The sequence below is a fragment of the Stenotrophomonas acidaminiphila genome, assembly GCF_001431595.1.
Taxonomy (GTDB): Bacteria; Pseudomonadota; Gammaproteobacteria; order Xanthomonadales; family Xanthomonadaceae; genus Stenotrophomonas; species Stenotrophomonas acidaminiphila.
The window spans coordinates 52,845-107,483 of sequence record NZ_LDJO01000022.1 but is presented as its reverse complement, the minus strand read 5'-3'; the positions used below and the strand labels follow the sequence as shown (position 1 = coordinate 107,483).

At 62.8% G+C, this 54,639-nt stretch carries 61 protein-coding genes (2 of these 61 running past the window's edge); 14 read left to right on the top strand and 47 right to left on the bottom strand.

Translation table 11 applies throughout. The annotated features are described in order from the left end of the window. Both ABB33_RS07225 and ABB33_RS07220 read left to right on the top strand, forming a co-directional pair. Positions 1-2,683, top strand: the 3' portion of a protein-coding gene (locus tag ABB33_RS07225; RefSeq protein WP_056931681.1) for a type I restriction endonuclease subunit R. The gene continues 461 nt to the left of window position 1, outside the view; the window shows 2,683 of its 3,144 coding nt (coding positions 462-3,144); its start codon lies beyond the left edge, outside the window; it ends in the stop codon at positions 2,681-2,683. Then, a complete protein-coding gene (locus ABB33_RS07220; protein WP_211260868.1) occupies positions 2,667-3,575 on the top strand; it encodes a GIY-YIG nuclease family protein in 909 nt (302 codons plus the stop codon). Before ABB33_RS07225 ends, ABB33_RS07220 begins: the two co-directional genes overlap by 17 nt. 42 nt (positions 3,576-3,617) lie before the next feature. On the opposite strand, the gene ABB33_RS07215 is transcribed toward ABB33_RS07220, so the two are convergent. The 29 genes from ABB33_RS07215 to ABB33_RS07085 form a co-directional block, all read right to left on the bottom strand. Next, the gene (locus ABB33_RS07215) at positions 3,618-4,118 is read right to left on the bottom strand and encodes a hypothetical protein (protein ID WP_056931679.1); all 501 of its coding nucleotides are present in this window, start codon (positions 4,116-4,118) and stop codon (positions 3,618-3,620) included. Further along, a complete protein-coding gene (locus ABB33_RS07210; protein ID WP_056931678.1) occupies positions 4,115-4,615 on the bottom strand; it encodes a lysozyme in 501 nt (166 codons plus the stop codon). Before ABB33_RS07210 ends, ABB33_RS07215 begins: the two co-directional genes overlap by 4 nt. Continuing rightward, positions 4,612-4,839 carry a DUF7940 domain-containing protein gene (locus ABB33_RS07205; protein WP_045667467.1) on the bottom strand — a complete coding sequence of 76 codons (228 nt, stop codon included), beginning with the start codon at positions 4,837-4,839 and terminating at the stop codon, positions 4,612-4,614. The genes ABB33_RS07210 and ABB33_RS07205 overlap by 4 nt, the downstream gene beginning before the upstream one ends. Continuing rightward, the gene (locus ABB33_RS07200) at positions 4,836-5,141 is read right to left on the bottom strand and encodes a DUF6127 family protein (protein WP_056931677.1); all 306 of its coding nucleotides are present in this window, start codon (positions 5,139-5,141) and stop codon (positions 4,836-4,838) included. Before ABB33_RS07200 ends, ABB33_RS07205 begins: the two co-directional genes overlap by 4 nt. A gap of 65 nt (positions 5,142-5,206) precedes the next feature. Continuing rightward, positions 5,207-5,557: a DUF2793 domain-containing protein gene (locus ABB33_RS07195; RefSeq protein WP_056931676.1), complete on the bottom strand. Its 351-nt coding sequence runs from the start codon at positions 5,555-5,557 to the stop codon at positions 5,207-5,209. A 2-nt stretch (positions 5,558-5,559) separates the two neighbouring features. Next, the gene (locus ABB33_RS07190; RefSeq protein ID WP_056931675.1) at positions 5,560-6,156 is read right to left on the bottom strand and encodes a glycosyltransferase family protein; all 597 of its coding nucleotides are present in this window, start codon (positions 6,154-6,156) and stop codon (positions 5,560-5,562) included. After that, entirely contained in the window at positions 6,156-8,429 is a 2,274-nt protein-coding gene (locus tag ABB33_RS07185) for a phage tail protein (RefSeq protein WP_056931674.1), read from the bottom strand. Before ABB33_RS07185 ends, ABB33_RS07190 begins: the two co-directional genes overlap by 1 nt. Beyond that, positions 8,429-8,635 carry a hypothetical protein gene (locus ABB33_RS07180; protein WP_056931673.1) on the bottom strand — a complete coding sequence of 69 codons (207 nt, stop codon included), beginning with the start codon at positions 8,633-8,635 and terminating at the stop codon, positions 8,429-8,431. Before ABB33_RS07180 ends, ABB33_RS07185 begins: the two co-directional genes overlap by 1 nt. Next, complete coding sequence (locus tag ABB33_RS07175) at positions 8,632-8,859, bottom strand: hypothetical protein (protein ID WP_056931672.1); 228 nt, start codon at positions 8,857-8,859, stop codon at positions 8,632-8,634. Before ABB33_RS07175 ends, ABB33_RS07180 begins: the two co-directional genes overlap by 4 nt. 18 nt (positions 8,860-8,877) lie before the next feature. Beyond that, the gene (locus tag ABB33_RS07170) at positions 8,878-9,666 is read right to left on the bottom strand and encodes a DUF2163 domain-containing protein (protein ID WP_056931671.1); all 789 of its coding nucleotides are present in this window, start codon (positions 9,664-9,666) and stop codon (positions 8,878-8,880) included. A 5-nt stretch (positions 9,667-9,671) separates the two neighbouring features. Continuing rightward, entirely contained in the window at positions 9,672-11,234 is a 1,563-nt protein-coding gene (locus tag ABB33_RS07165; protein WP_056931670.1) for a hypothetical protein, read from the bottom strand. Then, the gene (locus ABB33_RS07160; protein ID WP_056931669.1) at positions 11,231-12,289 is read right to left on the bottom strand and encodes a hypothetical protein; all 1,059 of its coding nucleotides are present in this window, start codon (positions 12,287-12,289) and stop codon (positions 11,231-11,233) included. The genes ABB33_RS07165 and ABB33_RS07160 overlap by 4 nt, the downstream gene beginning before the upstream one ends. A gap of 5 nt (positions 12,290-12,294) precedes the next feature. Beyond that, on the bottom strand, positions 12,295-15,000 hold the full coding sequence (locus ABB33_RS07155; RefSeq protein WP_056931668.1) for a coiled-coil domain-containing protein: 2,706 nt from the start codon (positions 14,998-15,000) through the stop codon (positions 12,295-12,297). After that, on the bottom strand, positions 15,000-15,641 hold the full coding sequence (locus ABB33_RS07150) for a DUF6441 family protein (protein ID WP_056931667.1): 642 nt from the start codon (positions 15,639-15,641) through the stop codon (positions 15,000-15,002). Before ABB33_RS07150 ends, ABB33_RS07155 begins: the two co-directional genes overlap by 1 nt. Positions 15,642-15,644: 3 nt before the next feature. Continuing rightward, the gene (locus ABB33_RS18875) at positions 15,645-15,800 is read right to left on the bottom strand and encodes a hypothetical protein (protein WP_169790234.1); all 156 of its coding nucleotides are present in this window, start codon (positions 15,798-15,800) and stop codon (positions 15,645-15,647) included. Between the two features lie 29 nt (positions 15,801-15,829). Next, entirely contained in the window at positions 15,830-16,219 is a 390-nt protein-coding gene (locus ABB33_RS07145; protein ID WP_056931666.1) for a hypothetical protein, read from the bottom strand. Next, positions 16,219-16,971, bottom strand: coding sequence for a phage tail tube protein (locus ABB33_RS07140; RefSeq protein WP_056931665.1), 753 nt, complete (start codon positions 16,969-16,971; stop codon positions 16,219-16,221). Before ABB33_RS07140 ends, ABB33_RS07145 begins: the two co-directional genes overlap by 1 nt. Positions 16,972-16,973: 2 nt before the next feature. Beyond that, positions 16,974-17,186, bottom strand: coding sequence for a DUF7210 family protein (locus tag ABB33_RS18155; RefSeq protein ID WP_082595023.1), 213 nt, complete (start codon positions 17,184-17,186; stop codon positions 16,974-16,976). A gap of 7 nt (positions 17,187-17,193) precedes the next feature. Further along, entirely contained in the window at positions 17,194-17,619 is a 426-nt protein-coding gene (locus tag ABB33_RS07135) for a hypothetical protein (RefSeq protein ID WP_056931664.1), read from the bottom strand. A gap of 10 nt (positions 17,620-17,629) precedes the next feature. Further along, positions 17,630-17,911, bottom strand: coding sequence for a hypothetical protein (locus tag ABB33_RS07130; protein ID WP_056931663.1), 282 nt, complete (start codon positions 17,909-17,911; stop codon positions 17,630-17,632). Then, entirely contained in the window at positions 17,911-18,915 is a 1,005-nt protein-coding gene (locus tag ABB33_RS07125; RefSeq protein WP_056931662.1) for a major capsid protein, read from the bottom strand. The genes ABB33_RS07130 and ABB33_RS07125 overlap by 1 nt, the downstream gene beginning before the upstream one ends. Before the next feature lie 2 nt (positions 18,916-18,917). Continuing rightward, positions 18,918-19,295: a head decoration protein gene (locus tag ABB33_RS07120; RefSeq protein ID WP_056931661.1), complete on the bottom strand. Its 378-nt coding sequence runs from the start codon at positions 19,293-19,295 to the stop codon at positions 18,918-18,920. Position 19,296: 1 nt separating this feature from the next. After that, positions 19,297-20,505 (bottom strand): S49 family peptidase, encoded by a 1,209-nt coding sequence (locus ABB33_RS07115; protein WP_056931660.1) that lies wholly within the window; start codon positions 20,503-20,505, stop codon positions 19,297-19,299. A 10-nt stretch (positions 20,506-20,515) separates the two neighbouring features. Further along, a complete protein-coding gene (locus ABB33_RS07110) occupies positions 20,516-22,003 on the bottom strand; it encodes a phage portal protein (protein WP_056931659.1) in 1,488 nt (495 codons plus the stop codon). Between the two features lies 1 nt (position 22,004). Beyond that, entirely contained in the window at positions 22,005-22,226 is a 222-nt protein-coding gene (locus ABB33_RS07105; RefSeq protein ID WP_056931658.1) for a phage head-tail joining protein, read from the bottom strand. Continuing rightward, positions 22,226-22,618, bottom strand: a complete 393-nt coding sequence (locus ABB33_RS07100; protein WP_056931657.1) for a hypothetical protein — start codon at positions 22,616-22,618, stop codon at positions 22,226-22,228. Before ABB33_RS07100 ends, ABB33_RS07105 begins: the two co-directional genes overlap by 1 nt. Continuing rightward, complete coding sequence (locus ABB33_RS07095) at positions 22,618-23,109, bottom strand: hypothetical protein (protein WP_056931656.1); 492 nt, start codon at positions 23,107-23,109, stop codon at positions 22,618-22,620. Before ABB33_RS07095 ends, ABB33_RS07100 begins: the two co-directional genes overlap by 1 nt. 17 nt (positions 23,110-23,126) lie before the next feature. After that, entirely contained in the window at positions 23,127-25,079 is a 1,953-nt protein-coding gene (locus ABB33_RS07090) for a phage terminase large subunit family protein (RefSeq protein ID WP_056931655.1), read from the bottom strand. Between the two features lie 10 nt (positions 25,080-25,089). After that, complete coding sequence (locus ABB33_RS07085) at positions 25,090-25,641, bottom strand: elements of external origin (protein ID WP_225546747.1); 552 nt, start codon at positions 25,639-25,641, stop codon at positions 25,090-25,092. Positions 25,642-25,745: 104 nt separating this feature from the next. On the opposite strand from ABB33_RS07085, the gene ABB33_RS07080 reads away from it, so the two are divergent. From ABB33_RS07080 to ABB33_RS07070, 3 genes are all read left to right on the top strand, one after another. After that, a complete protein-coding gene (locus ABB33_RS07080) occupies positions 25,746-25,952 on the top strand; it encodes a DUF6900 domain-containing protein (RefSeq protein ID WP_056931654.1) in 207 nt (68 codons plus the stop codon). Positions 25,953-26,046: 94 nt separating this feature from the next. Continuing rightward, entirely contained in the window at positions 26,047-26,628 is a 582-nt protein-coding gene (locus ABB33_RS07075) for a DUF3489 domain-containing protein (RefSeq protein ID WP_056931653.1), read from the top strand. Positions 26,629-26,725: 97 nt separating this feature from the next. Next, on the top strand, positions 26,726-27,094 hold the full coding sequence (locus tag ABB33_RS07070; RefSeq protein WP_056931652.1) for a hypothetical protein: 369 nt from the start codon (positions 26,726-26,728) through the stop codon (positions 27,092-27,094). On the opposite strand, the gene ABB33_RS07065 is transcribed toward ABB33_RS07070, so the two are convergent. From ABB33_RS07065 to ABB33_RS18525, 18 genes are all read right to left on the bottom strand, one after another. After that, on the bottom strand, positions 27,058-28,320 hold the full coding sequence (locus ABB33_RS07065; protein ID WP_056931651.1) for a site-specific DNA-methyltransferase: 1,263 nt from the start codon (positions 28,318-28,320) through the stop codon (positions 27,058-27,060). The two genes, ABB33_RS07070 and ABB33_RS07065, sit on opposite strands and share 37 nt — an antisense overlap. Beyond that, positions 28,317-29,732 carry a site-specific DNA-methyltransferase gene (locus ABB33_RS07060; protein ID WP_056931650.1) on the bottom strand — a complete coding sequence of 472 codons (1,416 nt, stop codon included), beginning with the start codon at positions 29,730-29,732 and terminating at the stop codon, positions 28,317-28,319. Before ABB33_RS07060 ends, ABB33_RS07065 begins: the two co-directional genes overlap by 4 nt. Before the next feature lie 358 nt (positions 29,733-30,090). Next, complete coding sequence (locus ABB33_RS07055; RefSeq protein ID WP_192301399.1) at positions 30,091-30,486, bottom strand: DUF6362 family protein; 396 nt, start codon at positions 30,484-30,486, stop codon at positions 30,091-30,093. A gap of 1 nt (position 30,487) precedes the next feature. Next, complete coding sequence (locus ABB33_RS07050; RefSeq protein WP_056931648.1) at positions 30,488-30,964, bottom strand: crossover junction endodeoxyribonuclease RuvC; 477 nt, start codon at positions 30,962-30,964, stop codon at positions 30,488-30,490. 140 nt (positions 30,965-31,104) lie between these two features. Then, the gene (locus tag ABB33_RS07045) at positions 31,105-33,399 is read right to left on the bottom strand and encodes a phage/plasmid primase, P4 family (RefSeq protein ID WP_056931647.1); all 2,295 of its coding nucleotides are present in this window, start codon (positions 33,397-33,399) and stop codon (positions 31,105-31,107) included. Then, positions 33,392-33,988, bottom strand: coding sequence for a sigma-70 family RNA polymerase sigma factor (locus tag ABB33_RS07040; protein WP_056931646.1), 597 nt, complete (start codon positions 33,986-33,988; stop codon positions 33,392-33,394). The genes ABB33_RS07045 and ABB33_RS07040 overlap by 8 nt, the downstream gene beginning before the upstream one ends. After that, positions 33,981-34,193, bottom strand: a complete 213-nt coding sequence (locus tag ABB33_RS18150; protein ID WP_169790233.1) for a MerR family transcriptional regulator — start codon at positions 34,191-34,193, stop codon at positions 33,981-33,983. Before ABB33_RS18150 ends, ABB33_RS07040 begins: the two co-directional genes overlap by 8 nt. Further along, positions 34,190-34,921, bottom strand: a complete 732-nt coding sequence (locus ABB33_RS07035) for a hypothetical protein (RefSeq protein WP_225546626.1) — start codon at positions 34,919-34,921, stop codon at positions 34,190-34,192. Before ABB33_RS07035 ends, ABB33_RS18150 begins: the two co-directional genes overlap by 4 nt. Then, on the bottom strand, positions 34,921-35,421 hold the full coding sequence (locus ABB33_RS07030; protein WP_056931644.1) for a DUF6511 domain-containing protein: 501 nt from the start codon (positions 35,419-35,421) through the stop codon (positions 34,921-34,923). Before ABB33_RS07030 ends, ABB33_RS07035 begins: the two co-directional genes overlap by 1 nt. Next, complete coding sequence (locus ABB33_RS07025) at positions 35,418-36,272, bottom strand: P63C domain-containing protein (RefSeq protein ID WP_056931643.1); 855 nt, start codon at positions 36,270-36,272, stop codon at positions 35,418-35,420. Before ABB33_RS07025 ends, ABB33_RS07030 begins: the two co-directional genes overlap by 4 nt. A gap of 11 nt (positions 36,273-36,283) precedes the next feature. Continuing rightward, on the bottom strand, positions 36,284-36,910 hold the full coding sequence (locus ABB33_RS07020; protein WP_056931642.1) for a hypothetical protein: 627 nt from the start codon (positions 36,908-36,910) through the stop codon (positions 36,284-36,286). A gap of 5 nt (positions 36,911-36,915) precedes the next feature. Next, positions 36,916-37,764, bottom strand: a complete 849-nt coding sequence (locus tag ABB33_RS07015) for an ATP-binding protein (protein WP_056931641.1) — start codon at positions 37,762-37,764, stop codon at positions 36,916-36,918. Further along, on the bottom strand, positions 37,761-38,243 hold the full coding sequence (locus ABB33_RS07010; protein ID WP_056931640.1) for a hypothetical protein: 483 nt from the start codon (positions 38,241-38,243) through the stop codon (positions 37,761-37,763). Before ABB33_RS07010 ends, ABB33_RS07015 begins: the two co-directional genes overlap by 4 nt. A gap of 11 nt (positions 38,244-38,254) precedes the next feature. Continuing rightward, entirely contained in the window at positions 38,255-38,566 is a 312-nt protein-coding gene (locus ABB33_RS07005) for a hypothetical protein (protein ID WP_056931639.1), read from the bottom strand. A gap of 158 nt (positions 38,567-38,724) precedes the next feature. Further along, complete coding sequence (locus ABB33_RS07000) at positions 38,725-39,201, bottom strand: hypothetical protein (RefSeq protein ID WP_056931638.1); 477 nt, start codon at positions 39,199-39,201, stop codon at positions 38,725-38,727. After that, positions 39,198-40,565: a recombinase family protein gene (locus ABB33_RS06995; protein WP_056931637.1), complete on the bottom strand. Its 1,368-nt coding sequence runs from the start codon at positions 40,563-40,565 to the stop codon at positions 39,198-39,200. Before ABB33_RS06995 ends, ABB33_RS07000 begins: the two co-directional genes overlap by 4 nt. After that, positions 40,562-41,023 carry a DUF2924 domain-containing protein gene (locus ABB33_RS06990; RefSeq protein WP_082595021.1) on the bottom strand — a complete coding sequence of 154 codons (462 nt, stop codon included), beginning with the start codon at positions 41,021-41,023 and terminating at the stop codon, positions 40,562-40,564. The genes ABB33_RS06995 and ABB33_RS06990 overlap by 4 nt, the downstream gene beginning before the upstream one ends. Further along, positions 41,020-41,208, bottom strand: coding sequence for a hypothetical protein (locus tag ABB33_RS18525; protein WP_152984995.1), 189 nt, complete (start codon positions 41,206-41,208; stop codon positions 41,020-41,022). Before ABB33_RS18525 ends, ABB33_RS06990 begins: the two co-directional genes overlap by 4 nt. Positions 41,209-41,392: 184 nt before the next feature. Between ABB33_RS18525 and ABB33_RS06985 the strand changes: the two genes are divergently transcribed. From ABB33_RS06985 to ABB33_RS06945, 9 genes are all read left to right on the top strand, one after another. Further along, complete coding sequence (locus ABB33_RS06985) at positions 41,393-41,830, top strand: thermonuclease family protein (protein WP_211260866.1); 438 nt, start codon at positions 41,393-41,395, stop codon at positions 41,828-41,830. A gap of 89 nt (positions 41,831-41,919) precedes the next feature. Continuing rightward, complete coding sequence (locus ABB33_RS06980; protein WP_036235344.1) at positions 41,920-42,153, top strand: LexA family protein; 234 nt, start codon at positions 41,920-41,922, stop codon at positions 42,151-42,153. A gap of 35 nt (positions 42,154-42,188) precedes the next feature. Further along, a complete protein-coding gene (locus ABB33_RS06975; RefSeq protein WP_036235347.1) occupies positions 42,189-42,977 on the top strand; it encodes a hypothetical protein in 789 nt (262 codons plus the stop codon). Further along, the gene (locus ABB33_RS06970) at positions 42,967-45,105 is read left to right on the top strand and encodes a 7-cyano-7-deazaguanine synthase (RefSeq protein WP_056931634.1); all 2,139 of its coding nucleotides are present in this window, start codon (positions 42,967-42,969) and stop codon (positions 45,103-45,105) included. The genes ABB33_RS06975 and ABB33_RS06970 overlap by 11 nt, the downstream gene beginning before the upstream one ends. Before the next feature lie 446 nt (positions 45,106-45,551). Continuing rightward, positions 45,552-45,755 (top strand): methylation-associated defense system helix-turn-helix domain-containing protein MAD1, encoded by a 204-nt coding sequence (mads1, locus tag ABB33_RS06965; RefSeq protein WP_056931633.1) that lies wholly within the window; start codon positions 45,552-45,554, stop codon positions 45,753-45,755. Then, complete coding sequence (locus ABB33_RS06960; RefSeq protein ID WP_056931632.1) at positions 45,755-49,045, top strand: helicase-related protein; 3,291 nt, start codon at positions 45,755-45,757, stop codon at positions 49,043-49,045. The genes mads1 and ABB33_RS06960 overlap by 1 nt, the downstream gene beginning before the upstream one ends. Beyond that, a complete protein-coding gene (locus ABB33_RS06955; protein ID WP_056931631.1) occupies positions 49,042-49,740 on the top strand; it encodes a DUF4391 domain-containing protein in 699 nt (232 codons plus the stop codon). Before ABB33_RS06960 ends, ABB33_RS06955 begins: the two co-directional genes overlap by 4 nt. 38 nt (positions 49,741-49,778) lie before the next feature. Next, positions 49,779-51,791: a site-specific DNA-methyltransferase gene (locus ABB33_RS06950; RefSeq protein WP_056931630.1), complete on the top strand. Its 2,013-nt coding sequence runs from the start codon at positions 49,779-49,781 to the stop codon at positions 51,789-51,791. Positions 51,792-51,801: 10 nt separating this feature from the next. Continuing rightward, positions 51,802-54,639, top strand: the 5' portion of a protein-coding gene (locus tag ABB33_RS06945) for a type III restriction-modification system endonuclease (protein ID WP_056931629.1). 270 nt of this gene lie beyond the right edge of the window; only the first 2,838 of its 3,108 coding nucleotides appear in the window; the start codon lies at positions 51,802-51,804; its stop codon lies beyond the right edge, outside the window.

The following is a 54,639-nucleotide window of genomic DNA, read 5'->3' as shown; positions in this document are numbered from 1 at the left end:
GGGCGTGATCGAGCTGAAAGCGCCGGGCAGCGCCGGGGCGCATCTGCTGGGCGCGTTCAACCAGCTGCAGACCTACAAGAAGCAGATTCCGGCGCTGTTCAACACCAACGCGCTGCTGGTCACCTCGGATGGCATTGCAGCCCGGGTGGGTTCACTCTCGGCAGACCTTGAGCGCTTCATGCCGTGGCGTACCACCGACGGCACGGACGTTGCCCCGAAAGGTGCGCCGGAACTTTCGACACTGATTGAAGGCGTGTTCGAGCATCGCCGCCTGCTCGATCTGCTCTGTCATTTCACGGTCTTCGGCGAAACCGGTTCCGGGCTGGCCAAGATCATCGCGGGCTACCACCAGTTCCACGCGGTGCGACACGCAGTCAACAGCACGGTGACTGCGTCCTCGCCACAGGGCAATCAGCGAGTGGGCGTCATCTGGCACACCCAAGGCTCCGGCAAAAGCCTGCTGATGGCGTTCTACGCCGGGCAACTGGTCAAACACCCGGCAATGGCCAACCCGACGTTGGTGGTGCTGACTGACCGCAACGACCTCGACGACCAGCTCTTCTCGACCTTCTCGATGTGCCGCGACCTGATCCGGCAGACGCCGGTGCAGGCCGAGAGCCGCGAAGATCTTCAGAAGGTCTTGAGTCGGGCATCGGGCGGCGTGATTTTCACGACCTTGCAGAAGTTCGGCGAGATTGCGGAGCCGCTCACCACGCGCCGCAACGTGGTCGTCATCGCGGATGAAGCGCACCGCAGCCAATACGGCTTCAAGGCCAAGGTGGACGCAAAGACCGGGGAAATCTCCTACGGCTTTGCCAAATACATGCGCGACGCCCTGCCGAACGCATCCTTCATAGGCTTTACCGGCACGCCAATCGAGGCGGACGACGTCAACACCCCGGCGGTGTTCGGCAACTACATCGATGTCTACGACATCAGCCGTGCTGTCGAGGATGGCGCGACTGTGCCGATTTATTACGAGTCGCGGCTGGCGCGCATCGAACTCGACGAGGAAGAGAAGCCGAAGATCGACGCCGAGGTCAACGAGTTAACCGAGGAGGACTCCGAGGTCGACCAGGAGCGCTTCAAAAAGAAATGGTCAACGGTCGAGGCCCTGGTTGGCAGCGACAAACGCCTTGCACTGGTGGCCAAGGACATGGTCGCCCACTTCGAGGATCGCGTAGCAGCCCTCGACGGCAAGGCGATGGTGGTGTGCATGAGCCGCCGCATCTGCGTCAAGCTTTACGATGAGATCGTCAAGCTTCGCCCGGACTGGCACAGCACCGATGACAACGCAGGGGCGGTCAAGATCGTGATGACTGGCGCAGCGAGCGACCCGCAGGAGTGGCAGCAGCACATTGGCAACAAGGCCCGGCGCGATTTGCTGGCCAAGCGAGCCCGCGATCCCAAAGACCCGCTCAAGCTGGTGATCGTTCGGGATATGTGGCTGACCGGCTTTGACGCGCCGTGTATGCACACGATGTACGTAGACAAACCGATGCAGGGTCACGGACTGATGCAGGCAATTGCGCGTGTGAACCGCGTGTTCCGCGACAAGCCTGCCGGGCTGATCGTGGACTACATCGGTATCGCGCAAAACCTGAAATCGGCGCTGCAGCAGTATTCCAAGAACGACCAAGAAAATACCGGCGTCGACGAAGCGCAGGCCATCGCAGTGATGATGGAGAAGTACGAGGTCGTGCGGGACATGTACCACGGCTACGACTACGTCTCCGCGATGAGCGGCACGCCGCAGGAGCGCCTAGCGATGATGGCGGGGGCCATCGAGTGGATTCTCGACCTGCAACAGAAGCTGGCTGCGAAAGAGAAGACCAAAGAAGGCAAGAAGAACTCTCACCGTCGATACCAAGACGCCGTGCTGGCCTTGTCCAAGGCGTTCGCACTGGCTTCCGCTTCCGACGAGGCCCGCGAAATCCGGGAGGAAGTCGGCTTCTTTCAGGCCATCCGTGCCGCGCTGGTCAAGAGCAGTACTGGCTCCGGCGTGACCCAGCAAGAGCGCGAGCTGGCTATCCAGCAAATCGTCAGTCGTGCGGTGGTCTCAACCGAGATCGTCGACATCCTGGCCGCTGCGGGCATCAAGAGCCCTGATATCTCCATCCTCTCCGACGAATTCCTCGCCGAAGTGCAGCAGTTGGAGAAAAAGAACCTTGCGCTGGAAGCCTTGCGCAAGTTGATCAACGACGGTATTCGCTCGCGCAGCAAGGCCAACGTGGTGCAGACCAAGGCGTTCTCGGAGCGACTTGAAGATGCCGTGGCGCGCTACCACGCCAACGCCATCACCACAGCCGAGGTGCTGCAGGAACTGATCCAACTGGCCAAGGACATCCGTGCGGCGCGCCAGCGTGGCGAAGAGGCAGGGCTGTCTGATGAGGAGATTGCTTTCTACGACGCCCTGGCCGAGAACGAAAGCGCGGTGCAGATGATGGGCGACGACAAGCTCAAGCTGATTGCCCACGAATTGCTGATGAGCCTGCGAGAGAACGTGTCGGTTGACTGGGCCCACCGGGACTCTGCCCGCGCACGGATGCGGGTGCTTGTGAAGCGCATCCTACGCAAGTATGGCTACCCGCCCGACCTTCAGGACTCGGCGGTGCAAACGGTTCTGCAGCAGGCCGAGGCGTTGTCGTCGGGGTGGTCGGTGTCACGTGGAGGGACTGTTTGAAATGCAGCCGTTTTCAATCACGCTATTTGCCACGACTGGTGACCCCGAAGGCATTCGTCACCTCGACAAGTCGAACTGGTCGGGCTACGGGGTCGTCTTCAACAAGGAGCTTTTCCATCTGTTGAAGCAGGAGCCGGGCTTCTCGCAAGCCGGCATCTACATCCTTGTCGGCAACGCCGCTGAAGAGACGATCTACATCGGCGAGGCCGACCCTGTCGGCGACCGGTTGAAGAACCACGTCTCGAACAAGGAAGGTTGGGTGTGGGGCGTCTACTTCTTCGACCGCAACCACAAGATCGGAAAGACCGAAGTTCAGTACCTGGAGTCGGCGCTGGTTGCGCTGGCCAAGAAGCATGACCGGGCCATTCTGCTGAACAAGAACAACCCGACGGCTCCGACGATGGCCCCTGCGGCCAAGGCCACGGCGCAAGCGTTCCTGGCCGATATGTTGCTGATCCTGCCAATGCTCGGCATCAACGCCTTCACGCCGCCGAAGCAGGAAGACCCGAGCGATCAGGTGCAGCCCGTGGGGTCGGAGAGCGACAAGTTCGACACCATCGTCGTCCCTGCCCGCGAGGAAGGTTTCAAGCAACGATTCCTGAATGAGAACTGCTGGTTCGCCGTGAGAATCAACGCGAAGCACATTTCCAAGCTGAAGTTCATCGCTGCCTATCAGGTTGCCCCGGTCGCTGCCATTACCCACATAGCCGAGGTCGAGGCCATCCTGCCTTACAACGACACTGGCAAGTACATGATCAAGTTCAAAGGGCCTGCGACGGCGATTGTCCCGATCCCGCGCCCGGAAAATAGCGAGGTCAATATGCAGTCTTCGCGCTACGCGCTGCGGGAGAAGCTGCTGGCGGCGAAGAATCTGGACGAGGTCTGGGCGTAAGGGCGAGGCGCGTCGGGTAGGTAGAAGTCGGCCAGCACCAAGTCACTGTTTGGCGGCTGCATTCATCTCCCCGACCCACGCCTGCAACGCCCTCAGTTGCTCGGCGTTTTCGTGGCAGGTCTGGTAGTTGGCGGCAACGGTCCCGGCGACGGCAGAGAGCGCAAGGCCTGCGGCGGCCGCATCAGCATTTCGGGCGGACTCGGGCAGCTCACCGGCGGCGGCAGCGTCGTGCAAGCGCACAAAACCACGGTTGATAGTGCAAGCAGCATCAGCTTGAACGGGCACATAGACGGGAACCTCCTTGAAGATGGTGTCGCCCTTCTCGCGGATGACGCGGACGCGGTCGACGTACTGGGTGACGACCTTGACGGTGGCTTGTGCGTGCCGCTCGCGGGCGGCGGCGGTCTGTAGGGCTTGTTGCTGGATGGCGGCATCCCATTGCGCTTGGACGTGGCTCGCACCCTTGATCCAGCCAAAGCCAACCAGGGCGACGCCGAGTGCCGCGAGGGCCAGCAGCCGGTACGGCCACGGAATCAGGGTCACGACGCATCCCCGATGCACTGCCGGTATTCGGCTTCTCGCCGTGTAGCCAGCCCACCGCACAGGCGCGCGTTGGTGGGCAGCGCGCAGTCCTTGCCCTGGAAGAAGCGCCAGCGCAGCAGCTCGGCACAGGCTCCCGCGTAGTCCTCGGCGTTGAGTTTCCTGACCAGCGTGGACTGGCAGAACGCGCGGCTGCCGACGTTGTAGGAAAAGCTCACCAGCGCGTCGTACTCGTGCTGGGCAAGGGGCACGGTCACGCATTGCTTGAGCGCACCCTCGAACTGCTGCACATCGCTGAGCGCCCGAGCCAGCGCCTTCGGCGGCGTGGTGGTGTCGCCCAACTTCACGTCGGTGGTGGTGCCAAAGCCGATGGTCGGCACATCGCCCTTGACCGGGATCACTGCGCGGTCGGTGTAACCCTCGTGCAGCACGATGCCGACCAGCGCGGCAGCGGACAGCGTCAGCGCGGCCACGGTGCGTCTTTGCGGTGGCCGGATCATCGGTGCATCTCCGGCTGCGCCACGATGCGGGCCACGGTCGCGCCGATGCTGGCGGCGAAGGCCAGCAGCACGAATGCGCCACGCGGCAGCACGTCGCCAAACAGCGGCACCACCACTTCCGCCGCCGTGAAAGCAGCGGCCAGCAGGGAGAAGCGAATGCTCCAGGCCCGTCGTAACACGCGCCGCCAGTCGTCCAGCAGACATATCTTCGGCTTGGCGGTCATTGCACGCCTCCCATCAGCTTCAACTTGATGGCGGCCCCAACCAGCAGCGCGGCCAGGATGCCGGTGGTCACGACCTTGATCGTGGTCTGCCACGCCGTTCTGCGTGCATCGCGCCAAGCTTCCAGCAAATCGCGCAGTTCGCGGATGTCCTTCGCGGCACTGCCGTTCTCCAGCCCGAGATGGGCAAGGCAGCGCTCGGCTCCGCGTTCGGCGGCACGGTCGAGCAGTTCGTCGAAGTCCTCGCGGCGCAGCAGAAGCATGTTCTCTACGAGCGTGGCCGGTTGTTGTTCTGGTTCAGTCATTGCGGGTCTCCAGAAAAGCAAAACCCGCCTCGTGGGCGGGTTGCTGATGGGTCAGAAAAGTGAGTTCAGATGGCGATGCCCGCGCTCCAGCCTGCGGGTTTGTAGGCCGAGAGCTTGGCCTCGTCCTCGATGTAGCAAAGCCAGCCGATCTTGGGCGCGTGGTACTCCCAGGCATCGGCAATTCGCACAGCGATCTGGTTGGTTTTGCCTGCCCAAACGCCCGTGGCGGCAGCAGGCACGATGTAGCGGTCACCGTTGGCGGGGCTGGCCGGTGGCGTGGTCAGGTCGCGATCTTTGACAGCCAGGCCCACCGTCGCGCCCAAGCGCTTCAAGTTGGCGTCCATGCCGGTGTCCCAGCCGCTTTCGCCCAGCGTCCAGCCGTAGGTGAGTCCAAGGTTCGGGTCGGTCGATGACATGCTTATCTCCAGAGGGGTGCGGCTTGCCGGATACGCCTGACGGCTTCCGGATCGCCGGTTCGGTGGCTTTGCTGCGGGTGTTGTCGCCAATGACGACCAACGATGGGCAGGTACAGCACGCCGCCGCGCTTGGCCACGAGCAGGGTCAGCAGCCAGTCGGCGAAGTTGTTGAGGTCGGTGGTTTCCTTGAGCACGGCTTCGACGACGGAGCGCCGCATCACGATCAGGCCATGTACGTGGCTGGCGCTGTTCGCGTGCTGCCAACGGCTGTAGGCCAGACGCCGCACCGCGATGTCCTGGCCGTTTTCGTCGGTCAGTGCCTCGTCAGTGTAGGCCATCACGGCCTGCGGGCAGGCATCCAACGCATCGGCCAGTTGCCTGAAGGCACTGGCTTCGTACAGATCGTCTGGATCGACGAAGGACACCAGCGGCAGCGTGCCTTGCGCATAACCTGCCGCGCGTGCTTCCCCGATACGGCCCGGAATGCCCGGCAAAACGTGCAACTGGATCGGTGCGTCCTCGAGGCTGGCGATGCAGCCCTCCCGCCATTCGGCGGGCTCATTCAGGGTAAGCAGATGAACATCGATACGTGCTTCCATCACACACCTCCCCAATACTGTCCCCAGCGCAGGCCGTAGCCTGCGCGATCCATGACCCGCACCTGGGGCTGCCAGCTGCTCAAGCCATCGCGCTCGGCGCTGATTTCCACCGTGATGCGATCACCCAATGCACCGGCATCCAGCGCGGCAGCAGCTGCCGTCCAGACGTAGGTGGTGTCGAGCAGCCCCGTTTCCGTGTGCGCCAGCACGTTGTTGCGATTACGGATGTGCACCGTGTAGGTCACACCCAGTTCTGGCCCGATATCGCCTTCGTCTTGCTGCACGAGGTAGGCGGTCTGCTGGGTGCGGTCACGATGGGCCCACGCGATGGTGAGATCACCGGCCACAACGGCAGGCTCAGTCTGGCCATTGAGGCGGATGCGACCGGGTGGATACGGCAAGGACTGCCGACCAATCAGCACCATCGGCTGGCCATTGGCGGCCAGCACAGAGTCGCCCTGATCGGTCGACGTGCGAGGAATCGCGCCTACGAACACCGACTCGCCTGGGGCGCGCTCCGCACCTTCCGATGCCAGCCATTCACCCACCCCGATGAGGCGGGTTCCAGTCGTGTGCGAATGAGGTGTGGTGTCGAGCACGCCGCGTGCAAGGTCAACCGTGGCCGCAGTGGTATCGAAGTCCAGGACAGCGACGGCTTCGCGGATTTCACCGCTGCCATCGACCAGATAGGCGTAGTCGCCCACGGTCAGCCTTTCCGGCTGGCTGATGGCCGTCACCGGCACGCCGATGGCATCGGCTTCACTGGCAGGCAAGGCCGCATCGAGCGTGAACAATGGCGCGTAGTCCTCGCTGGCCACACTGGCGATCTCGCCTGCGGACGCACCGGTGGCGAGCAGCCAGTTCAGTTGCCCCACACCACCGGCAGCGGCCAGTGCACCGACTGCGGCATCGGTGTCGGTCAGGTAATCCAGCTCAGCACGCGACAAGGTGCGCGCCAGTTCCCAGTACGGAATCTCCACCGCCACGATCTGCGCGGGCGGCAGCGGCTCCAGGGTTGGTTCGTCGATGATCGGTGGTGGCGGGGCCAGCACCGCGTTATCCAGCCCGAACACATCCTCCATCGCCTCGATGCGCCACTCAGATGAGCCCAGTGTGCCGGTATCGATGCCGGTCACGCGCACCACCATCTGGTCGATGCCCAAGCGCGGCCAGTTGAGCAGGAACACGTCACCCGGCAGCGGCGCGCGTTCCAGCGTGTCGCGTGCCACGGTCAGACTCATCCGGGCCAGGGGCGAACCCAAGGCACGCAGATCCCGCAGCGCCAGCCGTGCGGCCAGCGGCCCGTAGTTGACGCCCGGGTAGTCGCGGCGCTGATTGATCACGCCGCCTTGCAACTGGATCGCGGCGAGGTTTTCCACGGTGACGGTGGTGTCACCGCCGGTTTGCCAGTCGGTGTAGACCACGGTCAGTTCGTTGGGCAGCTCGCCCCACTGGGCACGCTCGAAGCGTTCCAGCCGCACGATCTCGTCTGGCCCCAGTTGCGGCAGGCTGTCGATCCAGTAGTCGTCGCGCAGCAGCTTGAGCTCGAACGTGCCTTGCTCCGGATCGGTATAGAGAATGCCGCCGATGTGGTCGATGACCTGGCCGATGAAGCTCTCGATGGGCTGCTGGCGCGTCCAGATCAGATTCAGACCAAAGCCTTCATCCGACAGGGCCCACGCTGCATTCCAGAAGCTCCAGCCGATGCTGTCGTGCGGGTAGCCCATGCCCCAGTGCGGGTCGGTCAGGCATTGCACCAGGATGTGGGCCGGGTTCATGCCGACACTGATCTCGCGGCCCTGATCGTCGTCCCAGGCACGGACCTCGGCGTTCCACTCCATCCACGGAGAGTCGTGCCAGCCTGCCGTGAAGCGGCGCACGCGCACCGCCCACGGCTTGATGTAGGGATTGTTGGCGGCGAACAGGATCTGCCGCGCCACCAGTGACAGCACGCCCCGGAAGGCCGGAATGGCGCTGCCGAGGCGCGCCATCAGATAGTCGTTGCGTCCCTGTCCAGGGCCACCTGGCAACACATCGATGTTGCCGACCACGCCACCTTCACGCTCGTCACCACCGAACAGCGTGGGCTTGTTGATTCTGAGGGTGGTCAGGCCGTGCCCGCTGGACAGCGGCCCACGGTCGGCATCACCCCAAGCGGTGCGGTCGCCCATCTGGATCTCCTGCACGGCATCGACCGGGCCTTGGCACAGCACCAGGTGCAATCCCATCCGGTAGCGGTAGCCGACGGTTTGCTTTTTGCTGCTGCCGCCCATCAGTCGTGCCCCTGCCGGATGCGCGCGTGCTCCACCACCCTCAAGGCCATCGCGTCGCCGGTAGCCAGCAAGGTGTCGGCCGCGCAGCCGTCACGCAGAAAGGCGCGGAAGTCCAGGTCGTGGCGGGCGAACCAGACGCGCGTGCCGTTCACGCACAGGCCCACGGCGCGCACATCGTCGATGGTGACGGTCCCGTCCGTGCTCATTTCTTGCCTCCTTTCTTGCGGATCGGATCGGCTGCGAGATCGCCGTACCAGACCACGTTGGCACCGCGCAGCAGCACGGAGCCAAATACGACGGGAATCGGGCGGCCTTCTTCTGCGGTTGGGGCATCGACGTCAGACAGGGACGCTGGTTTGGGCTCGGGCGGTTTCGGGGTGAGTGCGACCGAAACCAGCGCCGCCACCACGATGACGACGAGGTACCACATGGAAATTCTCCGGAAGGGTCAGAACACGCCCGTCGAAAACGGGTTCTTGCTTGGGATGGCGGGAAAGCCGCCGTAGTTGTCGAGGTTGTTGAAGCGCGCCTGGCAGGTGTCCGTGCTGTGATCACAGCCGACGGTCAGCAACACCTCCGTGCCGGGCTCAAGGGCCGTTGGATAAAGCAGTTCGACGCCGCTGCCGTAGTCGCTGATGATCATGTGGCGCGCACCCTCCGGTGTTTGCAGCCAGCCACCGGCCAGGCCGCCGCTGACCTCACCCGGCACACCACCATCGAGCTCGACACTGCGGCCATACACCTCCAGGACGAAGGCGCTGGCTGTGATCGGCGACGCTCCGCAGGCAGTGGAATACAGCACGTGGGAGCACTTGCGGCTGTAAAGCCTGCGCAGGCCGATGCGCTTCAAACTGACTTGCGCGGACTCGCAGCGGATGCGGGCGGCGTCGGCGTCGATCTCGACGCCCAGCACCCGGCCCATCCAGCGCGTGCCCGACAGCCACCAGTAGTCGCCCCAGGTATCTCGTTGCCCGAGGCGCAAGGTAACCGAGGTGGTTTCGCCGGTCAGCGCGGTCGCCAGTAGATGGCGAACCAGATCGCCATTGGGTGGCAGCTTCAGTTCCAGCGCCGACTTTGCGGCTTCGGCACCCAGCGCCAGTTCGTTGCGCTCAATGGACAGGCTGGTGTACAGCGTGCCGTCGAGATCGACATCGAACTCGTGCGGCGTCAGATAGAACTGCGCGCTGTTGCTGGCAAAGGCGTAAAGCTCGACTTCCAGCAATGGGTTCTGGCTCATCGTGCTTACTCTCCCTCGTAGGTTTGACGGTCATTGCCGCGTGGTTCGGGCAACTGGCGCGCGGTCAGGGTGATTTCCAGCAGCGTCGGGCTGTGCCAGTACAAGTCGATGGCATCGTGGTCGAGGCGGCAGCGCACGAGCCGAATGACGCGGCTGCCTTCGGGTACCCAGTCGTCGAGGCCCGAGCGCAGCACCAGCACACCACCCTGATCCTGATGGCAGGTCGCCGTCAGGGCATATTGCTGATAGCCGTCCGGATGCACGATCAAGCAGGCGGCGGGGCGATGCCAGAACGCAGAGAGGCCTTTGCCGTCCACACGCAGGAAGCCATCTTCCGGGTCGGCTTCGGCCCTCACCCAGAGGATCGGAGCCAGGCCATCGGGGAGCCAAAAGGCGTTGAGCCGTCCCTGCGTTTCCCACAGGCGAGCGCGCCAGATCTCGATGTCGTCCAGGGTGCTGGCCAGATAGCGTCGCTGCAAAGTCGTCGTCGACCACGGATCGTCCCGGCGCACCCACGGATCTGCAGGCGAAAAGTCCTGGCGGGTGATCGTCGCTTGCGCGGCGGCCGTCGGATCGTCACGCCAGTTGCCATCCGGCCAGATCGGGATCTCGTCGAGCCATGGGTCATCCAGGCCATCCGTGTCCGGCATCTGCGCGGGCGTGATCGACGCCGTCACGCTGGCGCCAACTGTCCCCGGCACCCATTGGGTGAGATTCGCTGGATCGACGGCCTTGCCCCACACCAGCGGCATCACGCTACTTCCGGCGGCAGCCGTGCGGGCCAGAGGCTCGGCGAGCCACAGCAGATCGCCTTCCACATCGCTGAGCTGGGCAACTTGCCAGCCCTCAGGCGCAATGATCAGTACCCAGCGCTCGTCGCTGTCCCAGCCCTGCACGCCGTCGTAGGTCAGCCGCAGTTCAGCGGCCGGTGGGCCAAAGCGCCGCCAGTCAGCCTCCGATACCGCAAGTGTCAGCGCGCCCTCCTCAGCGCCCTCGGTGAGGTGAACGGCGTACTGTGGCAGCGGCCACCACGCGGTCTGGCCCAGATGATCGGCCAGCCAGTCGGCGACCAGGGCATCGGTCTTACGAGCATTGCCCACCTTGTAGGTGAGCCAGCGCCGAGGAACGCGTCGGCGTGCCTGCCGGGATTCGTTGCCACTGGCCAACCGCGTGACGCTGGTCTGCCACTCCAGCCGTTCGACGAGGGGCTCCATCCAATCGTGGCGGAAGGCAAACACACCGCGTTGCGCATCCGGCCACGGCTGGTCGCCAAAGGCTTCCATACCGGTGGCGACGATGGCGCTCGAGGCCGTGTCTCGGCGCAGCACTTCGACCAAGAAGGTCGGTGTATCGATGGGTGGCCAGGGGCCTGCCAACGATTCCGCCAGCAGGCTGGCCGCCAGATTGGGAGGCATCGGAGCCACAGCCGTTTCCGGCGTGAAGCGGGCTGCGCTCGCCCCAAAGGTGGCGCGCGAGAGCACCTCACTCTGGAATGTGGGCAGTTCGCTTCCCGGCGTCGGCGAGCTTCCAACCTCCGCAAGGTCTTGAACGACGACGCGATCCGTCATGCCGACTCCACGCCGAACTCAGCGGCATTGAAGGCGGCCTCCGTCCACTGCACGTTGCCGTTCGGGTTGCGCTCGAACAGCGTGCTCTGCCACGCCAGTTGCTCCTGCAGAATGATGTCGGTACTGACGGCGCTTTGCGCACCACTGACCACGAGGCCTTTGACCTTGCCCAGACCGGCGTCGGTCTTGCGGGCCAGCATCGTGAGCTGGACGCCGTAGATGGCGGGCGTGGCCATCACCGGCAGCGGCTCGACATCGAAGGACTGCCGCAGACCGACGCTTGGCGCATTGATCGCCGTAGCTTCGTCCTCGTCGCTCACGGCTTCCCATGCGGCGGTACCGACCGGGCTGGCCGTCCACTGGTTCAGGCTGCCATCGGCCTGTGCCTGCAAGGCATCGACGCGCACATCACCGAGGAAGGTATTGTTGATCGTGCCGCTGGTGTCGGCGATGTAGAAGTCGTCGACGTCGATGGTGAGCGGGCAGTTTTGGCCAGGCACTGCACCCACGAAAGCCGTGAGCAGTTGGCCACCGCCCTGAATCGTGTTCTGCGCCGTCATCTGGATGGCCAGAATCCCGTTGATGCGCACCGACAGCACGCCGTTGCTGGTGCCTTGCGTGACCTGCAACTCGATGTAGTGCCAGCCGCGCGCCGGAGCGCTGGCGACTGAGACAGAGATCAGCTGGTCGTAGCCGTATTGCCAGCGGTAGAGCTTGAGCCGCCCATCCTCGCCGATCTTCACCAAATGTGCGACCTGCGAGTTGGTATCGCGCACGCCGAGCAGCAAGGGTTCGGTATAGGTGTTCTGGTACGGCACCACGCGAATGGCCGCACCGACGATCAGGCTGGTCTTGGTGGCGTCGAGGTTCTTGACGTAGCCACCACCCGAGCCTTCCGGCAAACGCAGGGCATAGGAGGACGGGCGACGGCCATTGATGCGGATGGCCTGCGGTGACAGATACGCCGCTTTGCCACGCGCAAGCCACGGATCGCCAAAACTGTCCACGGCCTGCGGGTCGTAGTGATCGAAACCGTCGATGAACAGAAGTGCCATTGGATTTACCCTTGCAGCGCCGCACGGATGGCCCGTGCATTGCGCCCGATGATGTTGACGATGACTTTCTCTCCGGCAGGCGACTGCAGGTGGTCGTGCGTCACGCCCGGATCGACCGCGTTGACGATGCGCACCGCCTGATTCATCTGCGGCTGCGCGGGTGGCACTTTCACTTCCGGCACCAGACCACCGGCAGCAAAGGCCAGCTCACCACCTTTGAAGCGCGGGCCTGCCGACAAGCCGTTGAGCGAGTCGAGGAAAGCCACGCCGACCTGGCGCACAGCGGCCGCCCGCACCACGTACTCGCCTGCCGACAGACGCGCCGGGATCGAATCCGAGGTGGCGCTGCCCGGCCCGGAGACCAGTCCGCCGCCCGCGAACTTCTTGATGCCACCCAAGAGCGCCATCACGGCGGCGACCATGGCTACCATCGCGGCCACAGCCAGCGCAGGCCCGACGTAGGGAATGGAAGCCTGAGACGCCGCTGCCCCGGCTCCCGCCTTGGCGGCATCCATCGACACCACAGCGGTGGTTTCGGTGGTCTTTTGGGCGACCTTGGCGGCGCTGGCCGCAGCATCGACGGTCTGCTCCTGCTGAATGAAACCGAGCTTGAGCGCCAGCATCCGAGCCTGCATGGCGATCCACTGCTGGAACGGCTGGATCACGATCTGCTGCAGAAAGGCGTCGGCCACCTGCTGGAAGATGTTCGCCAAGGCACTGCGCCAGGTCTGCGCGCCGGTGATCATCCCGTTGAGCGCACCGCCGAAGCTCTCACCGATGCGGTTCCACAGCGGTGCCATTTCATCGACGGTGAGCTTGGTGCGATCCAGCTCGTTGCGCCACGCCTGCACGCGAATCACCGCATCCGGACCGATGGCCTGCGCGGCTTGCTGCATGGTCGGCAACAGGCGCTCCATCTCGGTGGCCGATTGCTGTTGCAAGGCCACGATCTGCTGGCGAGCCTGTGCCTCGGTCAGCAATCCAGCCTGCTGCTGGGTCTGGATGGCTTCCTGCGCATTGCGCAGACGCTCGGTGACCTGCCGCCATTGGGCTTCCAAGGCCGCCAGATTGGCCTGCGCGGCCTTCACGTTGATCAGCCGGTCAACGAGTGACACGCCATCGGTATCGCTTTCTGCAGCGAGACGTGCCCGCAGATCGCGGTAGCTGCGCTCGATGGCGGCTTGCCGGTCGGCATCTGTAGCCGTGCCGGTGATCTGCGCCAGTTCCTCACGCGCCTGCGCCAAGGCATCAGCCAGTTCCCGCTCGGCTTGTGCTGCCTTGCGGGCGTTGGCCTGCTCGATGTCCGTGCGCCGGTTATTGAGCGTGATGAGGTCGGCTTCCGCTTTGGCCACCTCGGCTTTGGCGCGCAGGCGGTCGTTTTCCGATTTGCCCGTGGTGGCGACTTGCTGACTGCGGGCCAATTCCTGCTGCTTGCGGGCAATCTCGGCATCGACCTCGCGCTGCTCGATGGCCGTTTTCTGGGTGTAGTAGTCGCGCACCGAGACCAGACGATCTTCCAGTGCGGCATCAAGCGCAGTCTGTTGCCGGGTCAGACCGTCCTTGAGCAGCGCGAACTCGGCGTCCAGCTGCGCTTTCATCAGCGTGGTCTGCGCGCCGGTCGTGTCCTGCGCTGGCTTGGCGGCCTTCGGTTTGGTCAGGCGCTGCAGCAGTTCCGGATCTGCCTGAATCTTGGGCGCCTTGACCTCGATGGGCTTGGGATCGAACAGGCTGTCGCGGAAGGACGCCAGCTCATCCAGCCGTTTGACCAGATTGCCCTTGAGGTCGGCAATGATGGCCTTGGCTCCCTCGGTGTTGCCCTTGAGCGCTTCGACCGCCGCCGCGACACCTGCACCAATGGCTTCGCCCAAGGCGACGAAGGCCTTGCCAACCGTGGCCGCACCGAGCGCCAGGGTCTTGAGCACCAGCACCACGCCATCCAGGATCGCGCGCAGTGTGCCGCCTTGCTTTGCAGACTCGACCATGCCACCGGCCATGTCGTTCAGGGCGGGCAGCAAGGACGCGATGATCTGGTTGCCGATGCTGGTGGTGGCCAGCTTCAGCTTGTCGAGCGCATCGTTGAAGTCGCCAGCCTGTGCTGCAGTCTCACTGCTCATCTGCACGCCGAGCGCCTGCATCTCGGCAGCCAGCTCGTTGATGCCGTCGCGCCCCTGATTCAGAAACGGGATCAGCTCCGCTCCTGACTTGCCGAACAGTTGCACGGCCAGCGCAGTCTTCTCCGCGCCATCGGGCATAGCCTTGAAGCGCTCGGCCAGATCCAGTAGCACCTGATCGGTGGCACGCAGGGTGCCGTCCTGGTTCTTGAACTCGACGCCCACCGCAGAAAATCCGCGAGCGGCATCTTCCGATCCGGTCGCGGCCTCCAGCATAGTGGTAGACAGCTTGCGCAGGCCCTTCTCGAACGATTCGCCCGACACACCGGACTGCTCGGCTGCCGGTTTCCATACCGAAAGGGTCTCGACGCTGACACCGACACGCTGCGACATCTCGTCCAGAGCGTCGCCAGTGTCGATGGCCGATTTCACCATCGCGGTCAGGCCCGCCACCGACACGGCCACGCCGAGATTGGCCAGCACGCCATTGACGCTCTTGGCCGTATCGGTGAGGCCGCCCAAGCCCCGCTTGATCGAGTCGAAGGCGGTCTTGGTCTGGTCGACGGCGCTGATCAGGATTTGGGCACGATTGCTTGCCATCAGACTTTGTCCAGTTCTTGTTGAATCGCTCGCGCCAAGGCAGGTAGTGCGCGTTGCACGCCACCCGCCAGATTCAGTCGTCGTTTGAGATCGACGCGCCTGACCAGCACCGCGATGGGAATTTCCTGGCCGCGCTTGATCTGTTTTGCGCCAGTCCGGGCACGCTCGGCACGCTTGAAGCGGTTGAGCTGTCCCGCGTTCTCTTTGATGTTCTCGGCCATCAGCAGCACGCGACCGTTCTTCTCGATGAAGAAGGCATTGCCCGAACGCATCAGGCCATCGATGACCGCCCTGAAGCGTTTCGGACCGATGCGCCCGGGCAGCAGTGGGATCAACAGATTGCCGCTGACCGTGCCGCCTTTCTCGTGCAGGCCGAGCCACGGAATCTTGCTGCCCACCAGCAAGGCGGGCAGTTGCTCCGACTTCTTGTCGAATACCTTCACGCCCATCGAGGAGATGAAGCTGTTGCGTTTGACGGTGAAGGCGCTGCGCATCTCGGATCGCGCGGCATCACGCACTTCACGCCCGCCCGATTGCATGCCCTTGGCGACGGCAGCGTGGATGGCACGACGCCGCTCCGCACCCCACGCCGCCAACTGGCGCGGGTCCAGCAGACCGGTCGTGGTGAGCGAGAGACGCATGGGTCAGTCCTTGAGCAGATCGCGTTGCAGTTGTTCGATGCCACGCTTCTCGCCCTGCGCTGCCACGGCATGAATGCCGAGCAGCTGGCCCAGTTGCTGCCGCTCGATCTGTCCGTCGGCGTCCAGAAAGGCTTGGGCCTGCGTGAGCGTGTAGGCCATCACCTCATCCAGCCGGTGCCCGGCGCGGATCAGGCGGGCGACGGCGCAGTCCCAAGGCTGCGGATCAGCGGGGCCAGCTTGTCTGCCGAGCGCTGGATGCCCGGCACCACCCGGCCCACGAAAAAATCCGCGTTGACCTCGAACACGGCGGCGGCCAATTGCACTGCGTCGTCCAGCGGCAGATCGTTGATCCACGCGCGCTCGCGCCGGGTGGTGATCGCCAGCAGATCAAGCATTGAATCACCGTGCTGGCCCAGCAGCGCCAGCCAGTCGGGATCGGCGCTCAGCTCGGACGCCAGCGGGCGCATCACGGCCAACAGCCGTGGCAATTCGCCCAGCCGGATCGGCGTCAGTTCCAGTGCGCCGCCGGACAGCGTCACCACCACCGGCGATGGCGGAAAGGTGTTGAACGCGTCCATCACAGCAGCACCAGACGGCCGAACTGACCGAGATCACCACCGACCGGCTTGGTCAGATCCGCCAGCACTTGGCCCGACAGCTCGAACTTGAGCAGTTCGTCCGTGATGATCGAGAGTTCCTTGGCCGGGTTGATGGCCACGCGGTAGAGGTCGATCACCACCTCGCGGTTGCCGTCGGCGGTGTTGAGCCCCTCGAAGCGAATCCAGCGCTCGGGCAGCGGCTGGGTGAACATCGCCGTGCTCTGCGCCGCGCCATAGGCGTAGTCGACGGTGAACGGCTCGGTGTACGGGCCGCCCGACGTGGCATCGAGCACCACCAGCGAACCGTGCTTGGCATTGACGCTGTACTGGCTGGCCGGGAGCGTCTTAGGCGTGGCATCCGAGTCCTGGATCTGCACGGCGGACACGTTCTGCATGGTCAGCGGGTACAGACTGCCCGGCGTGACCGGGTTGGGCAGCAATTCGCCCGTCACGGTACCTGGGGTGATCGTGGTCGTGGTGCCGTAGAGCGCGAGCGCCAGGTTGGTGGCGATCAGTTCCTCCAGCGTGCAGGCGAATTCGCCCTTCTTGGTCTTGATGAGTTGCAGGTCGGTCAGGCGCTGGCCCGACTGCGCTTCCTGGTGCTCGATGGTGTCCACCGACAGCGACACCTTCAGTTCGGGCACGTTGCCGACGAAGGTCAGCCCGGCTGGATTGCCGAGGTCATCGCGTGCGCCGATGTAGACGCGACCTTGTCCGGAAAAGTAAGCCATGTTCAGTCTCCTTGGGTGGCTGCAGTTGTGGAAGCACCGGACGTGGCATCACGGCGGGTGAGTTTGGAATCGGTGGCGGGGGTGGCCGCTTTGGCCGTGCCTTGCGCGATCAGCCAACGGGCGCTGGCGTCATTCAGATCAAGGCGATCACCTACGGCGAGGCGCTTGCCTGCGTGGGTATGGGGTTTCAGTAGTTCGATGGAGAGGGTTTGCATAAGGGGTTCATCCTGTTTGGGTGAGGTCGATGGCATGGGTGCGGTAACGGATCTCGTAGCGGGCGGGCAGCGCGACGGCCCCGGCATCGGCGTCGTCGAACTCCCATTCGCAGTCGATCTCGCGCACGGCGATGGCCAGCCCGCCCAGATTCGGGTCAGCGAGCATTGCCGCGTGGGCTGCGACCAGCGCCTGGTCGGCCACGTCGAAGGCATCCGCGCCGCGTGCCACCACGGCAAGCCGGACGATCAGCAGCCGGTCGACGAGGTGGTTGGCGTGGGCGGTGATGCTGTCGCCATCGACGAACAGCAGCAGCGCCGGACTGGCCTCGCGGGTGACCGGCACGGCAGGCATACGCAGCACCGGGATCGGTGCAATCGCGGATGACAGGCGCGTGACGACCTCCCGCAAGACGCGCTCGCGGACGGAGTTCATGTCAGTAACCTCAGAGTTGGGAGAGCGAGGCGCGACGCTCGGTGCCGTCGCCGATGGCGCGCACGTCGCGCACCTGATAGCTGTTGCCTGCCACCTCGACCGTCTCCCCGGCGGCCAGCGTCAGCCAGGACGCCGGGTAGTCGATCTGGTAGCCCCGCGACAGCGCAAAACCATCCAGCACGGTTTCATCCGGCGCGCGAAAGGCGCAGTGCACCGTGTTGCCCGCCGCCGTGACGGCGGTGAGCAGTCCGGCATTGCGTGCGGACTCGTAGAACAGCTCTACAGCCAGCATCAGGAAGCCAGCACCTTCACAAGAACCGCGGGCCGATGGCACATCGGCAGCGGGTTGCTCTGCGTGTGCAGATCGGTGCCCCGGTCGAATTTGCGCGGCTCCTGCTTGGCGTACAGGGGTTGTCCCAGCGTGTTGGCCGTTTCGTTGAAGTCGGCTGGCGCGAAGTAGGTGGCGAAGGTGTCCACCGTACCCAGCGGGAAGGCGTGGCCTTCACCGGCCTCGATGAAGCGGCGCACGTTGTCGTCACCATCGCTGGCTTCGCCCGCGTATTCCTCGAAGGTGATGCCCGCGAACGGGAAGCCGGAACGCATATCGGTGCGCAGCACCTGGCCGTCCTGCCAGCGGTGGTAGGCCTCGATGACCTTCTCGTGGCTGGTGAAGGCGTCGAAGAACTCCGGCGACACGAGGCAATGCACGCTCGTCATCCGTTCGCCCTTGAGGTTCTTCTCCAGATAGCGCTTGAGATCGAGGCACTTCTTCTTGATATCGGTGCTCGCGCTGCCCAGCTGGAAATTGACCACCTTCGGCGTGATCTCGAACAGATCGAACAGGTCGTACAGCTGCGATCCGTCGGCATCGAGAATGATGCCCTTGAGCGCGCCAATGCGCAGGTGCTCCAAGGTGATGGCGTGCTTGTTGCGCATCGTCTGCAGGTGCTCGGCCATGACCGATGCCACGGTTTGCACTTCGGTTTCCGAACCGAAGGCGCGGATGCCTTGTACTTCCTCAGGCAGCACAACGTCGTCGTGCGGGATGTGCGGAATGGCGAAGGAGCGCAGCTTGCGCTTGCCACGCACACCGACCGTGCCCGGAGAGCCGACCGGCATCGTCGGCAGCAGCGTCAGGATGCCGTTTTTTTCTTCGACGGCCACTGAGCGAAAGCGCACAGGTTTGGGCGGAAACAGCCCCATGCTTTCCATCAGCCCGTAGTTGTTGGGGAGGATGTTGATGGCAGCGGTCAGCGCCGCCATCGAGAAAGCGGGATTCTCAAAAACGTTGTTCATGATCAGACTCCTTTGCGAACGAGGACGCCAAGGCTCTTGAGCTGCGCGATGGCAGCGAGCTTCTCTGCGGAAGTGATGGCGGCGGGCCACGCCAGGGCGTGATCGGCGACGATGGCGTGACGGGCCAGCATCAGCCCGTCCTCACGGTCGATCAGCGTGGCATCTACGGCCTGCATCAGCACGCCTGCGGCGTACTGACTGCCATCGGTGGCCGATGGATCGATTTGCTTGAGCTTGCCGGTGGCAGTCACCAGACCGACCACCGTGCCGAGCGGCAGGTTTTGGCCTGCGCCAACGGTGATCTGATCGCGCGAATAGAGGTTGGGCGCTTCGTACTTCAGAAGATCGCCAAGATTGAGGCCTTCGGTGATGACGGGCATTTCACTTCTCCTGTCCGGCGCGGGCACGAGCCGCCAGCACCAAGGGGTTGTCGTTGAGGGATTGCGTTGCCGAGGTGGCCGCGCTCGGGGTGATCAGGCTGTTGATCTCTTGCCCAGTGGCGCGAGTGGCAAGCAGGTGGCCGCGCACAGCCGCCGCCGAGGTACGTACAGCCAGAAAACCGGCGATGCGCTCGGGGCAGCCAGCCAGCGCACACAGTTCGGCGATTTCCTGTGCGTCATCGATGGTCATCGGCGGGTTCGCGCCATCAGCGCGATCAGGATCAGCGCCAACCCCAGGGTCAGCAGTGGTTCCGGGTTCATTCATGAAATGCTCCAGTCGTGGTTGGTGAAGATGTCCCAGCGCCGCAGCCGCAAGCGCCGGAGGTGGTGAAAGTGCAGCGATGAGTTCGGCCAAGACGTCATCGAAAGTGCCGACGGCATCGGCCAGCCCAGCGGCGACGGCGTCCTGCCCGAAGAACACGCCCGCTTCGGTGGCGCGCACAGCGTCACTGGTGAGGCCGCGATGGCTGGCCACGGTGTCGACGAACAGGCTGTAGATCCGATCCACCTCGCTCTTGAGAAAGGCGTGCGCCTCGTCGGAGATCGGCTCGTGCGGGTTGAGATCGTTCTTGCGCGCCCCGGCAAAAACGGTCGTGTAGCGAACGCCGTCCTTCGCATCTCGCACCGACTGGTCGGCGTGCATGGCAATGACGCCAATCGAGCCAACGCCGCCGGTACGGGTGACAAAGAAGCGGCTCGCCGCCGAACCGAGGGCGTAGGCCGCCGAGTACGCCATGTCATTGGCCAGCGCCCAGACCGGCTTGACCTGCGTGGCTGCGCGCACGCGGTCGGCCAGATCGAACACGCCGCCGGACTCGCCGCCCGGGCTGTCGATGTCGAGCACGATGGCCGCTACCGATGTATCGGCGATGGCGGCATCGAGCTGCGCGGCGATGTCCTGATAGCTGGTCAGGCCGGACGCGGCTTCCAGCCCCACGGTGCGCCGCACCAAGGTGCCGTAGACCGGCAGGATGGCGATGCCTGCATCCGAGGCTGGTGGACTGCGCGTAGAGGGCGACGGAATCGGCGTGCCGCCTTCCGACAACCCAATGCGTGGCCCCAGTACGGCGAGGATCACTTCGAGTTTCGGGCGATGAATCAGCAGCGGCGCGCCAAAGATGCGCGCCGCCATATGCGGTAACAGGGTCATGGGGATTCCTTCAGGCAGACGACTGGTTGCTGTCGGTGGCCTGCGCGTTGGGTTCGGCGCTGCCGCCATCCTTCGAGGTGCGGCGCGGATCGGAGTCGAAGATCAGACCGAGGTCATCGGCACGCTGGTTGTCTGCGGCGATTTCACGGTCGACGTCCTCGGCGTCGTAGCCGAAGGCCGAGATGGCTTCCGAGCGCGACATCAGACCGGCGCGGATCGCCAGCAGCATTGCCTTGAATTCCTTCTCCGGATCGACCCACTGCCAGCCCTGGGGAATCCATTTGCAGGCGGTGTACTCCGTACGGCGGCGGGCATAGCCCGGGGCCGTCAGCGCCCCGGCCAGCACCGCCTGATCCAGCCACGCATTCCAGACCGGGCGGCAGAGCTGATGCACCAGCACGGCGTGCTGGATGGCCTCGGTACGGCGACGAAACTCCAGCATCCCCGCCCGGATCGACGAGTAGTTGACTCCGGAGAGATCGCCGGTGAGCTGTTCGTAGGTCACGCCGATGGCGGCGGCCACGGCACGGAACTGCGCGCGCAGGAATTCGGCGTAGCTGCCGCCCACGTCGGCGGGATCGGAGAACTTCACGTCCTCGCCAGGCTCGAGGATTTGCATCGTGCCCGGCTCCATCCCGGCCAGCGCGATGCCTGCGTCGTTGGCGAGGCCTTCGCCCAGCAGACTGTCCTCGGGTGACAGGCGCGTGATGAAGCCCGCGAACATCGCAGCGGTTTTCTTGCGCACCAGCTCGGCGTCGTCGTACTGGTCGAGTTCGTTGAGCTTGACCAGCGCCCGCGCCAGCCACGGCTCGCCCCGGATCTGGCCGGGGCGCAGTACGCGGTAGAGATGGATGATTTCCCGCGCATCGACACGCATGGTGTCAAACCCGCCTTGCCCGGACATCGGCGCAAGCCGTCCGTCCTCGGGATGCGAGCGGTACAGGTGGTAGGCCACGCGGCGGCCCATCGCATCGAACTCGATGCCCGAGCGCACGACGTTGCCCGAGGGCAGTTCCGTGTTGAGATTCAGTGGCAGGTGCTCGGCTTCGAGCAACTGCAATTGCAACGGCACGGACAGGCCGTCCTCCGGGCGGCGCGGACGCAGCCGGATCAGGCATTCACCGCCTTCGCACATCGCGCGGGTGGCCAGTGCCTGCAAGCCGTAAAAATCGGTCTGCCCGGTGGCGTCGGCCTGTTCCGTCCAGTCCCGCCACAACGCCTGCACATCGGCACGGAAGGTTTCATCCTTGGCCATCGACTGCGGCTTGATGCCGGTGCCGACCGCGTTGGAGACGAAGGCCTCGATTCCGGCATTGGCCCATGCGTTGCGGCGTACGAGATCACGCGATTTGACACGCAGCTCATTGGAAGTGGCCAGCATCGCCGCCACTGCACCGGGGTTGCCCGGCATCCACGCCATCGAACGACGACCGCGACCAGCTGCCTCGTGGATCGGCGACTGGCCGAACAGGCTGCGGAATCTGGAATACCAGGCCATCTCAGAACCCCTTGCCCTTGGTGACCCGGATCTGGCGTGGCGCGCAGGGCCACAGGCCGGTGTTCACCGCCTGCTCGAAGAGGTCGCGCTTGACCGCCGCAATGGCGGCCTGGAGTTCATCGACGCTGCGGTACTCGACGGTCTTGTCGCCAAAGGTCACGCGCTTTTCGCCCTTGACCATCGCCGCTTCCAGTGCGTCGAGATGTGCTTGTGTGTAGGCCATCAGCGGTACACCGTGAGGTTGATTTCGGAGGAGTCGTCGAACGATGCGGACGTGGTGGCGCAACTGATGTCGACGTACTGAGCGGTCTTCTGGTCGGAGGTGGATCGCACGATGGCAATGCGCTGCGTGCCGCTGTTGGAGCTGCTGCGGGCGAGCGCCGTCCAGCAATAGTTGGCATCGGGCATGGCAGCGGCAAAGGTCACTCGGTAGCGGCCAGTTGCCGTACGGGTCACGCTGGCCACGTTGTGCGACGAGCGCACGACGATCTGGTTGCCGACGTAGCCGAAGCACACCCACGCCCGGGCCAGGCCGGGATGGGTCGCGTCGATCTTGGTCTTGACCTCAAGCCCGACACGACTGGCCAACGCACTGATGCGCGATGCGAGGCTCATCAGACCAGCGCGCCTACGAAGACCGCGACGAAGTCGGTATCGGTGTTGCCGACATCGCTGGCGGCGACAGCGCCGATGTTGCTGCGTGCCTGAAGTTGCTCGGCTACGGTTAGCGACTGCGCCGCATCGAAGCGCACGCGGTTGTTGACGGCGGCCAGCAACGCATCCAGACCACTGGTGCCGTTCTGCAGCAGTTGTTGAATCTCCACCAGCGTGTCGTAGGCGGCATCGGCACCACCCAAGATCTCGGTCTTGAGCGCATCGAGCAGCGAGACGATCTTGTTGGACGAGTACGTGGTTGTCGTCGCGACCTGCGCATCGTCGATCACTGCCGAGGACACCACGGCGGCCTTCAGTTCGTTGATGGCCGCGACCAGATTCGACTTGTCGGTCGTGGTGAGGTTGGCCAGATTGCCTGCCTTGGCGCGGACGTCGTTGAACTCCTGCGCGACGCGGATGACTAGGCTTTCGATACGGGTTGCAAGACTCATGTTTTCTCCTTGGGATGTCAGGACAGCCAGCGGCTTTTGATCACGCGCCGACCGGTGTTACGGTTGCCAGAAACAGCGAGGCCACCGCGTTGGGTGGCCTCGCTGATCGATTCGGTTGTTGTTTCAGGGGGTGGCGGACTGGCCACCCCAAGCTGTCGCTCCAATTCCCTCCAGTGGCGTTCCTCGAAGCGATCCAGGCCCGCCGCCGATGCGGCCGCGCGGGCGTAGACGTAGCAGTCGAGCGCTTCATTGCGCTCCCGCATCTTTTGCCACTCACGCACCGGAAAGCCGTTACGGTCGCGGCGGGTGATCAGTTGCTCTGCGCAGAGTTGCTGGATGAACTCCGCGTCGATCTTGGGCAGATGGACAAACCCGGCCGGGAAGGCCGTTGTCAATCCGTCCTCGCCAACATCAGCGCTCTTGCGCAGGTTGTTGTAGAACTCCAGCTTGGCGATACCGACAGCCACCGTGAACACCTTGATGCCCCGGCGCAGCTTCTTGCCACCCTGCGAGACATCGATGGCCGTCGGTGTGCCAATCAGGGCCGCGCCGCGCGGCACGCCCTTGACCGCCATCACGCGCGGATCGTGGCAGGCCCGTACAAAGGCGTAGGCCTCCTGCGTCGCAAAGCCAGTGTCCAGCGCGAAACGCGCCAGCGGCATCGCCGCGCCCGATGCGTGCGTCCACTGCTCGGCCAGCATCGCGGCCAGGGCTTTCCACACCGCGTCGCGGGCGGTGTCTCCCATCAGCACGCGGTGCTCGACCAGCCACGATTCCTTGCCGCGCCCGAAGGCCCAGACCGAAGCCTCAATGCGATCCTTCTGCACGTCCGCGCCGCCGACCAGCAGCAGACCGCCTTGCGGCACGCTGCCGATGCGGTACTCCTCGCGTCGCTCGACCAGCCGTTGCCAGTCGGGCGCTTCGCCTTCCTCGACCCAGGTCTCGCCAAGCTCGGTGTTCTTGAAGGTCTTGATCGCGGCGGCCGATCCCGATTCCTTGTTGACGGCGGCTTCCCACGCGGCGGCGATGTCGCGCCAGGAGCGCCAGCCCACCGGGCTGTACAGTGACGACAGGTGGAATCCCGCCGTCTTGCCCTCGGCCATCGCGCGCCACTCGCCGTGCTCCAGCATCCACGTCTTGTGATGCTCGGCAATTGCGGTGTCACAGGATTCGCAGATGTAGGCGGCTGATTCCGGCGCACCCTTGTCCCAGCGCAGCTGCTCAAAGCGCAGCCACTGCGGGTGGTTGCAGTGCGGGCACGGCACGAAGTAGCGGCGCTGGTCACTGGCCTCGTACTCGCGCTCGATGGCCGACGCACCCGAAATCGTCGGCGTCGACACGATGAAAATCTTCCTGCGTGCAAAGGTACGTGTGCGCGCCTCGGCCAGCGAGATCGCATCGCCTTCACCCTCGACGTCCAGCGGATAGCCGTCGACCTCGTCGAGGAACAGGTAGCGCACCGGCATTGAGCGCAGACCGACAGCGCTGTTCGCCCCGGTCATCACCAGCACGCCGCCCCGGAACTCCTTGGCCAGAATCGTGTTGCCGGAATCGCGGCTGCGTGCAGGCGCGATCAGTTCCGAGAGCACCGGTGACTCCTCGATCAGCGGGTCGATGCGCTGCTTGGAGTTGCGCTTGGCCATTTCCACCGTTGGCCACACGGCCATCATCGGCCCCGGTGCGTGGTGGATCACGTAGCCGATCCAGTTCGACCCCATCTCGGTCGCGCCAAGCTGCGCCGCTTTCACGAACACCACGCGCTCGACCGGCGAGGTGGGCGACAGGCAATCCATGATCGCCTTCAGGTACGGCGTGCGGCTGGTGCGCCAGCGCCCCGGCTCGGCGGATGCCTTGCTGGAGAGTATCCGGTGGCGATCCGACCATTCCGACACGGTGAGCAGCGGATCGGGCGTGATCCCATCGCGCCACGCGCGTTCGATCTCCTGTGCGCCTTCGTAGTCCATCGTCATCAATCCCAGGTCAATCGACTCTGGGGCGCAGCTCGCCCAGTTCGATCAGGTGCTCGCGCACGGCGGCTTCCAGCGTGACGTGCATCGTGTGCGCGTCAACACCAAGCGCGGAGGCCATCTGCCCGGAGACGCGCGCAGGCCAGTTCAACCACGCGTCGCGCTCAATGCGCGCGAGCTTGAACACGTGGGCCACGGCCTGCGCCCGATCCACCAGTTCCTTCTTTCGGTGCGCCAGCTCCAGGTTGTTGAGCTTTGCCTTGAGCACCTCGTTGACCGTGCGCGCCTGCAACAGCGAGGTACCGCCTGCCGACAACGGCGAGGAGCCGGCTTCGGGCACCTCGCGCTCGGGGAGCACGCGCGCCTTCGCGATACTGGCCTTCTCCGGCGGCGGGGCCCTACGGGGCTGCAATGTGTTTTGTGCCCATTGCGCGTCCGCCGCATCTGGATCAATCGTGCCATCAGGCAGTGCGGTGATCCGCCCGGTGTCGATGGCCTTCTTTACGGCCACGTGCGACACGCCACGGTGGCGCGCGTAGGCGCGAATCGAGAGTCCCATCGTCACCTTCTTCAATCATTTGTTCGTCATTCCTTCGGATTGAGCTTGGCTTCCATCGGGAATAGCGCGTTCATCACGTCACGCCAACCACACCCCGAAAGGAACCCGCGATGAGCCAGATCGACACCATCCTCACCCTGATCGCCCAGAAACATCTGGGCATCGACACCCTGGAAACCCGCCACGCCGACAGCCTGGACTTCCACGACACGGCGGTGTGGTGCATCCGGGACGCGCTGGAAGCGGCCTTCAAGGCTGGCATCGAGGTCGGCATCTCCTTGCCACAACCCTCGGAAGCGGAGATCGCCAAGGACTGATCGGAAACCAGCGAAGCCAAGCAGAAAGCGCTTGGCTTCTCTGCCGAACAGCGCGTTCATCACATCGTCCTCCCCCACCACGAAGGAGCAGATCATGACCACCACCCAACTCACCCCAGCCCAGCACGCCATCCTCGCCAAGGCCATCAACACCAGCGCGGGCAAGATCGAATGGTTCCCCGACAACATAAAAGGCGGCGCACGCAAGAAGGTGCTGGACGGGATGTTCAACCGCGCCCTGATCACGCCCGATGGCGAGGGCTGGTGCGTAGCCGCCGAGGGCTACGACGCCTTGGGCATGAAGCGCCCCCACGTCAACGCCGAGCACACCTCGAAATTCGAGGCCAAACTCGACGCGATCATTGCCAACGCCGATGCGGCGCAGGAGGACACCGCAGACGCTGACGCGGAACTCGAATCCGCCGTCGCCCAAGCCGAGGCATCTTTCAAAACGCCCGTCAAAGCGCCTCGCACCCGCGATAACAGCAAGCAGGCCGAAGTGATCCGGATGCTGCAACGCCCCGAGGGCGCGACCATCGGCCAGATCTGCGCCGCCACCGGCTGGCAAGCGCACACGGTGCGCGGCACCTTCGCCGGAGCCTTCAAGAAAAAGCTCGGCCTGACCATCGTGTCGGACAAGCCGCAGGGCGGCGAGCGGGTCTACCGCATCGCCTGATCAGAAAGAACGAGAAAGAGGCCAAGCGGCGCTTGGCTTCTCAATCGAACAGCGCGTTACTACGGGTGTCGCAACGATCAACCCGAAGGAGCCAGAGATGAACGCCACTACACAGATCCCCGCCACCCAGAACGAAGCCTGGGGCTTTTGGGGCACGATGAACGAGCACGCCAGCGCCGCATGGCCCTTGGCGATGGCCGCCATCTCGGACGCCACCAGCCAGCCCCTCGAATCGGCCCGGGTCTTCCTCGACAGCCGCCACGGACGACACTTTGCCGACGACGTCCAGAACGGGCTTTACGAGGGCAAGGCCCTGGCGGACGCGATCAACGCCGCCACCCAGCGCTGGATGGGCTGGACGATTGGCCGCCAGACCAGCAAGCAGCACGGCATCCCGCGCGGCCTGCCTTACCTGACGGGCTTTGTGATTCACTGCGAGATCGTCGTGGAATCGCTGGCCGCCTGATCGCGCACCGCGCCATCCGCCTCGCGGGTGGCCTGCTTGCCGGTGAAGTCCTCCCACCGGCGCACGATCACGTCCACGTACTTCGGATCGAGTTCGATCAGCCGCGCGATGCGGCCTGACTTTTCGGCGGCGATCAGCGTCGTGCCAGAGCCACCGAAGGGATCGAGCACCACGTTGCCGGGTCGGCTCGAATTGCGGATCGCGCGCTCGACCAGTTCCACCGGCTTCATCGTCGGGTGCAGGTCGTTCTTCTGCGGCTTCTTGATGTTCCAGACGTCGCCCTGGTCGCGGTCGCCGCACCAGTGTCGTTGCGCACCCTCGGGCCAGCCGTAAAGGATCGGCTCGTACTGGCGCTGGTAGTCGGAGCGGCCCAGCGTGAAGGTGTTCTTGGCCCAGATGATGAAGGTCGACCACTTGCCACCGGCGGCGCGGAACGCGGCCTGCAGCACATCCAGTTCGCTGGACGACATCGCCACGTAGATCCCGCCCCGGCAGTTCGCCACGGTGGGCGTCAATGCCGCCAGCAGGAAGTCGTAGAACCCGTCGCCCAAGTTGTCGTTGAGGATCGCGCGATCCTTGCCGCGCATCTTGTCCTTGGCGCTGTTGGCGTAGTTCACGTTGTACGGCGGGTCGGTGAAGACCATGTCGACCGGCTCGCCTTGCAGCAAGGCCTCGTAGCTTGCCGCCACGGTGGCATCGCCGCACAGCAGCCGGTGTTGGCCCAGCACCCAGACATCGCCCGGGCGCGAGATCGGCGTCTCGCCAACCTCCGGCACCGCATCCTCATCGGTCTGACCCTCGTTGTCCGGCTCGTCGCCCGCGATCAGTTCGGCCAGCGCATCAGCGTCGAAACCGGTGATGTCGAGGTCGAAGCCGTCCAGCTGCAAGGCTTCCAGTTCGATCCGCAGCATCGCGTCGTCCCAGCCTGCGTTCTCGGCAATGCGGTTGTCCGCGATGACCAGTGCGCGGCGCTGCGTTGGCGTCAGGTGATCGAGCACTACCACCGGCACGATCTCCAGCCCGAGTTTCTGGGCGGCAGCCAAGCGTCCGTGCCCAGCGACGATGATGCCGTCGCTGCCCGCCAGGATCGGACTGGTGAATCCGAACTCGGCGATGCTGGCAGCGATCTGCGCCACCTGCTCCTCGGAGTGGGTGCGCGCGTTTCGGGCGTAGGGCAGCAGCTTGCCGGTCGGCCACTGCTCGATCTTGTCGGCCAGCCAGTTCATGGCATCACCTCGGCATCAAGGGTGGCTGCGCGCTCGGCGGCGACCTGCTCGAAGGACTGGCCTGTTGCCAGCAGCGTGACCGGCACGCCGGGGTGGTTCTGCTGGAAGCGTTTGATGGCGACGTCCACGTACTCCGGCGCGATTTCCACGCTGCGGCAGACGCGGCCCGTGCGCTCGGCGGCGAGCATCGTCGTGCCGCTGCCGCCGAAAGGTTCAAACACGATATCGCCCGCGTCGGTATAGGCCTCGATCACGAACTCCGGCAGCGCCACCGGGAACACGGCGGGGTGGTCGATGTCCTGACCGATCTTGCCCTTGTGGCGCATCACGCGGATCACGCTGTCGGGGATGCGCGTGTCCTGTGTCGGCTGGCCCTTGTGCGTCCATCCACCGACTTCGCCGTCCTTGCCTCGCATCGCCGTAGACGAGCCATCGGCGCGCAGGTGCGATTCCTGCCCGGCGTGCTTGCAGGGCACGATCTTGTGGGGCTTGCGGCTTTCGCGGTTAAAGTGAAAAACGAACTCGAAGCTCGGCGCGAAGCGGCCTGCCCAGTCGCCGGGCATCCCCGGCCCCTGATCCCAGACGTACCACGCAAAGCGCCGCCAGCCCTGCTGACGCATCCAAGACAACCAACCGTCCCAATACGGGATCACCTCGTTGTCGCGGTGGATGAGGCCGAGGTTGACGAGCACCTGACCGTCGCCCGCCATCGGCAGGTGCGGGAAGACGCCGCGCATCAGACCGTCCCAATCGGAGATGCCGCCCGAGGTGTAGTCGCGCTGGTTGCCGTAGGGCGGCGAGGTGAAGCACAGCCTTGCCGTGCCGCCGTCCATCAGCGCAGCGACCACGGCCCGGTCGGTGGCATCGCCACAGATCAACCGGTGCGACCCGATGGCCCAGATATCTCCGGGACGGGACACCGCCACGACAGGGGCATCCGGTACGTCGTCCGCCGCATCCGGTTCGTCGACATCAGGCTCGGGGTCGGTACCGGCGCCGGTCACATCACCCGTGAGCAGCGCCTCGATCTCGGCATCCTCGAAACCGGTCAGGGCAAGGTCGTACCCCGCCTCAGACAGGTCGGCCAGTTCCAGCGCCAGCATCTCCTCGTCCCAGCCCGCATCAAGCGCCAGCCGGTTGTCGGCGATCACCAGCGCGCGCTTCTGCGCGACGGTCAGATGGGCCAGTTCGATCACCGGCACCTGATCCAGACCCAGCTTGCGGGCAGCGGCCAGACGCCCGTGCCCGGCAATGATGCCGTTGTCGCCGTCGACGAGGATCGGGTTCGTCCAGCCGTACTCGACGATGCTGGCCGCGATCTTGGCGATCTGACCCTCGGCGTGCGTGCGCGGATTGCGGGCGTAGGGAATCAGCGCCTCGACCTTGCGGTACTCGACGTTGAGCGTGTTCAAAGTAGAAGTCCCAAAAGCAAAACCCGCCGAGCGTTGCCGCCGGGCGGGTTGGGTGAATGACGATTCTGGTGGGGTGGTAACTGCGCCTGGGGGTGGTAACCGGGGCCGGTAACCTGGCCGACTGGTAACCTTGCCCGCGCCCTGACGCTAAAAAAGCGTCGCGCTCGCGCCCCCCGCATTGCGATTTGGGAAGGAAGGACCCCTTTCGCCTCGGGCCGCTCGCCGAACCGTCACCGCTGTCCAGAAGATAGCTGAAATACTACCCCTGATCGGCCTGCTTTGTTGCAGGGGCAAAAGCCGCAGTTGGTAGCTGATGGCAGCCCATGACAGCCTATCCGCGCTCATTCGCGTTCAAAGACTATCCCGCGACGACGCAGTCGTTGAGCTGGTCAGCTACCGTCTGCAATGCCTTCTGCCATCGCCGCCACGCCGTCGTCCGGTCGCAGGCAAAGCGGATCGTGATGTCCCGCCAGCCGTAGCGCTTGGCACGCATCCACACCAGGTGTCGTTGCTCGACCTCCAGCCACTGCACCCACTTCATCGTCTCCAGCATCCGGTCGATAGCTTCGGGCGTGGGAGGGAACGGTCGATAGACGTGCTCGTCCGCAGCGAACGTCTCCCACTCCTTGCGCACGATGATTGGCCACGTGTTGAAGTAGCCCTGCACACGCACGGGTGGCAGGCGTCGTCCGGTGCTGGCGGCTTCCTCGAAGCGGGCTGCCACGTCCTCAATCGTCCAGTCGTTGCGGGCCACATCACACCTCCTGACCAAGGTCGTGGTGCTGGGCAGCCCAGTGCAGCAGGGCCAGGGCATCGGCCTCGTTGTCATCAGCCGGGGCGTGGCCACGAGCGCGGGCGGATGCCACCATCTCATCCTTGCTGGCGTTGCCTTTGCCGGTGGCGTGCTTCTTGATGGTGCCCACGGGCACGCCCTGGTACGGGATCTGGTGGTGCTCGCACCACGCAGTGAGCGTGGCGAGGAACCCACCGTAGGCGTGGGCCGCATCCGTGGAGACGTGGCGTCGCACTTCCTCGAAGTGCAGACAGTCGATGCCGTCGCAGGATTGCTTGATCTCAGTGAGCCAGCGCTTGAAGCGCAGAAAGCGCATTCCGCCGCCTTCGAAGCGCTGCGGACGAAAGCTCTCGGAACCGCTGGTGATGTGGCCGTCGCTGCCGAGCAGCGCCCAGCCGGTGGTGGTGCCCAGATCGAGGGCCAGGATGGTGGTGGTCATGGTGTCAGTCCTTGTTTGGTGCTGATCTGACGCAGCTGACACGGGATGTCGAAACTCTCCATGAGGCGCGCGCGCACGCGCACGTGTAGGAGTTACGACAAACTACGTCAGCTGCGTCAGACGGCGTGGTTTGCATCGAATCAGTTGTCCGCATAGGGGGTGTAGGAAGGCGCTGGCGGATACTTCAGGCCAATGCCCTGAAACCCACGCACGCCCACGCCGTTGCGCCACTTCTCGATCCCGCGCGTGATCAGCAGATCGGAGAAGCGGCGTTGTGCGCCGACAAACTCACCCGCCGCCTCGGCCCACTGTTTCCAGTCGTTGAACAGCTCGGCGGTCAGTGACTTGGCGTTGGCCTCTCGCACGCAGCGCTCATCGAGCCAGCGGCCCAGTGCGTCCTCAGCCTCGAAATACTCCTCGGTGGCGTCCACCACCCGCTGCGGCGGTAGGAGTCGTCCGTGGCGCTGCCAGTCGAGGCAACCCTGCACTGCCCACGCCAAGATGCCGTCACGTTCGGCCAGGAGCTTCTGCTGCAGGTTCTTGTCACGGCGCTCGGGCGGCACGGTGATCGTGAAAGGGATCAGGTGCAGCCTGCGTTTCATCGCCTCGTCGATGTTGCGAATCGCGGGCTTGTGGTTGCCCGCCACGAACAATTTGAACTGCGGGAAGAACTCGAAGAAGTCCTGGCGCATGAAGCGCGCAGAGATCTTGTCGCCACCGGTGAGGTTCTTGAGCTTGGACTCGGCCCAGCGTTTGCCCTGTTCGGTTTCGATGGCCGCCACGAAGCGTGCGCCGCGCAGACCCGCCATGTCAGTCGGGTGCCGGTCGGTGCGCGTTTCCATGAAGGTGTCCATCGGCGCGTTGGTCGCGTAGTCGCCGAGGATGGTGGCCAGCGTGTTCACGAACACCGACTTGCCATTCGCGCCCGTGCCGTACAGGAAGAACAGCGCGTGCTCCTGCGTCGAGCCGGTCAGCGCGTAGCCGACCATCCGTTGCAAATAGGCCTGAAGTTCCTGGTCGCCACCCGTGACCTCGTCGATGAACTGCTTCCACGTCGGGCAGTCGCCGCTGGGTGTGGCTGTGGTGATTTTGGTCATCCGGTCGGCGCGCTCGTGCGGGCGCATCCGGCCTGTCTTGAGATCGACCACGCCGCCCGGCGTGTTGAGCAGCCACGGATCGGCGTCCCACTCGTCGGTGGTGGCCGCGTGCCTGCGGTCTGCGCGCGCCAGCCGTTCCACGCCACCGACCGTACTGGCGCTGGCCAACTTGGCGGCGACCTTGGGGTTGTCGGCGCGCACAGCGGTCTGGCGGCAGACGCTGCGGATCAGGTCGGTGGCGGCCAGCGTGTCCTCGGTGCGCCAACGTTGGCCGTCCCACACCAGCCAGCGACCCCAGGCCGCCACGTAGCGCCAGTCGCGGTGGTAGCGGCGGGTGAAGGACAGCGCCAGCGCGTCCTCGGTGCCCCAGACGGATTCGTCGCTGCTGACCACCGGATCGACGTCATCGGCCACGTCGTGCATCTGCAGGCGCGGCCCGTGGGTGAGGAAGGTAGCGACATCGAAGCCTTCGGCGATGGCGTCGGCCACATCCCAGCCCTCGGCAGCTTCCTCAGGCGGATACAGAATGTGGCAGGACTTGGCTCCCGCCGACAGGATGGCCTGTGCTGCCTGCGTCGCGTACTCCCAGCCCGGCTTGTCACGGTCGGGCCAGATCAGCACCGACTTGGCCGAAAGCGGCGACCAGTCGGTCTTATCGACCGGAGCATTCGCGCCGTGCATCGCGGTGGTCGCCACGATGCCCGCATCGATCAGGGCCTGCGCGCATTTCTCACCCTCGACCAGCACCACCTGCGCGGCACTGGTCATCCCTGGCTGGTTGTAGAGCGGGCGAGGATCGGGCGGTGCCATCCTGCGCCGCTTGGCATCCCAGGGCCGGAACTGCTTCTTCTGCCCGGGCGGGTCGTAGCGATAGACGACGGCGATGAGATGTCCTGCCGCATCGAGGTAGTCCCACTTCGCTGTGGCTGGGCCGAGCTCGTCGACCGGCACGTCTTTCTTGCCGGATCGGCGTACCGGCATCTCGCGAGCGCGACCGAGCAGATCGGCGGCGGCATCCAGCACACGATTGAAGTCGGTGTGTATGGATAGCGCTAAATGTCCGGCGATCAGCGAAAAGATGTCGCCGCCATCGCCGGTGGCGCGATCCGTCCACAGCCCGGCCTTCTCGCCATCCAGCACCACCTCGAGGCTGTCGCCGGGACTGCCCAGCACGTCGCCGATCAGGAACTTGCCACGACGTCTTTTGCCTGCTGGAAACAGCGTGGCCAGCACCGAGGAAAGGCCCACGATCAGTCCGGCACGCAGCTCCTCGCGTTCGCGGTCATCAAGGATGCGCTGGGGCTCGACTGGTCTTTGGGTGTCGTTGAAGTCAAGCATCGGTGGCACCTCCGATCACATCGGCGATACCGGCCAGCTCGTGCGGGATGCGAGATTCGTGGCGCAACTTGCGCAGAGCCTTCCCCTCAATCTGGCGGACGCGCTCGCGCGTGACCTCCATCTTCTCGGCGATCTCGTCGAGCGACGAGCCGACAAAAAAGCGCTCGCGGATCACGTCCGCCTCACGCGGCGTCAGCGACTTGAGGGCATCCTGGATGATTCGGCCTGCCTGCGCGTGGCTGGCCAGCCGCAACGGGTCGGCAGACGCCGTTCCACACGCCAGTGCTTGCACGCTGTCTGCATCCAGATCGATGCTGGAATGGTTCGTTTCCAGCGGCTGGAGCTGGGCATCCGACCACAGGTCTGAGGGTGATGCGTTCAGGAAGTCACATAGGTTCCACGCGCATTTCCGCAGCAAACCATCCGGCGTCAGCGGCGACCGGGTGAGGTTGATGTATGGCAACAGCGCCCCGTAGTAGCTGATGCCGATGGCGGCAGCGAACGGTGCGCCCGGCCTGTGACCCGCCCGCTCGATGGCACGCAGCAGCCGGGCATTGCGCACAGAGATGCGGACACGGTAGTCACTCATGCGCGCCTCCTTGCGTGACCGCCCATGCCCTGAGTTCCGACATCCGGAAGCGAACCATCTGGCCGACCCGGTAGTGCGGAATGCGCTTCGAGACGCGGCACCGAGGCTTGGTGAAGTAGTACGACGGAAGATTCAGCTGTTGGGCCGCGTGGCGTGCCCCCACCATCGGTTCCTCCGCTGGTGCTTGTGACTGGGTATGGTTCATTGCGTCCTCCAGCAGCGGTCTTGCCACGCACACATCCGGCATTCGAAGTGGGTCGGGTCATTGAAGGCGCGTGGCAGTAGTTCACCTGCCTCGGTGGCCGTGATGACCTTCACCGCCCGATCCGACATGCGTTGGGCCAGCGCCGCGTCAAAGGGCACGAGCTCGGTGTAGATCTCCATCGTGTCGGCGTTGAGCGCCGTGAAGATCGCCGGGTGCTCGTGCAATTCGAGATAGGCTTGATAAATCGCCACTTGCGCGGCGTAGATGGGCTTGGAGATGGCCAAGCCCTTTTTCTCCAGGTCACTCCAGGACTTGTTGCCCAGGCACTTGCACTCCCAGAGCGCGGGATAGGCGAAGCCCTCGGGGCCCGCGACGACGACGCCATCGACGTGGCCTTGCAGGCGACCGTCAGCCACCGAAAAGCCGAACTGCTCGCCGTCGGCCTTACGGGTGCGCAGGTCAAAACCTGCGTCCCGCAGCCACGCGACCATGCAGTCCTCCATGACGTGGCCACGCTCGAAGATGCGCAGCATCCGGCCCGGAATGTCGCGTCCGTGATCGATGGGGGCCTTGGCGTACTCGAACTGCAGTGCGCGTTCGCAGGCCACCCCGAGGCGCGAGGCCCCGAGGTACTGGCGCTCGGACTGGCGGGCGCGGGCCTGCTGCAATCCGGCGTCGACCAGCGCCGTGACCTGTCCGGAGATGCTCGAAGTGGAATTGAAGTCCATCATGACTTCCTCCCCTTCGGTTCTTCCCAGGGCAGGTCGTCCTCCAGATCCGCGAACGGATTGGCGGCATCGGGTGCCAGCGGATCGGGCGTGGGCGGCAAGCCCCGCACGGGCGGGAACTTGGTGACCTCGTGGTGCGCGACCATCGCGTCCGACCAGCAGGTGACGATGGCGTCGATCACCCGCAGCGCTTCGGCCTCAGAGTAGTCGCCCAGCGGCTTGGTGAACCCGATCTCACCCGCTGCCTCGCCGAAGGCCTTGAGGCATTGGCGCATGGCGGTCAGTTCGACTTCAGACGGATCGATCATGGCGACCTCCGTCTTGTCGATGCGACCTTCCTTGGCCCGCTGCCAGTTGCCGTACAGCGCGTGGAACGCGTCCTGGCAGCGACGGGAACAGAACACCCAGTCGATGGGATAGCGCCGGGGATCGCCCACACTGTGACGGTTGTCGGTGTGGCCGTAGCCCCGGGCCTGTCGTTTGCAGACCCAGCATTTCACGCCCCCTCCTCGAGTTCATCGAGCAGCAGGCCCAACTGCAGGGCAGCGCCAGCAAAGGCGGCCTCGCAGCGGCGCTTGAAGTCGGGATAGCTCATCGAGCTGCGCGCAATCGCCGTGACCGCGTGAATCTGCGATTCCAAATGCGCGAGTCCCTGATCGGACAGCCACTGGTGGTGCTTCTGCGAGATGCCCTTGCGATTGCGGATCTCGCCCAGCAAGTCCTCTGGCAGCACCGGCCCGTAGACCCAGCGAAGCGTGATCTGGCCGACGACGTGCGGAGGGTTCTGGTCGTGGCCCTGGTACTTCCAGCCGAACAACCGATAAATGGCGCGGTAGTAGTCCGGGTGGAAACGGCGCTCCCACGACGCGCAGGACTGGCGCAGCAACTTGGAGATCAGTTCCTGCAATGCGTCCGGTGCGCGGTGGTGCTGGTAGCCGGTGGCCTCGTCGATCAGCGCGACCTCGCCGGTGGTGGCCAGCGCCCGCATGATCGTCAGGCAGTTGCCGACGATGCCCTGCCGAGCGCGGTGCAGCGTGCCCGCGATGGCCGCGTCCACCACGGAGGTGGCCACATCCGCGATGATGCCTGCGGGGAAGAACTGGGTCTGACGCCCCGATGGCAGCAAAATCGGCCCAGAAGATTTCTCCAGCATTGACAATGAGTTAGGCGCGATTTCGGCCAGAAAACGGGCAAAACGGCCACCCTTGTGCGATTCGTGGAAACCGAGGAGCTTGGCCAGTTCCTTGCGGACGTAGCCGCGCTCGCCGGTGGTGAGCACGACCGCCTCGCAGTCGAGATCGCCGAAATGCACGACGCCGTAGTGGCTGGCGGTGAGCATGGATGCGTTCATGGCGACCTCCCTCACTGAGCCCACGACGGTTTGCCCGTCACGGGGGCGCGTTGCGGAGCGGATGCTTGGTACGCGGGCGCTGCCTGCGCCGGAGCGCCGGAAGTGCCGCCGCCCGAAGCCTTGGGCGGCACACCCATCAACTTGGCGTAGTCGGGGTGGTCAGGTTCGACCGCGACCTTGACCACGTTGCGGTCTTGGCCCTTGCCGTCCTTCTCGATGTCGACGCGGGCGAGGAACTCCAGGCCATCCAGTTCGTGGAAGCCTTGGATGCGACGCGCGGCTGCAGCCTGGGGGCTGTTGTCCTGCGGGTGGACGTTGCGGGCGCTGTTGAGCGCGGCGCGGATGAAGCTGCGCCCCATCTGCCCCCAGGTCGGCCCCTTGGGCGAGTACAGCCCGATGTTCGACCAAAGCTTGCGCTTCGCGTAGTCACCGCCGGTGACAACAAACTCGGCGGAAAGGTAAATCGCGCCGGTGTCGAACGACTGGGTGGCATAACCACCCGTCCAGCCCTGGCTAGGATCGTCATAGCCGCCCGGCTTCAAGATCATGCGCATCGGCGCGATGACGCCCTTGGGAATCGGGTCGAAGCCGGACTGTTGGGGATCGGCATCCTGAAAATCAAAGTAGTTGGAAGACATGGCGATTACTCCTGGGATTCAGTGGGGGTCGTGGTGGCGGCGCTGGCGGGCGTGATGGCTGCGCCCGCGCACTTGGCGATCAGCGCGCCGAGATGCGGCGGCTCCAGCAGGTCGAGGCGACCGCTGCGGTCTTTGGCCGGAAAGCCGTAGGGATTGACGGTGTGCGTGACGAAGGCGCGGTAGGTACTGCCGTCCTCGGCCTTGATCTCGGCCAGCGTCACGACCTCGTCGACGATGCCGGGCAGCTCCATGCTGGTCTTGCTGCCTTCGATCTGCGGGACGAACACCTTGCGGTTGTAGTCATCGAGGCGTTCGTCGAGGATCGCCACGAACACCACGTTCTTGCCGCGTGCGTGCTGCAGGTGGGTCAACGCGCTGATCATTTCCTGGCCGAGCAGGCCATAGGCCGCGCGCAGATCGGGCTTGCCGGAACGGTCGCTTACGGCACCCGGCTGCGTCTTGCACCACGCAAAACACTGCCGTGACAACTGCGTGATTGAGTCGAGGAAAAAGGTCTGGTAGCGGTCGAGTTGCGCCGGGTCGCCAAACTTCTCGATGACGTGGTCGTAGTGCGCCTGCGAGAACGCGCTCTCCGGCGGCAGCGACTTGTCCGGGCCCGCGAGGAACACGAAGAAGTCGCGGCTCTCCGGCCACGATGCTGGGCGGATGGTGTCTCCCGGCCAATCGGCCACCGCCAAGTCACCGGCCTCGATGTCGAGGAACAGCGTGGTGGCAGGGTCGAGGTCTTTGAGCCGGGTGGTCTTGCCGATGCCGGACTTGCCCAGCATGAGCAGCTTCACGCCCTTGCGCTCGGCCATCCGCTCGATGGCGGACACGATGGGTAGCTTTTTCATGCCGCACCCCCATCGAGCGTCAGGGTGATGGTCGGCTTGCCTTCCTCGACCGTGCGCGCAGTCGCAAACTGCTCCTGCAGCGCCGTGGGCCAGTTGGTGTAGCGGGACTCGGAAACCGACAACTTGACGTCGATGTAGTCCTCGACCTTGTCGCCTGAGGCGACGATGCGCTCGGCCATCTCCTTGAGGATGGTCTGGCTCCAGGTCACCTTCTTGGGGAGCTCGTACTTGACGTGCAGTGCGCCGTCGTTGACGTGGGCGGTGCCGAAATCGCGACCGGAGTCACGCAGTGCAGTACGGGCCTGCTCGCCGTAGCGCTGGAGCTTGGCGGCATCCAGCTTGGCGCGCAGTGGCTTGAGAAACGCGATGGCCTCATCGACATTGCGCTCGGCGTCCAACAAATCCTGGATCGGCGCGGCCGCCAGTTGAGCGACGGTCATGCTCGCGAGGTCGGCCGGGTAGAGAGTCAGTTCTTTCATGGCTGCTCTCCTCAAACCGGCACACGTTCGGACGTCGAGGCGTAGACGTGACGCTTCTCGTAATCGAGCACGCCGTTCTCGCCGTCGAGGGGATAGGCCACCTTCTTCGAAAACTTGTTGAAGACAGGGCCCCGACCCATGCCGCGCCAACGCGTGAGCGTCTTCGGGGACATGCCCCAGCGATTGGCGAGCTCGACCTCGCTGAGGAATCGCCGCTGGGACAGCGCTGCTGATTCAGGGGTGGGCGTCGAACTGAATCCGACGCCGGAATTGAGGCCCGGTGTGCCACCGAAGCCTCCTGACAGTGCCATTGAATAGGCCATTGCCGTGCTCCTTCCCGTTCAGGGATTGGGGCGCGACCGGTGGCCAGTCCTGTACTGACCGTTGATGCCGGTTCACGCCTTCATCGGGGAAGGCGCTACATCCGGCGTAGCAACAGCTACTTTTGGCGTAGCCGAGAAATATTTCTGCGAGACCCCCGCTACCCGAGGGACGCGATCAACCGGCGTTGCTCATTCCAGTCCAAGGGCACCTTGGCCCGCAGGATGGCTTCCAAAGACACTGCCCGAGGCAGCCGTCCTTCGTAGGCGGCCTGGATGATGTCGGGGGCGAGAAGCGCCAGCCGCAGCAGATCGTTGACCGTGGAACGGTGGATACACTCCCGTTCAGCGATCTCGGTGCCGCTGGCCACCGTCCCGTTGTCGATCAACTGCTGCCAGTAGATGCCGCGCCCCAGTGCCTTGAGTAGCGGGCGATCCTGTTCGGGGGTGAGCACCGGGGTATCGGTGACGGCAATCGGCTGGCTGACGCCTTCCGGTGCGACGATCACCTTCTTGATGCCGCGCTTCTTGAAATGGAAGGGCACGAAAGTCGTGATCCGGACACCGCCGCCCTCCAGCGGGTGGCGGCGCTCGTGGGGTTTGCCATCGCCGACCAGCTTCTTGGACGAGCGGTTCATGGGGCCACCTCCATTTCCAGCAGCTCGCCCCCAATGCTGTCCGCCTGCAACTCACCGGCCAGCTCCCGCCATCCCGACTCGCGCCAGACGATGTCGACACCATCGGAGAGGAGCTGGACGCGCTCGATCAGCAGGTTGACCAGCCGCACCTGCTCAGCGGGGAACAACTGCTTCCAGACCTCCCCGAGGCGGCGCATGGCCAGCACGGTGGTCGGCTCGTCGATCTCCGGATACCTGCCGCGCACCGTGTTCCAGACCCCTTGGATGCTTTCGGGCGACTGGAGCGCACCCACCAGCAGGTTCACCACCACTTCCTCGATCTGGTCGGCCGGGATCATCCCGGTGGCGCTGCTGCGGTAGCCGTAGCGGCTGTCCGCCTTGGGGATGTAGTAGCGGTACTTCTTGCCCGAGGGCTTCTTGCTGTAGGTGATGTGGTACTTGCCACCATCAGTGCCGTACATCAGGCCGCGCAACAACGCGTCGGTCTTGTGCCGGGTCTGGGTCTTGCCCATGCGCTGGTGCGCGTCCTCAGACAAAATGTTCTGCACCCGATCCCACAACTGACGGGTGATGATCGGCTCGTGCTGTCCAGCAAACACCGTCCCCTTGTGGCGGATTTCGCCAACGTAGATCGGATTGCGCAGCACCTTGGAGATGTACTTCTTGTCCATCGGCGTGCCGTTGCGCACGCTGCCGTCCTTCAGCCGGTTGGGCTTGGTGGTGATTCCCTCCAGGGCCATCTCGCGGATGATGTCCGTGATGCAGCGCGTTTCGGTGAAGCGGGTGAAGATGCGCCGGATGGTCTCGGCATCCTTCTCCTCGATGACCAGCTTGCGGTCTTTGACCTCGTAGCCCAGCGGGGTGTAACCGCCCATCCACAGGCCCTTGCGCTTGCTGGCGGCGATCTTGTCGCGGATGCGCTCGCCGGTGACCTCGCGCTCGAACTGGGCGAAGGACAGCAGGATGTTCAACATCAGCCGCCCCATCGACGTGGTGGTGTTGAATTGCTGGGTGACCGACACGAACGACACCTTGTGGCGCTCGAAGACGTCCACCAGCTTGGCAAAGTCGGTCAGGCTGCGTGTCAGGCGGTCGATCTTGTAGACGACCACGATGTCGATCTGGTCGGCGATGATGTCGGCCATCAGGCGCTTCAAGGCCGGGCGCTCCATGTTGCCGCCCGAGTACCCCCCGTCGTCGTAGTCGTCGCCCACCGGCAACCAGCCCTCGGCGCGCTGGCTCACGATGTAGGCTTGGCCTGCCTCGCGCTGGGCGTCGAGGGAGTTGAAGGACTGGTCGAGGCGCTCGTCCGTGGAGACGCGGGTGTAGACCGCGCAGCGCTTCTTGGTCACGACGGCGTTCATTTGGCACCTCGCTTCTGTTTGTTCTTGGTGATTCCGAAAAACAGCGGCCCTGACCACTGGGTGCCGGTGATGTGGCGGGCGACTCCCGACAAGCTCTTGAAGCGGCGGCCTTCGTATTCAAAGGAGCCGTCCGCCTGCGCGGTGACGCGGTGTTCGCGGTTGTCGAATTCCCGCACCAGCACCGTGCCGGGAATGACCTGGACTTCGACGCCGCGCTGCGTCTTGATGTTGGATTGAGCTTCGCCGATCCGTGCCATTTGCGTCTGCACGAGCAGCGTGGTGCCCAGTGCCTCCTCCTGAATCTTGTAGGCGACGCGGCCTTCGACATAGGCCCGGTTATGGTGGGGTGGTCGCTGCGGGAAATACTTGTCCCAAACCGCCCACAAATCTTTCATGGCCAGTTTGGGCAGATTGGCGATTTGCGCCGCCAGAGAGGGTGGTGTTATTGGTGCGTTCACTTGAAAACTCCTTCTGCAGAGGGGTTTGTATGAACGCGCTCGGGTGCCGAGAAGCCAAGTGAAATATCGCTGTCTTGTGGACGCGTGGAATGCAAGCGCGCGATGGCGGCCGCGATGATTTCTGCGGCCTCGCGTGCCCGTTGTCGCGGGGACATCAATTCAGGGAGTGTTTGTTCGACGGTCATTTCGGTAGCCAGTAAAGTTGTCAGACCGTTACGAAGAATATGCACACAGGGCGGTCGGGGTATCCCGTTTCAGCGTGCATCAGATAGGGAGAGCGAGATTTCGAGGAGATTTTTCTGGGCGACGTTGATCGCCCTGGCGGCGTGGAGTGCCAGGGCGGAGACCATCACTGGTCGAGTGGTTGGCGTGGCCGACGGCGACACGGTCACCGTCCTCGATGCGGATAGGACGCAGCACAAGATCCGGGTGGCAGGGATCGATGCGCCGGAGAAGAAGCAGGCATTCGGGCAGCGATCCAAGGCGTCGATGTCCGACCTCGTGTTCGGCAAAGACGTCGTCGTGATGAGCAGCAAGCGCGACCGCTACGGGCGGCTTGTTGGCAAGGTACTGGTCGCCGACCCCTCCTGCACCGCACGCACGTGTCCGAAGACACTGGACGCAGGGCTGGCACAGATCACAACCGGGATGGCTTGGTGGTACCGCCAGTACGCACGGGAGCAGTCCGCCGAGGATGCCGGTGCCTACGAGTTCGCTGAGCAGGAGGCGCGCGGCCGCCACGCCGGGCTGTGGCGCGATGCCGATCCGATAGCCCCTTGGGACTGGCGTCGCTCCTCGCGCCCGTAGTCAGGCCAGAGATTTTCTGCGTTGGGTCGCCTCCATTGACCTGATGTTCATCAGGTCATATATTGTCCAAATCGGCGAGGAGCAATGCCATGAGCAAGCGAAAGACCGAAGGCATTACGGAGCCGCAGGCAAGAACGCTGAGGGCGATTTGCCAAATCCTCGACAACACGGGCCTGCCGCCCACCGTCAAGGAATTGGCCGAAGCCCTGGGCATCAGCCACGCCAGCGCTCATGAACAAATCGCGCAGTTGGTACGCAAGGGGTATTTGAGGAAAGAAGAAAAAAAGGCACGGAGCATCGTGATCGTGAAGCGCAACGAATGACCGCGATGCTTTGATTTCAACAAGGGGAATCCTGGATGGGACACGTTCGGCTCGGGGTACTGCCAAGAACGAAGGCGTGGAAGGAGGTCGTCGAACTGATCGCCGCCGGTGCTGACGTCTCCCAAATCGCCAATGCCACCATCACGGCGGCCGAAAAGGCCTTCTCCTTCGTGATGGACGATGTGGGCTACACCGAGGCCGTTTGGCTGATGACCCAGATGGCCATTGCCGCCAAGAAGCCCGATATCCACCAGCACCTTGCGGCAGCGGGCATCCATCTACCTGCCGACCCCTCCCTCATCGATGTGACCACGGCGATCACCGAAGCACTGGATCGGCGCGTAGAGGGCAATGGCCAGCGATCCGACCTCGGAGGCCTTGCCAATCGGGCCATCGTCGGTGCCGTCAACGATGTCCTCGCGCCCAAACTGCAATCGCTCTTTTCGTCCGACCCGGACACGATGCGGGCGGCGCTCGCAGACTTGGGAAAGCCGAAGGAGTTTGGCGACTTCTCCCGGCGATTCTTTGCCCGGCTGGCCAATGAAGGGCTGCAGTATTTCCTGAGCAAGGTCGTGAACACCCAGCTTGGCGATGGAATGCGCTTTGCGACGATGAATCAGTCGGCCCAGTTCAATGCGGCTCTGGAGACCCACACCCGAGAGGCGTCGGTCATCGTCGAGAAGTTTTCAAGTGAATGGTTCTCAAAACACCGGTTTCATGAGGGCGGTGATATTTCCAGAAAATCGTCGGACGGATTCGCAGGCTATGCGCTGAAAAAGATGAAGGACGAGTTGAAAGCGGGGGCGCGCAGCGATGCAAGGTAAGCGATACGTTCTGTGCGGCAACGCGTCCGCAAAAGGCATCAGCGAAGATCCCTCGCGCGATCTGCGGCTGCGGCTCTCCGGCAAGGCCGGGCACGGCAACATCACCCTGCGCATCGAAGACGTCCACACCAAAATGTTTCGTGGCGTTCCGCCGCTGTTTCACGACCTGCTGGAGATCGCCACCTACGTCTACAGCGCTGATCAGGTGGTCAGACGCGGTGCGGACGATGTCGATTCCTTTGGTGATGGCTGGCGGCGCGACCTGCACTTCGTGGTTCCGGTGCGCAATCCCGATTTTTGGAACAGTGCGGAGGTGCAGGAACCGCTGTGCTCGACGCTCGGGTTCCTGTCCGACGACCAGTACCAGTTCGACTTCGTCAAACTCGACCAGGATCACCAGTTCCAGGAGTACCTCGAGTTCAATGACACCCAGCAGATGTACGGGATGCCGGAGCAGGTGGTGATGTTCTCCGGCGGACTGGACTCTCTTGCCGGTGCCATCGATGAGGTTGTGAACCAGAAGCGGCGCGTGCTCTTGGTCACCCACAAGTCGACCTCCAAGCTCAACAAGCGACACCGCGTACTCGAAGAGATGCTGGCCGCGAAAGCAGGCGACAACGTGCCGCACCGCATTACCGTTCGCGTCCACAAGACCAAAGAACTGAACCACGAGTACACCCAGCGCAGCCGGTCGTTCCTGTACGTCTCCATCGGCGCGACGATTGCCCGGATGCTCAACCTCAAGAGTGTCCGCTTCTACGAGAACGGCGTGATCAGCCTGAATCTTCCGGTGTGCGCTCAGGTGGTCGGCGGCCGTGCCACAAGGACAACGCACCCTAGAGTGATGAAAGGCTTCCAAGACCTGCTTTCATTGGTGGCAGGTGAGCCCTTCGCAGTCGAGAACCTCTACATCTGGAAAACGAAGGCGGACGTCGTCAAGGTCATTACGGACGCTGGTTGCCACGACCTGATCAAGCATTCGATGACCTGCACCCACACCTGGGAGATGACGAACCAGCACACCCACTGCGGAGGCTGCTCGCAATGCATCGACCGCCGATTTGCTGTTCTCGCTGCCAAGTCTGACCAGCACGATCCGGCCGAACACTACAAGTTCGACGTGTTCACCCAGAGCCGCGATGCCCAAGATCAGAAGAAGAACGTGGACAAGATCATGGCGGCAGCCTATCTAGAGCGAGCCAATCAGGTGAAAGGCCTCACGGACGTGGCGCAGTTCGTCACCAGCTACCCCGACGTGGGCCGGGTCTTCAAGTATCTGAACTACGACAAAGCTGGGCAGGCTGCACAGCGGGTGTTCGATCTCTACAAGCGGCATGCCAACGAGGTGATGGGGGCATTGGATGATCTGCTCAGTCGCTACAGCAAGGAGATTCGTGAACGCACGCTCCCAGGCGACTGCCTGCTTCGGACGGCCTATGAGTCCGGTTCGGTGGTCTCGATGCCCGCCGTGGTCTCGGCCGAGAAGCTGCCAGACAACATCTTCCGAAAGCGCGGTGGTGTCTGGGAGGCACGTTTTCAAGGTCGGGGACGACACACCATCCTGATCCAGGGCGTCGACAAGGGGGCCGAGTACATCAACCTGTTGCTGGCGTTCCCGGATCGGGAGACATCGGTCTATGAGATTGCTGTTGGAAGCGCGGCCAACGCCATTGATCTGCCTGCCAACACCGGGGTGGCCCCGGAAGATATTGAGGAGGGCTTCCAAGTAACCCAAGGCGTTCCTCTGGGCGATGCGGGAGACGTCGCAGACAGGCAAGCCCTACGCGAGTGGCAGCAGCGAGCCCGCGAGCTGCTGGGCGAGATTGAGGAGGCTCGCGATGCCGGTGACCACGCCCGCATCGAGGAGATCGAGGAGGAAATGGCTTTCCTGACCAAAGCGATGGAAGGTGGCAAAGGCCTCGGAGGGCGGCAACGCAAGGCTGGGGACAAGCGGAAGAACGTCCGGGACGCCTTCCGCAACGCCGTCGACCGTGCCATCAAGCAGATTGCGAAGTACGACAAGGCGCTGGCAGAACACCTAGACAACAGCATCAAGCGTGGCGACGTGGTGGGCTACCGACCCGAGTCGCCGATCACCTGGGATGTTCGGCCCATCGTGAACGGGTAGCCTGTTCCAGGGGCGGGTCGCCTGCGTGAAGGCAGCTTCCGTGACGAACAAGCAGCCGGAAACCCGCGCCAGTGTTGGTTCAGGTGCGGAGTCCTCCTCCGCAGAAACAGAGAATGGGCGGGAACTGAGAACGAAAAACCGCCCGACACGGGGCTGTCCGGGGCGGCGGCGTCCGTCGCAGCAAGGCCCGAACCCGCGCCAACACTGGTGGGAACGGGCGAAAAAAAACCAACCGAGAATGGTTGGTTTTTGGGTAAGTGGTGGCGGAGCACGGAACCGAACCCGCGTCCGCAATCCGAGCCAGATAGCAACGCATTGGCCTTGAGGGCGTGGATTCGACGATTTGGCCGTTCTTTTCTTCGCCTAGCCTCTGGCCTAGTTCGCCGTCATATGGGAGAATTGGCAACTCTTGGCAATCCCTATTCATCATCGGCAAAGGCGAGACGATGGCAGACCCGGAAGGTGAAATCCTGACCCTAGACGAGGTGGCCGCCTACTTGAAGGCTGGCAAGCGCACCGTCTACCGCCTCGCGGCCGAAGGCAAGCTTCCCGCATTCAAGCTCGGCGGAACGTGGCGCTTCCGCCGCAGCGACCTGGATGAGTGGATTGCCGCCAAGCTGACCAACAAAGATTCGGGGGCAAGCGACTGATGGAACTGATCGACAACATCAGCAGGTTGCTTGGCGACGATCTCAAGCAGACCCTCCGGCCAGGTGCGCGCCTGAAGGTTGCGGCCTCGTGCTTTTCCATGTACGCCTTCGAGGCGCTGAAAGCCGAGCTGGAAAAGATTGACGAGCTGGACTTCATCTTCACCTCGCCTACTTTTGTTGCCAACGAGGTCACCGACAAGATTCGCAAAGAGCGGAAGGAATTCCACATCCCCAAGCTCGACCGTGAGCGCAGCCTCTACGGCAGCGAGTTTGAAATCCAGCTGCGCAATAAGCTCACCCAGAGGGCGGTGGCCAAGGAGTGCGCCGAGTGGATACGGCGCAAGGCTAAATTCAAGAGCAACCGCACCAAAGCGCCGATGCAGCAGTTCGCCTGCGTGCAGGCTGGCGGCACCGACACGGCATATATGCCCCTGCACGGGTTCACGGCTGTCGATCTCGGTTACCAGCAAGGCAATGCGGTATCCAACCTCGTCAACAAGATGGACGAGGCACCATTTGCCGCCACGTACCTGAGCCTATTCGATCAGATCTGGAACGACCCCGAAAAGCTGGAGGACGTGACAGCGCAGATTTGCGAGCACATCGCCTCGGTCTACCAAGAGAACTCACCCGAGAGCATCTACTTCCTGATGCTCTACAACATCTTCAACGAGTTCCTAGACGACATCGACGAAGACGTCCTGCCCAACGACCGCACCGGCTACCAGGACACGCTGATCTGGAACAAGCTCTTCAACTACCAGAAGGATGCTGCCACAGGGATCATCAACAAGCTGGAAACCTACAGCGGCTGCATCCTTGCCGACAGCGTCGGCTTGGGCAAGACCTTCACCGCGCTGGCCGTCATCAAGTATTACGAGCTGCGAAACCGGTCAGTGCTGGTGCTCTGCCCCAAGAAGCTGGCGGACAACTGGCTGAACTACAACCGCAACCTCAAGACCAACATCTTCGCCCGCGACCGGTTCAACTACGACGTCCTCTGCCACACGGATCTGTCCCGCACCAGCGGCGAGTCCTTTGGTACCCCGCTGAACCGCATCAACTGGGGCAACTACGACCTCGTCGTCATCGACGAGTCGCACAACTTCCGCAACAACGACGCCTACAAAGACAAGGAAACGCGCTACCAGAAGCTAATGCGCAAGGTGATTCAGGAAGGGGTCAAGACCAAGGTGCTGATGTTGTCGGCCACGCCAGTCAACAACCGCTTTACTGACTTGCGCAACCAACTGGCGCTGGCCTACGAAGGCGACTCCGAAAACCTCACAAAAAAACTGCGCACGGACAGAAGCGTTGAGGAGATTTTCCGAGGCGCACAAGCAGCCTTCAATGCGTGGTCGAAGCTCCCCCCGGAAGAACGTACCGCGCGTGCGATCCTCGACTCACTGGACTTCGACTTCTTCGAGCTGCTCGACAGCGTCACCATCGCACGCTCGCGTAAGCACATCCAGACCTTTTACGACACCAAGGACATCGGTCAATTTCCGGAGCGCCGCAAACCGCTGTCGTTTCACTGCCCGTTGACCGAGCGGTCGGACGTGTTGGGCTTCAACGAAATTTTCGAGCAACTCTCACTGCTCAAGCTGGCCGTATATGCGCCCATCAGCTACATCCTGCCCAGCCGTCTGAAGAAGTACGAGGAGATCTACGACACCAAGGTAGGCGGCAAGGGCACGCTGCGCCAAGCCGACCGCGAAAAGAGCCTGCAGGCCCTGATGACGGTCAACCTGCTCAAACGGCTTGAAAGTTCGGTGCAGTCGTTCCGGCTAACGCTGCAATCACTGCGAGCCAACAACGAAGCCACCCTCGCCAAGATCGCCGCGTTCAATCAATCCGGCGGCGCGGTCACGGTGGGCGACCTCACGGAAGTGCTGGAAGGGCTGGATGCAGAGGACGATGAGCTGCCCATGCCCAGCGACGAGGGCGGCGAGATCGGCAGCAAGATCAAGATCAGCCTCGCCGACATGGACTTGCCGTCCTGGGAGCACGAACTGAAGGTGGACTTACAGGTCATCGATGCCTTGCTGGCTTCGATGAACAAGATCACGCCGCAGGACGACGCCAAGTTACAGCACCTCAAAGCGCAACTGCTCGGCAAGATTGCAAACCCAATCAACCCCGGCAACAGGAAGGTGCTGATTTTCACAGCCTTTGCCGACACCGCTGATTACCTGTACGCCAACCTTGCGCCGGAGCTGCTGGCCACGCTCGCCATTCACACCGCCAAGGTCACCGGCAAGGGAGCGCCGCAGTCCACCATCAAGAGCAAAACTCAGAAGCGCAGCTATGACTTCCAGGAGCTGCTCACCCTGTTCTCCCCTCGCTCTAAAGAGAAGGCGGTGGTACTGCCGGACGAGCCGCACGAGGTGGATCTGCTGATCGGCACCGATTGCATCTCCGAAGGCCAGAACCTGCAGGACTGCGACTACCTGATCAACTACGACATCCACTGGAACCCAGTACGCATCATCCAGCGCTTTGGCCGGGTAGATCGCATTGGCTCGCCCAACAGCAGCATCCAGCTAGTCAATTACTGGCCCGACATTTCGCTCGACGAGTACATCAACCTCAAGGAGCGCGTTGAGAGCCGAATGATGATCGCTGACGTGACCGCCACAGGTGACGACAACGTGCTGTCTGCGCAGGCCAACGACGTGTCGTACCGCAAAGAGCAACTGCGTCGCCTGCAGGAGGAAGTCATCGAGCTGGAGGATTTGAAGACCGGCGTCTCTATCACTGACTTGGGCCTCAACGACTTCCGCATGGATTTGCTCAACTACGTCAAAGCCCACGGCGAACTGAGCAATGTGCCTAACGGGATGCACGCAGTGGTTCCCGCCAGACCCGAGATGGGCCTACGGCCGGGCGCGATCTTCACGCTGCGCAATCGCAATGCCGGGATCAACCTCAACCAGCACAACCGCCTGCATCCGTACTACCTCGTCTACATCAACCGCGAGGGAGAGGTCATTCATGACCACACCGAGGTGAAGCGCCTACTGGATCTGGTGCGCACCTGCTGCAAAGGCCAGGACAAACCCATCGTCGACGTGTGCCAGCGCTTCAATCAGGAAACGGCAGATGGCCGCCGGATGCAGCCCTACTCCGATCTGTTGGGCAAGTCCATCCGTTCGATGATCGAGGTAAAGGAAGAAAAGGATTTGGACAGCCTGTTCAGCGGTGGCAAGACCACGGCACTGACAGACACCATTTCCGGCCTGGACGACTTTGAACTCATTAGCTTTCTCGTGATTCAGGAGGCTGGATGAGTCAAGGAGCGACCGCACAAAAACCGGCGCTGATCGCCTACCCCAAGCAAGCTGCTTTCGGGCGCGTTCTGCCCAAGAACAAAATCTATGAGCACAGCGGGGCCAACACCCGGCTGAAGGAACTGTTCGTCGAGCAGGTCGAGCAGATCGTCTGGCAGTACAAGCTCGCCCCTGAGACGATCAACCTGCCTGCGCGGCCCGGTGTGCCGGAAATCCAGGTCTTCAGCATCCAGCTCAAGTCCACCGAGCTGCACGAAGACGTGCTCCGCTGCATTGATGGCGCAGTGCAGTTCCCTATCCTGTTTGAACTGAACCAAGGCCAGGGCGATCAGGCGAAAACGCGAGTAGTTGCGGCTTACAAGCGCCCGAGCGAAGCCGACGCCAGTCGCTGGGTGCTGTCCAGCTACTTCACCAGCAACTGGATGCCAGCGGCAACTGCCCGCACGGCTATGCCGCTGGCCCTCGACATGGCCCACCTGTACTCCGGTCTGCTGCAAGGCTTAATGCCGCTGCCAGCACGTCCGCAGGAAGCCTTGCCGGACTGGATTGCGCGTATCGAGCAGGCGGCAAGCAAGCGCCGCGAAGTCGAGAAAACCCAGGCGAGACTGGCTAAGGAAAAGCAATTTAACCGTAAGGTCGAGATCAACGCGACCTTGCGGCAACTGAAAACTGAACTTGAACAATTGAGCCGCTGAACCCCGATATCGGAAGCGCAGCGACTAGAGGATCGAACATGGACAAACTGAAAATGCACTCGCCCAATCTCACCCAAGACAACATTGCCCGTATCCGCGATCTGTTTCCGGGTTGCGTGACGGAAGCCAAGGGTGAAGACGGCAACGTGAAGCTGGCGGTGGATTTTGACCAGCTTCGCCAAGAGCTAGCCGATTCGATTGTTGAGGGTCCGCAGGAGCGCTACCACCTTAATTGGCCAGGCAAGCGCGAGGCACTGCTCACGGCAAATGCACCGATTGCAAAGACGCTCCGTCCAGTACGCACGACAAAAAATTCAAAAGGCGAACAAATTGAAGAGAGCGTCAACTTCGACACTACCAAAAATATCTTTATCGAGGGCGATAATCTCGACGCGCTGAAGCTGCTTCAGGAAACTTATCTTGGCAAAATCAAGATGGTCTATATCGACCCGCCGTACAATACGGGTAACGATTTTGTTTACGCCGACGACTTTGCAGACGAAGTCTCTGAATTTTTTCTCCGCTCAAATCAAGTGGATAGCAAAGGAAATCGCTTGACAGCCAATCCCGAAACAAGCGGGCGCTTTCACTCGGACTGGCTGTCCATGATGTATTCGAGACTAAAGTTGTCGCGCAACTTGCTGCGAGATGATGGACTCATCGTAATTCATATTGACGAGAATGAATATCCCAACTTGGAGAAGCTTCTGGCCGAAATATACGGCGAGAAGAATAATCTCGGAACTATTGTGTGGGATAAAAGAAATCCAAAAGGTGATGCCACCGGCGTCGCGCAGCAGCATGAACTAATTTGTATTTACTGCAAAGATCGAGAATTCTTCAAGGCGACCTGCGAGTTACAGCGTCCCAAAGAGAACGCGGGAAAAATGCTTGCAAAAGCCAAGCAGATTCTTGGCAAGGAAGGCGGGGTCACTGAAAAAGCAAGGAAAGAATACAAAGACTGGGTAAACCAGCAAGATCTCACTGGGGGCGAAAAGGCATATAACCAAATCGATGACAATGGCGACGTCTTCCGTCCGGTTTCGATGGCGTGGCCGAATAAGAAAAAAGCACCGGAAGATTACTTCATCCCGCTAATTCATCCCGTAACAGGGAAGGAGTGCCCTGTTCCTGAGCGGGGATGGCGCAACCCTCCTGCAACAATGCAAGAACTCCTGAAGTCTGGGTTGATTATTTTCGGCTCAGACGAGAAGACGCAGCCGACGAGAAAATATCGGCTGAAAGATAATTTATTTGAAAACATCCCTTCGCTGCTTTACTACGGCGGCAGTGACGACGCCTTGCTTGCTGACCTCAGTATTCCTTTTGATACACCAAAACCGGTTCAGGTAGCAAAGAGACTAATTCAATCAATTTGCAAGAATGACGATATATTGATCGACTTCTTCGCTGGCTCGTGCACGGCGGCGCATGCACTTATGCTTTTGAATGCAGAAGATGGGGCAAATCGCCGATTCATAATGGTTCAATTGCCCGAGGAATGTGACGAGAAGTCCGAGGCCAGAAAACTTGGATACTCAGTAGTTTCCGAGATTGGAAAAAATCGCATTCGGAGAGCGGCACAAAAAATTCGAGAAGAATTCTCAGACACCTTGCCTACGAGAAATACGGATCTTGACTTAGGATTCCGCCTACTTAAAGTTGATACATCGAACATGGCTGACGTCTACTACGCCCCCGATGCGCTGGACAAAGCCAATCTCGACTTGTTTGTCGACAATATCAAGCCTGACCGCACGGCGGAAGACTTACTGTTCCAGGTGATGATGGACTGGGGCGTTGATCTTGCGCTGCCGATTGCTAGGAAGTCCATTCAGGGCAAGGAGGTTTTCTTTGTCGATGACAACGCACTGGCCGCCTGCTTTGACGCACACGGCGGCATAGACGAAGCCTTCGTGAAGGAACTAGCCAAGAGCCAACCGCTGCGAGTGGTGTTCCGCGATGCTGGCTTCAAGGACAGCGCTATCAAGATCAACGTGGAGCAGATCTTCAAGCTTTTGTCGCCTGCCACCGAAGTGAAGTGCATTTGAGGAGGCTGCAATGAAGCTGAAATTCAAGACGCAGGCCTACCAGACAGCGGCCGTGCAAGCAGTAATCGACTGCTTCAAGGGACAGGTTCCGCATCACGGCGGCGTTCGCTACCGGCTCGATCCCGGCAGCCAGAAAGCAGCCCTAGCAGGCCCGCAAGGAGCGCTCGCGCTGGAAGCCGCTACGCATGAAGCCGCAGCGGAAAAGGAAGCGGCGTTCCGCAACGCCGACTTCAATTTGTCGGACACGGCGCTGCTCGAAAACATCAGAGCCGTGCAGCAGGGCCAGAACCTGCCGATATCGGACGCACTGGTTAAGACCAAAGTGGCCAAGGTTAACCTCGACGTCGAGATGGAAACAGGCACAGGCAAGACCTACTGCTACATCAAAACCATCTTTGAGTTGAACAAGCAATACGGATGGAGCAAGTTCATCATCGTGGTGCCCAGCATCGCCATCCGTGAAGGCGTGGCCAAGTCGCTGCAGATCACCTCCGAGCACTTCCTTGAAACGTATCAGAAGAAGGCACGCTTCTTTATCTACAACTCGAAGCAGCTGCACCACCTGGAGAGTTTTTCGTCGGACGCGGGGATCAACGTGATGGTGATCAACGTACAGGCCTTCGCCGCACGAGGAGCCGACAATCGCCGAATTTATGACGTGCTGGATGACTTCCAGTCGCGCAAGCCCATCGACGTGATCAGCGCCAACCGCCCCATCCTGATCCTGGATGAGCCTCAGAAGATGGAAGGCGCGGCGACGCTGAAGTCGCTGGAGGAGTTCAAGGCGTTGATGGTGTTGCGCTACTCGGCCACCCATAAGACCACGCACAACAAGATCCACCGCCTCGATGCGTTGGACGCTTACAACCAGAAGCTGGTGAAAAAAATCGCCGTGCGCGGCATCGCGGTGAAAGGGCTAGCGGGCACGGCTGGCTATATGTACTTGCAGTCCATCGAGATATCGAGCAAGAAGCCGCCCGAGGCGCGTGTGGAGTTCGAGCAGAAGCTGGCAGGCGGGAACATCAAGCGGGTGGTGAGGAAGCTCTCCAAAGGCGACAACCTGTTCGATCTGTCGAACGGGCTCGATCAGTACCGCGATGGCTTTGTCGTGGCCGATATCAACGCCAACTCCGACACCCTGAGCTTCACTAATGGGGTCGAACTAACCGTTGGGGATGCGACCGGTGACGTGACCGAGGCCGCGCTGCGCCGCATCCAGATCCGCGAGGCCATCAAGGCGCACTTCGACAAGGAACAAGCGCTGTTCCAACAGGGCGTGAAGGTACTCACGCTCTACTTCATTGACGAAGTGGTCAAGTACCGCGACTACGATTCACCGGACGAGAAAGGCGATTACGCCCGCATCTTCGAGGAGGAGTATCAGCTCTACCTCAACGAGGTGCTGGATCTGGATGAAACGCCGTACGTCAAGTACCTAAGAGGCATTTCTGCCGAAAAGACTCACAGCGGCTATTTCTCCATCGACAAGAAAAGCAAACGGCTGGCCGACCCCACGGTCGCGGCGCGTGGCGAGAACGCGGGGCTTTCCGACGACGTGGATGCCTACGACCTGATCCTGAAGGACAAGGAGCGACTGCTGTCATTCGCCGAGCCGGTGCGCTTCATCTTCTCCCATTCGGCACTTCGTGAAGGCTGGGACAACCCGAACGTGTTCGTGATTTGCGCTCTCAAGCACAGTGACAACACTATTTCCCGCCGTCAGGAGGTGGGACGTGGCTTGCGGCTGTCCGTAAACCAAAGCGGTGACAGGATGGATCACCCAGCCACGGTACACGATGTGAACGTGCTGACCGTGGTGGCAAGCGAGAGTTATAAGGACTTTGTCGCGGCGCTGCAGAGGGACATCAGCGAGTCGCTGTCGGCGCGTCCGCGAGTAGCGGACGAGGCCTTCTTCACCGGCAAGGTGCTGAAGACGGAGTCTGGCGATGTCGCGATCACACCGCAGCTCGCGAAGCAGATCTACAAGTACCTGCTTAAGCACGACTACACCGACGACGCTGATCGAATCACCAGCAAATACCACGAGGCGAAGAAGGACGGCGCGCTGGCTGCGTTGCCACCTGAGTTGGTGCCGCACGCGGAGCAGGTCTTCAAGCTGATCGACAGCGTTTTCAGCGAGAACCAGTTGCCCGAAATTGGCGACGACCGCAAGCCCAAAAAGAACCCGCTCAACGCAAACTTCGAGAAACAAGAGTTCACGGAACTTTGGAATCGGATCAACCGCAAGGCGGCATACAGCGTGGACTTCGACCACGACGAACTGGTGCAGAAAGCGGTCAAGACACTCAACGACAAAGATGCCGGGCTTCGTGTGACCCCGTTGCAATACACCATCCAGCACGGTGAACAGGCAGCTGCCGTGACCTACGATGGGATTAAGGGCGGCACTGCATTCGAATTGAAAGACTCTGAAACGGAAGATAACCGCGTCTCAATCCATTCAGCGGTCAGGTACGACCTGATCGGCAAGCTTGCAGAAGGCACCCAGCTAACAAGGCGCACGGTGACCGACATTCTGAAGGGACTTAACGCCGCAGTATTCGCGCAGTTCAAAACCAACCCGGAGAGCTTTATTGCCGAGGCGATTCGCCTGATCAACGAGCAGAAGGCTACCGTCATCATCGAGCATCTGGCCTACGATCCAGTCGAAGACAAGTTCGACCTCGACATCTTCACCGCCGGACAAACCAAGCAGGACTTCAGTAACGCGGTAAAGACACCCAAGCACCATATCTATGACTTCGTATTGCCTGACTCAGGCTCGAAGCCCGAGCGGGAATTTGCCGAAGCGTTGGAGGCCAGCGCTGAAGTCGTTGTGTATGCGAAG

What these genes read in the sequence shown, in the direction of transcription:
- ABB33_RS07195 (WP_056931676.1), bottom strand. Translation starts at nt 5,557, where the DNA reads ATGTCATCGACCGACCCGAACCTTGGACTCACCTACGGCTGGACGCTG.
- ABB33_RS06970 (WP_056931634.1), top strand. Translation starts at nt 42,967, where the DNA reads ATGCAAGGTAAGCGATACGTTCTGTGCGGCAACGCGTCCGCAAAAGGC.
- ABB33_RS07170 (WP_056931671.1), bottom strand. Translation starts at nt 9,666, where the DNA reads ATGAGCCAGAACCCATTGCTGGAAGTCGAGCTTTACGCCTTTGCCAGC.
- ABB33_RS18525 (WP_152984995.1), bottom strand. Translation starts at nt 41,208, where the DNA reads ATGACCGTCGAACAAACACTCCCTGAATTGATGTCCCCGCGACAACGG.
- ABB33_RS07040 (WP_056931646.1), bottom strand. Translation starts at nt 33,988, where the DNA reads ATGAGTGACTACCGTGTCCGCATCTCTGTGCGCAATGCCCGGCTGCTG.
- ABB33_RS07105 (WP_056931658.1), bottom strand. Translation starts at nt 22,226, where the DNA reads ATGGCCTACACACAAGCACATCTCGACGCACTGGAAGCGGCGATGGTC.
- ABB33_RS18155 (WP_082595023.1), bottom strand. Translation starts at nt 17,186, where the DNA reads ATGCAAACCCTCTCCATCGAACTACTGAAACCCCATACCCACGCAGGC.
- ABB33_RS07100 (WP_056931657.1), bottom strand. Translation starts at nt 22,618, where the DNA reads ATGAGCCTCGCATCGCGCATCAGTGCGTTGGCCAGTCGTGTCGGGCTT.
- ABB33_RS07180 (WP_056931673.1), bottom strand. Translation starts at nt 8,635, where the DNA reads ATGAGCACGGACGGGACCGTCACCATCGACGATGTGCGCGCCGTGGGC.
- ABB33_RS07110 (WP_056931659.1), bottom strand. Translation starts at nt 22,003, where the DNA reads ATGGCCTGGTATTCCAGATTCCGCAGCCTGTTCGGCCAGTCGCCGATC.
- ABB33_RS07140 (WP_056931665.1), bottom strand. Translation starts at nt 16,971, where the DNA reads ATGGCTTACTTTTCCGGACAAGGTCGCGTCTACATCGGCGCACGCGAT.
- ABB33_RS18875 (WP_169790234.1), bottom strand. Translation starts at nt 15,800, where the DNA reads ATGGCCTACACGCTCACGCAGGCCCAAGCCTTTCTGGACGCCGACGGA.
- ABB33_RS07050 (WP_056931648.1), bottom strand. Translation starts at nt 30,964, where the DNA reads ATGACCACCACCATCCTGGCCCTCGATCTGGGCACCACCACCGGCTGG.
- ABB33_RS07150 (WP_056931667.1), bottom strand. Translation starts at nt 15,641, where the DNA reads ATGCGTCTCTCGCTCACCACGACCGGTCTGCTGGACCCGCGCCAGTTG.
- ABB33_RS06960 (WP_056931632.1), top strand. Translation starts at nt 45,755, where the DNA reads ATGGAACTGATCGACAACATCAGCAGGTTGCTTGGCGACGATCTCAAG.
- ABB33_RS07165 (WP_056931670.1), bottom strand. Translation starts at nt 11,234, where the DNA reads ATGACGGATCGCGTCGTCGTTCAAGACCTTGCGGAGGTTGGAAGCTCG.
- ABB33_RS07090 (WP_056931655.1), bottom strand. Translation starts at nt 25,079, where the DNA reads ATGACGATGGACTACGAAGGCGCACAGGAGATCGAACGCGCGTGGCGC.
- ABB33_RS07010 (WP_056931640.1), bottom strand. Translation starts at nt 38,243, where the DNA reads ATGAAAGAACTGACTCTCTACCCGGCCGACCTCGCGAGCATGACCGTC.
- ABB33_RS07000 (WP_056931638.1), bottom strand. Translation starts at nt 39,201, where the DNA reads ATGAACCGCTCGTCCAAGAAGCTGGTCGGCGATGGCAAACCCCACGAG.
- ABB33_RS07035 (WP_225546626.1), bottom strand. Translation starts at nt 34,921, where the DNA reads ATGGACTTCAATTCCACTTCGAGCATCTCCGGACAGGTCACGGCGCTG.
- ABB33_RS07025 (WP_056931643.1), bottom strand. Translation starts at nt 36,272, where the DNA reads ATGAACGCATCCATGCTCACCGCCAGCCACTACGGCGTCGTGCATTTC.
- ABB33_RS07130 (WP_056931663.1), bottom strand. Translation starts at nt 17,911, where the DNA reads ATGCTGGCTGTAGAGCTGTTCTACGAGTCCGCACGCAATGCCGGACTG.
- ABB33_RS06995 (WP_056931637.1), bottom strand. Translation starts at nt 40,565, where the DNA reads ATGAACGCCGTCGTGACCAAGAAGCGCTGCGCGGTCTACACCCGCGTC.
- ABB33_RS07135 (WP_056931664.1), bottom strand. Translation starts at nt 17,619, where the DNA reads ATGAACTCCGTCCGCGAGCGCGTCTTGCGGGAGGTCGTCACGCGCCTG.
- ABB33_RS07125 (WP_056931662.1), bottom strand. Translation starts at nt 18,915, where the DNA reads ATGAACAACGTTTTTGAGAATCCCGCTTTCTCGATGGCGGCGCTGACC.
- ABB33_RS07015 (WP_056931641.1), bottom strand. Translation starts at nt 37,764, where the DNA reads ATGAAAAAGCTACCCATCGTGTCCGCCATCGAGCGGATGGCCGAGCGC.
- ABB33_RS07120 (WP_056931661.1), bottom strand. Translation starts at nt 19,295, where the DNA reads ATGCCCGTCATCACCGAAGGCCTCAATCTTGGCGATCTTCTGAAGTAC.
- ABB33_RS07065 (WP_056931651.1), bottom strand. Translation starts at nt 28,320, where the DNA reads ATGAACTGGCTGGCCGACAAGATCGAGCAGTGGCCGACCGGCAAGCTG.
- ABB33_RS07160 (WP_056931669.1), bottom strand. Translation starts at nt 12,289, where the DNA reads ATGGCACTTCTGTTCATCGACGGTTTCGATCACTACGACCCGCAGGCC.
- ABB33_RS07070 (WP_056931652.1), top strand. Translation starts at nt 26,726, where the DNA reads ATGAACGCCACTACACAGATCCCCGCCACCCAGAACGAAGCCTGGGGC.
- ABB33_RS06975 (WP_036235347.1), top strand. Translation starts at nt 42,189, where the DNA reads ATGGGACACGTTCGGCTCGGGGTACTGCCAAGAACGAAGGCGTGGAAG.
- ABB33_RS07080 (WP_056931654.1), top strand. Translation starts at nt 25,746, where the DNA reads ATGAGCCAGATCGACACCATCCTCACCCTGATCGCCCAGAAACATCTG.
- ABB33_RS07190 (WP_056931675.1), bottom strand. Translation starts at nt 6,156, where the DNA reads ATGGAAGCACGTATCGATGTTCATCTGCTTACCCTGAATGAGCCCGCC.
- ABB33_RS07185 (WP_056931674.1), bottom strand. Translation starts at nt 8,429, where the DNA reads ATGGGCGGCAGCAGCAAAAAGCAAACCGTCGGCTACCGCTACCGGATG.
- ABB33_RS18150 (WP_169790233.1), bottom strand. Translation starts at nt 34,193, where the DNA reads ATGAACCATACCCAGTCACAAGCACCAGCGGAGGAACCGATGGTGGGG.
- ABB33_RS07045 (WP_056931647.1), bottom strand. Translation starts at nt 33,399, where the DNA reads ATGCTTGACTTCAACGACACCCAAAGACCAGTCGAGCCCCAGCGCATC.
- mads1 (WP_056931633.1), top strand. Translation starts at nt 45,552, where the DNA reads ATGGCAGACCCGGAAGGTGAAATCCTGACCCTAGACGAGGTGGCCGCC.
- ABB33_RS06955 (WP_056931631.1), top strand. Translation starts at nt 49,042, where the DNA reads ATGAGTCAAGGAGCGACCGCACAAAAACCGGCGCTGATCGCCTACCCC.
- ABB33_RS07210 (WP_056931678.1), bottom strand. Translation starts at nt 4,615, where the DNA reads ATGATCCGGCCACCGCAAAGACGCACCGTGGCCGCGCTGACGCTGTCC.
- ABB33_RS07155 (WP_056931668.1), bottom strand. Translation starts at nt 15,000, where the DNA reads ATGGCAAGCAATCGTGCCCAAATCCTGATCAGCGCCGTCGACCAGACC.
- ABB33_RS06950 (WP_056931630.1), top strand. Translation starts at nt 49,779, where the DNA reads ATGGACAAACTGAAAATGCACTCGCCCAATCTCACCCAAGACAACATT.
- ABB33_RS07075 (WP_056931653.1), top strand. Translation starts at nt 26,047, where the DNA reads ATGACCACCACCCAACTCACCCCAGCCCAGCACGCCATCCTCGCCAAG.
- ABB33_RS06980 (WP_036235344.1), top strand. Translation starts at nt 41,920, where the DNA reads ATGAGCAAGCGAAAGACCGAAGGCATTACGGAGCCGCAGGCAAGAACG.
- ABB33_RS07175 (WP_056931672.1), bottom strand. Translation starts at nt 8,859, where the DNA reads ATGTGGTACCTCGTCGTCATCGTGGTGGCGGCGCTGGTTTCGGTCGCA.
- ABB33_RS07115 (WP_056931660.1), bottom strand. Translation starts at nt 20,505, where the DNA reads ATGACCCTGTTACCGCATATGGCGGCGCGCATCTTTGGCGCGCCGCTG.
- ABB33_RS07005 (WP_056931639.1), bottom strand. Translation starts at nt 38,566, where the DNA reads ATGGCCTATTCAATGGCACTGTCAGGAGGCTTCGGTGGCACACCGGGC.
- ABB33_RS07200 (WP_056931677.1), bottom strand. Translation starts at nt 5,141, where the DNA reads ATGACTGAACCAGAACAACAACCGGCCACGCTCGTAGAGAACATGCTT.
- ABB33_RS07095 (WP_056931656.1), bottom strand. Translation starts at nt 23,109, where the DNA reads ATGAGTCTTGCAACCCGTATCGAAAGCCTAGTCATCCGCGTCGCGCAG.
- ABB33_RS07145 (WP_056931666.1), bottom strand. Translation starts at nt 16,219, where the DNA reads ATGGACGCGTTCAACACCTTTCCGCCATCGCCGGTGGTGGTGACGCTG.
- ABB33_RS07205 (WP_045667467.1), bottom strand. Translation starts at nt 4,839, where the DNA reads ATGACCGCCAAGCCGAAGATATGTCTGCTGGACGACTGGCGGCGCGTG.
- ABB33_RS07020 (WP_056931642.1), bottom strand. Translation starts at nt 36,910, where the DNA reads ATGTCTTCCAACTACTTTGATTTTCAGGATGCCGATCCCCAACAGTCC.